This is a genomic window from Campylobacter sp. CFSAN093233, from assembly GCF_011068165.1.
Classification (GTDB): domain Bacteria; phylum Campylobacterota; class Campylobacteria; order Campylobacterales; family Campylobacteraceae; genus Campylobacter_D; species Campylobacter_D jejuni.
Genome location: NZ_JAAMWY010000009.1, coordinates 57,444 through 102,544 on the forward strand (window position 1 = coordinate 57,444; position 45,101 = coordinate 102,544).

Annotated in this window: 41 protein-coding genes, 1 other RNA gene and 3 pseudogenes (1 of these 45 only partly in view); 26 read left to right on the top strand and 19 right to left on the bottom strand. The window is 30.2% G+C overall.

Features of this window, described 5'->3' with window-relative positions; all coding sequences use genetic code 11:
* The 7 genes and pseudogenes from cdtB to FBF15_RS09800 form a co-directional block, all read left to right on the top strand.
* Window positions 1–86, top strand: partial view of a cytolethal distending toxin nuclease subunit Cj-CdtB gene (cdtB, locus tag FBF15_RS08675; protein ID WP_002851847.1) — the 3' end only. 712 nt of this gene lie to the left of the window's left edge; only the last 86 of its 798 coding nucleotides appear in the window; the start codon falls outside the window, past its left edge; it ends in the stop codon at window positions 84–86.
* Window positions 87–96: 10 nt separating this feature from the next.
* Window positions 97–666, top strand: coding sequence for a cytolethal distending toxin subunit Cj-CdtC (gene cdtC / locus FBF15_RS08680; RefSeq protein ID WP_002851967.1), 570 nt, complete (start codon window positions 97–99; stop codon window positions 664–666).
* A gap of 171 nt (window positions 667–837) precedes the next feature.
* Window positions 838–2,520: an L-lactate permease gene (locus tag FBF15_RS08685; RefSeq protein ID WP_002859762.1), complete on the top strand. Its 1,683-nt coding sequence runs from the start codon at window positions 838–840 to the stop codon at window positions 2,518–2,520.
* A gap of 119 nt (window positions 2,521–2,639) precedes the next feature.
* Window positions 2,640–3,380, top strand: a complete 741-nt coding sequence (locus FBF15_RS08690; protein WP_002859761.1) for a (Fe-S)-binding protein — start codon at window positions 2,640–2,642, stop codon at window positions 3,378–3,380.
* Entirely contained in the window at window positions 3,377–4,816 is a 1,440-nt protein-coding gene (locus FBF15_RS08695) for a LutB/LldF family L-lactate oxidation iron-sulfur protein (protein ID WP_038816688.1), read from the top strand. Before FBF15_RS08690 ends, FBF15_RS08695 begins: the two co-directional genes overlap by 4 nt.
* Window positions 4,809–5,465, top strand: coding sequence for a lactate utilization protein C (locus FBF15_RS08700; RefSeq protein WP_002901160.1), 657 nt, complete (start codon window positions 4,809–4,811; stop codon window positions 5,463–5,465). The genes FBF15_RS08695 and FBF15_RS08700 overlap by 8 nt, the downstream gene beginning before the upstream one ends.
* Window positions 5,466–5,638: 173 nt before the next feature.
* A pseudogene (locus FBF15_RS09800) lies at window positions 5,639–6,261 on the top strand (bacteriohemerythrin).
* 241 nt (window positions 6,262–6,502) lie between these two features.
* Here FBF15_RS09800 and FBF15_RS08710 read toward each other — a convergent pair.
* The 3 genes from FBF15_RS08710 to FBF15_RS08720 form a co-directional block, all read right to left on the bottom strand.
* Entirely contained in the window at window positions 6,503–7,534 is a 1,032-nt protein-coding gene (locus tag FBF15_RS08710; protein WP_038816801.1) for a Cj0069 family protein, read from the bottom strand.
* A gap of 78 nt (window positions 7,535–7,612) precedes the next feature.
* Complete coding sequence (gene sppA, locus FBF15_RS08715) at window positions 7,613–8,509, bottom strand: signal peptide peptidase SppA (RefSeq protein WP_002859758.1); 897 nt, start codon at window positions 8,507–8,509, stop codon at window positions 7,613–7,615.
* Complete coding sequence (locus FBF15_RS08720; RefSeq protein WP_002867896.1) at window positions 8,497–9,726, bottom strand: metal-dependent hydrolase; 1,230 nt, start codon at window positions 9,724–9,726, stop codon at window positions 8,497–8,499. The genes sppA and FBF15_RS08720 overlap by 13 nt, the downstream gene beginning before the upstream one ends.
* Window positions 9,727–9,816: 90 nt before the next feature.
* Here FBF15_RS08720 and aroQ point away from each other — a divergent pair, with 90 nt between their 5' ends.
* The 8 genes from aroQ to fliY are packed head-to-tail and all read left to right on the top strand — an operon-like array spanning window position 9,817 to window position 16,061.
* Complete coding sequence (aroQ, locus tag FBF15_RS08725; RefSeq protein WP_002852001.1) at window positions 9,817–10,296, top strand: type II 3-dehydroquinate dehydratase; 480 nt, start codon at window positions 9,817–9,819, stop codon at window positions 10,294–10,296.
* Between the two features lie 2 nt (window positions 10,297–10,298).
* Complete coding sequence (gene folK / locus FBF15_RS08730) at window positions 10,299–10,772, top strand: 2-amino-4-hydroxy-6-hydroxymethyldihydropteridine diphosphokinase (RefSeq protein ID WP_002851803.1); 474 nt, start codon at window positions 10,299–10,301, stop codon at window positions 10,770–10,772.
* Between the two features lie 9 nt (window positions 10,773–10,781).
* Entirely contained in the window at window positions 10,782–12,236 is a 1,455-nt protein-coding gene (gene flhF, locus FBF15_RS08735; RefSeq protein WP_002851941.1) for a flagellar biosynthesis protein FlhF, read from the top strand.
* Window positions 12,229–13,095 (top strand): flagella biosynthesis ATPase FlhG, encoded by an 867-nt coding sequence (gene flhG, locus FBF15_RS08740; protein WP_002851985.1) that lies wholly within the window; start codon window positions 12,229–12,231, stop codon window positions 13,093–13,095. The genes flhF and flhG overlap by 8 nt, the downstream gene beginning before the upstream one ends.
* Window positions 13,096–13,113: 18 nt before the next feature.
* On the top strand, window positions 13,114–13,470 hold the full coding sequence (locus FBF15_RS08745; RefSeq protein WP_002851727.1) for a membrane protein: 357 nt from the start codon (window positions 13,114–13,116) through the stop codon (window positions 13,468–13,470).
* The gene (locus FBF15_RS08750; RefSeq protein ID WP_002851943.1) at window positions 13,451–14,143 is read left to right on the top strand and encodes an RNA polymerase sigma factor FliA; all 693 of its coding nucleotides are present in this window, start codon (window positions 13,451–13,453) and stop codon (window positions 14,141–14,143) included. Before FBF15_RS08745 ends, FBF15_RS08750 begins: the two co-directional genes overlap by 20 nt.
* A complete protein-coding gene (gene fliM, locus FBF15_RS08755) occupies window positions 14,143–15,222 on the top strand; it encodes a flagellar motor switch protein FliM (protein WP_002851710.1) in 1,080 nt (359 codons plus the stop codon). Before FBF15_RS08750 ends, fliM begins: the two co-directional genes overlap by 1 nt.
* Complete coding sequence (gene fliY, locus FBF15_RS08760) at window positions 15,219–16,061, top strand: flagellar motor switch protein FliY (protein ID WP_002858804.1); 843 nt, start codon at window positions 15,219–15,221, stop codon at window positions 16,059–16,061. Before fliM ends, fliY begins: the two co-directional genes overlap by 4 nt.
* A gap of 48 nt (window positions 16,062–16,109) precedes the next feature.
* Here fliY and FBF15_RS08765 read toward each other — a convergent pair whose 3' ends face one another.
* Window positions 16,110–16,706, bottom strand: coding sequence for a C39 family peptidase (locus tag FBF15_RS08765; RefSeq protein ID WP_002867895.1), 597 nt, complete (start codon window positions 16,704–16,706; stop codon window positions 16,110–16,112).
* Window positions 16,691–17,545 (bottom strand): annotated as a pseudogene (locus tag FBF15_RS08770) (hypothetical protein). Before FBF15_RS08770 ends, FBF15_RS08765 begins: the two are co-directional and overlap by 16 nt.
* Before the next feature lie 132 nt (window positions 17,546–17,677).
* Here FBF15_RS08770 and FBF15_RS08775 point away from each other — a divergent pair.
* The 4 genes from FBF15_RS08775 (at window position 17,678) to mnmA (ending at window position 21,153) form a co-directional block, all read left to right on the top strand.
* Entirely contained in the window at window positions 17,678–18,193 is a 516-nt protein-coding gene (locus tag FBF15_RS08775) for a hypothetical protein (RefSeq protein ID WP_002870295.1), read from the top strand.
* 69 nt (window positions 18,194–18,262) lie between these two features.
* Window positions 18,263–19,411, top strand: coding sequence for a hypothetical protein (locus tag FBF15_RS08780; protein ID WP_002859749.1), 1,149 nt, complete (start codon window positions 18,263–18,265; stop codon window positions 19,409–19,411).
* A 120-nt stretch (window positions 19,412–19,531) separates the two neighbouring features.
* Complete coding sequence (locus FBF15_RS08785; protein ID WP_002851677.1) at window positions 19,532–20,137, top strand: TIGR00730 family Rossman fold protein; 606 nt, start codon at window positions 19,532–19,534, stop codon at window positions 20,135–20,137.
* Window positions 20,137–21,153, top strand: coding sequence for a tRNA 2-thiouridine(34) synthase MnmA (gene mnmA / locus FBF15_RS08790; RefSeq protein ID WP_038816839.1), 1,017 nt, complete (start codon window positions 20,137–20,139; stop codon window positions 21,151–21,153). The genes FBF15_RS08785 and mnmA overlap by 1 nt, the downstream gene beginning before the upstream one ends.
* 51 nt (window positions 21,154–21,204) lie before the next feature.
* On the opposite strand, the gene FBF15_RS09935 is transcribed toward mnmA, so the two are convergent.
* The 6 genes from FBF15_RS09935 to ffs form a co-directional block, all read right to left on the bottom strand.
* Complete coding sequence (locus FBF15_RS09935; RefSeq protein ID WP_002887116.1) at window positions 21,205–21,426, bottom strand: anion permease; 222 nt, start codon at window positions 21,424–21,426, stop codon at window positions 21,205–21,207.
* A gap of 122 nt (window positions 21,427–21,548) precedes the next feature.
* Window positions 21,549–21,812, bottom strand: coding sequence for an anion permease (locus tag FBF15_RS09990; protein WP_002867888.1), 264 nt, complete (start codon window positions 21,810–21,812; stop codon window positions 21,549–21,551).
* Entirely contained in the window at window positions 21,727–21,942 is a 216-nt protein-coding gene (locus FBF15_RS08805) for an anion permease (protein WP_002867887.1), read from the bottom strand. Before FBF15_RS08805 ends, FBF15_RS09990 begins: the two co-directional genes overlap by 86 nt.
* Window positions 21,885–22,229, bottom strand: coding sequence for an anion permease (locus FBF15_RS08810; RefSeq protein WP_002851927.1), 345 nt, complete (start codon window positions 22,227–22,229; stop codon window positions 21,885–21,887). The genes FBF15_RS08805 and FBF15_RS08810 overlap by 58 nt, the downstream gene beginning before the upstream one ends.
* A 222-nt stretch (window positions 22,230–22,451) precedes the next feature.
* Window positions 22,452–22,601 (bottom strand): hypothetical protein, encoded by a 150-nt coding sequence (locus tag FBF15_RS09995; RefSeq protein WP_002857729.1) that lies wholly within the window; start codon window positions 22,599–22,601, stop codon window positions 22,452–22,454.
* Between the two features lie 226 nt (window positions 22,602–22,827).
* An RNA gene (ffs, locus tag FBF15_RS08820) (signal recognition particle sRNA small type) lies at window positions 22,828–22,925 on the bottom strand.
* 182 nt (window positions 22,926–23,107) lie between these two features.
* On the opposite strand from ffs, the gene FBF15_RS08825 reads away from it, so the two are divergent.
* Window positions 23,108–23,830 (top strand): bacteriohemerythrin, encoded by a 723-nt coding sequence (locus FBF15_RS08825; protein WP_002867885.1) that lies wholly within the window; start codon window positions 23,108–23,110, stop codon window positions 23,828–23,830.
* Entirely contained in the window at window positions 23,827–25,698 is a 1,872-nt protein-coding gene (locus FBF15_RS08830) for a flagellar assembly protein A (RefSeq protein ID WP_165434635.1), read from the top strand. Before FBF15_RS08825 ends, FBF15_RS08830 begins: the two co-directional genes overlap by 4 nt.
* 3 nt (window positions 25,699–25,701) lie before the next feature.
* On the opposite strand, the gene FBF15_RS08835 is transcribed toward FBF15_RS08830, so the two are convergent.
* From FBF15_RS08835 to FBF15_RS08850, 4 genes are read right to left on the bottom strand one after another with little or no spacing between them, the layout of a single operon-like run.
* Entirely contained in the window at window positions 25,702–27,339 is a 1,638-nt protein-coding gene (locus tag FBF15_RS08835) for a flagellar hook protein FlgE (protein WP_052776160.1), read from the bottom strand.
* Between the two features lie 3 nt (window positions 27,340–27,342).
* Window positions 27,343–28,227, bottom strand: a complete 885-nt coding sequence (locus tag FBF15_RS08840; protein WP_002805290.1) for a flagellar basal body rod modification protein — start codon at window positions 28,225–28,227, stop codon at window positions 27,343–27,345.
* Window positions 28,228–28,279: 52 nt separating this feature from the next.
* Entirely contained in the window at window positions 28,280–30,073 is a 1,794-nt protein-coding gene (locus FBF15_RS08845) for a flagellar hook-length control protein FliK (RefSeq protein ID WP_072233161.1), read from the bottom strand.
* A gap of 15 nt (window positions 30,074–30,088) precedes the next feature.
* Window positions 30,089–30,412 carry a hypothetical protein gene (locus tag FBF15_RS08850; RefSeq protein ID WP_038816826.1) on the bottom strand — a complete coding sequence of 108 codons (324 nt, stop codon included), beginning with the start codon at window positions 30,410–30,412 and terminating at the stop codon, window positions 30,089–30,091.
* Between the two features lie 134 nt (window positions 30,413–30,546).
* On the opposite strand from FBF15_RS08850, the gene typA reads away from it, so the two are divergent.
* The 3 genes from typA (at window position 30,547) to FBF15_RS08865 (ending at window position 34,223) form a co-directional block, all read left to right on the top strand.
* Window positions 30,547–32,355, top strand: a complete 1,809-nt coding sequence (typA, locus tag FBF15_RS08855; protein WP_002799607.1) for a translational GTPase TypA — start codon at window positions 30,547–30,549, stop codon at window positions 32,353–32,355.
* Window positions 32,355–33,002 carry a hypothetical protein gene (locus FBF15_RS08860; protein ID WP_002866317.1) on the top strand — a complete coding sequence of 216 codons (648 nt, stop codon included), beginning with the start codon at window positions 32,355–32,357 and terminating at the stop codon, window positions 33,000–33,002. Before typA ends, FBF15_RS08860 begins: the two co-directional genes overlap by 1 nt.
* Window positions 33,003–33,179: 177 nt before the next feature.
* Window positions 33,180–34,223 carry a c-type cytochrome gene (locus tag FBF15_RS08865; protein ID WP_002859743.1) on the top strand — a complete coding sequence of 348 codons (1,044 nt, stop codon included), beginning with the start codon at window positions 33,180–33,182 and terminating at the stop codon, window positions 34,221–34,223.
* 23 nt (window positions 34,224–34,246) lie between these two features.
* Here the strand turns inward: FBF15_RS08865 and FBF15_RS08870 are convergent, their stop codons facing one another.
* On the bottom strand, window positions 34,247–35,596 hold the full coding sequence (locus FBF15_RS08870) for a DUF2130 domain-containing protein (RefSeq protein WP_002913269.1): 1,350 nt from the start codon (window positions 35,594–35,596) through the stop codon (window positions 34,247–34,249).
* A 102-nt stretch (window positions 35,597–35,698) separates the two neighbouring features.
* Between FBF15_RS08870 and FBF15_RS08875 the strand changes: the two genes are divergently transcribed.
* Window positions 35,699–36,901, top strand: a complete 1,203-nt coding sequence (locus FBF15_RS08875; RefSeq protein ID WP_038816983.1) for a multidrug effflux MFS transporter — start codon at window positions 35,699–35,701, stop codon at window positions 36,899–36,901.
* Window positions 36,898–37,599: an SIMPL domain-containing protein gene (locus FBF15_RS08880; protein ID WP_165434636.1), complete on the top strand. Its 702-nt coding sequence runs from the start codon at window positions 36,898–36,900 to the stop codon at window positions 37,597–37,599. Before FBF15_RS08875 ends, FBF15_RS08880 begins: the two co-directional genes overlap by 4 nt.
* A gap of 29 nt (window positions 37,600–37,628) precedes the next feature.
* Here FBF15_RS08880 and FBF15_RS08885 read toward each other — a convergent pair whose 3' ends face one another.
* From FBF15_RS08885 to FBF15_RS08895, 3 genes and pseudogenes are all read right to left on the bottom strand, one after another.
* Window positions 37,629–39,767 (bottom strand): pentapeptide repeat-containing protein, encoded by a 2,139-nt coding sequence (locus FBF15_RS08885; RefSeq protein ID WP_002831381.1) that lies wholly within the window; start codon window positions 39,765–39,767, stop codon window positions 37,629–37,631.
* Window positions 39,767–43,532 (bottom strand): annotated as a pseudogene (locus FBF15_RS08890) (class I SAM-dependent DNA methyltransferase). The gene FBF15_RS08885 and the pseudogene FBF15_RS08890 overlap by 1 nt, the downstream one beginning before the upstream one ends.
* Window positions 43,533–43,592: 60 nt before the next feature.
* Window positions 43,593–44,990 (bottom strand): PD-(D/E)XK nuclease family protein, encoded by a 1,398-nt coding sequence (locus tag FBF15_RS08895; protein WP_002865703.1) that lies wholly within the window; start codon window positions 44,988–44,990, stop codon window positions 43,593–43,595.
* Between the last annotated feature and the right edge of the window lie 111 nt (window positions 44,991–45,101).

Consider the following 45,101-nt stretch of genomic DNA (forward strand, 5'->3'; position numbering starts at 1 on the left):
CGCTTTTAGCTGCAATTTTAATGCTTGCAAGTTTAAGATCTCATATAGTTTCAGATCATTTTCCAGTAAATTTTAGAAAATTTTAGGACATTTAATATGAAAAAAATTATTACTTTGTTTTTTATGTTTATAACTTTAGCCTTTGCAACTCCTACTGGAGATTTGAAAGATTTTACCGAAATGGTTTCTATAAGAAGCTTAGAAACGGGAATTTTTTTAAGCGCCTTTAGGGATACCTCAAAAGATCCTATTGATCAAAATTGGAATATTAAAGAAATTGTTTTAAGCGATGAGTTAAAACAAAAAGATAAATTAGCTGATGAACTTCCTTTTGGTTATGTGCAATTTACAAATCCAAAAGAAAGCGATCTTTGTTTAGCCATCTTAGAAGATGGAACCTTTGGAGCAAAATCTTGTCAAGATGATCTAAAAGATGGTAAATTAGAAACTGTATTTTCTATAATGCCAACAACAACTTCAGCTGTGCAAATTCGTTCTTTAGTTTTGGAATCTGATGAATGTATAGTAACTTTTTTTAATCCAAATATTCCTATACAAAAACGCTTTGGAATAGCCCCTTGCACCCTAGATCCTATTTTTTTTGCTGAAGTAAATGAACTAATGATTATAACCCCACCTTTAACAGCTGCTACCCCTTTAGAATAAGATTTTTATCTTGTTCTATTTTTATATTTATTTAATATTTATGATATTACTAAAATACACAAAATAATTAATAATAATACAATGTAATTTACCTTACTCTATAATTCTTTTATTTTAATTTAATTTTTTGTTACAATAAATTTATACATAATAATTATCAAGGAGGAAAAATTGGAACAAATTTTAACATGGCAACAAATTTATGACCCTTTTTCAAACATTTGGCTAAGTGCTTTAGTGGCATTTTTACCTATACTATGTTTTTTAGTTTGTTTGGTTGTTTTAAAACTTAAAGGCTATCAAGCAGGTTTTTTAACTGTTATACTTGCTACTTTAGTAGCTTTATTTGCCTATAAAATGCCTTGGAATTTAGTGGGTGCAAGTTTTATTCAAGGCTTTACAAATGGTATGTGGCCTATAGCTTGGATTATCATCGCGGCAATCTTTCTTTACAAACTTTCTATCAAGTCAGGTTCTTTTGAAATCATTAAAAAAAGCGTGATGAGCATTACTCCAGATCATAGAATTCAAGTGATTTTAATAGGTTTTTGTTTTGGTTCATTTTTAGAGGGTGCTATAGGTTTTGGTGGCCCTGTGGCTATAACCGCTGCACTTTTAGTAGGACTTGGCTTGCGTCCTTTACAAGCTGCAGGGCTTTGTCTTATCGCAAATACCGCTCCTGTTGCTTTTGGTGCGGTGGGAATTCCTATTATTGCTATGGCAAATCTTGTCGGCATAGAACAGCATTCAGTTTCTGCCATGGTAGGTAGAATGCTAGTTCCTTTAAGCCTTACTATACCTTTTTTCATAGTTTTTTTAATGGATGGATTTAAAGGTATTAAAGAAACTTTTCCAGCTATTTTAGTTGCGGCGCTAAGTTTTACAACTACTCAATTTTTAAGCTCAAATCACCTAGGAGCGGAATTACCTGATATTATTTCAGCTGTGGTTTCTTTAGCAGTTACGACTGTATTTTTGAAATTTTGGAAACCAAAAAATATTTTTAGATTTGACAATGAAAGCAATTTCACTCAAGATAACACCTTAAGTTTTAATCAAATTTTAAAAGCTTGGTCACCTTTTATTTTACTCATTGTTTGTATTATCATTTGGACACAACCTTGGTTTAAAGCCCTCTTTGACAAGGACGGAATTTTAAGCTATACAAGTATTACTTTACAATTTAGCAATATCACAACTGGAATTTTAAGCCCTTCTATCACAGGCATAGGAGAAGCTAAGCCTTTATCTTTGGCCTTGGGTGTAGATTTAATCAATGGAAAAACCGTAGCTCAAGCAGGAACAGCGATTTTACTTGCCGCTTTTCTAACTATAGCTATTTTAAAAATCAAAGCCGAAGATGCTGCAGAATGCTTTTGGGTTACCTTAAAAGAAATGGCTATACCTTGTATCACCATAGGTTTGGTTGTGGCCTTTGCTTTTATCTCTAAAAATAGTGGTATGAGCACTACTTTAGGACTTGCTTTTGCACACACAGGTGATGCTTTTTCTTTCTTTTCACCAATCATTGGCTGGATAGGGGTATTTTTAACAGGCTCTGATACAAGTGCTAATTTACTTTTTGGAACCTTGCAACAAGTAAGCGCTCAAAAACTAGGTATTAGCGAAGCTTTATTTTTAGCAGCTAATTCAGTAGGTGGGGTTGTTGGAAAGATGATCAGTCCACAAAGCATTGCTATAGCTTGTGCAGCGGTTGGACTTGTGGGAAAAGAATCTGATCTTTTCAAATTCACATTAAAATATTCTGTAGCTTTTATTGTTTTAATAGGAATTTGGACTTGCATTATAGCTTTTTTCTTACAAGGAATCATCCCTGAAGTTATAGTGAAATAATTAAAAATTTAAGTTTTATTTCAACAAATATTCATTTTTAGAATATTTGTTGGAAATTTTACTTTGCTTTTATTTTTACAGGATTAGAATATTTATCCTAAATTATCCCAAAAGGAGAGATGATGAAAAAGGTGTATTTTTACGCCACATGCTTAGGAACTGCTGCTATGCAACAAAGCGTTTTAAATGCAATAAAACTTTTAAGGCGTGAAGGTATTGAAGTGATTTTTAAAAAAAATCAAACCTGTTGTGCTCAACCTTCTTTTAACTCAGGTTATTTCGATGAAAGTCGTGAGATTGCTTTATATAATGTAGATTTATTTGATAAAGATTATCCCATCGTTGTGCCAAGTGGTTCTTGTGCGGGTATGATGAGTCATGACTATAAAGAACTTTTTAAAAACAGACCTGAATTTTCTAAAGTCAAAGATTTTAGCTCTAGGGTTATAGAACTTTCACAATACCTTGATGAAGTTTTAAAAGTAGATTATGAAGATAAAGGTGCACCTATAAAAGTAACTTGGCATTCTAATTGCCATGCTTTAAGAGTGCAAAAAAGCATACAAGCAAGCAAGAATCTTATCAAAAAACTAAAAAATGTAGAATTAGTAGAACTTCAATACGAAGAAGAATGTTGTGGTTTTGGCGGAACTTTTTCAGTAAAAGAGCCTGAAATTTCAAATGCTATGGTAAGAAGTAAAATTAAAGATATACAAAATAGCGGTGCAAAATATCTCATCAGTGGCGATGGAGGTTGTCTTTTAAATATAGATGGTACAATGAAAAGAATGGGTTTAGATATAAAAGGCATACATTTATATGACTTTTTACTTAAACGCTTAGAAGGAGAAAGACTATGAGTCAAAAAATTCCTCACGAACAAATCGTTCAAATTAAACTCAATGACAAACAAATGCAAGAAAATTTAATGACTGCCATGCATACTTTACAAAAAAATAGACTCAATGTTATTGATGCTAGATTTAAAGACTGGCAGGGTTTAAGATCTAAAGCTAAACAAGCTAAAAACAATGCCTTAATGAGTTTAGAAGAAAGGCTTTTAGAATTTGAAAAAAATGCTACAAAAAATGGCATTAAAGTGCATTGGGCAAGTAGTGATGAAGATGCCTGTGAAATCGTCTATGAAATCATGAAAGAAAAAAATATCACCAAGCTTTTAAAAGGTAAATCTATGGCAAGCGAAGAAATAGGCCTAAATCACTACCTAGAAAAAAAAGGGTTAAAAGCTATAGAAACCGATCTTGGAGAGCTTATTTTGCAACTTAACGAAGAGCCTCCTTTACATATAGTTGTACCTGCCATACATAGAAACCGTCATGAAATCGGAGAAATTTTCAAAGAAAAATTAGGAGCAAATTTAGAAAACGATGAACCTGAAAGTTTAAATGCGGTAGCTAGAGAACATTTAAGAAAAGATTTTGAAGGCTTAAAACTTGGACTTAGTGGGGTCAATTTTGCCATGTCAAGAGAAGGGGCTTTTTGGCTTATAGAAAATGAAGGAAACGGTAGAATGTGCACTACAGCACCTGATATTCATATCGCACTTTGCGGCATAGAAAAAGTCATGGAAAGCTTTGAAGATGCGGCTACTATGGTTTCTTTGCTCACTCCTTCAGCCACAGGACAATTTATACCAACTTATAACAATATCATTACAGGCCCTAGAAAAAATGGGGATTTAGATGGCCCTAAAGAAGTACATGTGATTTTATTTGATCACAATCGCTCTAAAATGTTAGCTCATGAGGATTATTATGAGGCTTTGCGTTGTATTCGATGTGGGGCTTGTATGAATTTTTGCCCTGTTTATGATCAAATCGGCGGACATGCCTATCAAACCACTTATCCAGGACCTATAGGAGAAGTAATCAGTCCTAATATTTTTGGTATAGATCATACAGGAGATATTTTGAATTTCTGTTCACTTTGCGGGCGTTGTTCTGAAGTTTGTCCAGTGCAAATTCCTTTGGCTGATCTTATTCGCAAATTAAGATGCGATAAAATAGGACAAGGTAAAAATCCACCTTTAGGAGCAAACAATGTTCATCACAATGCCCTAGAAGCCTTTGCTTTTAAACAATTTAAAAATATCGCAACCAATGGAGATAAATGGCGTTTTTCACTTTCAAAAGCACATTATTTCAACTGGGCAGTGCAAAATTTCGCAAGCGTTTTGCCTGTGATTAAAAAATGGTACGCTTTTAAAGAATTACCTCAAATTAAAATGGATCTTTATAAAGAAGTGCAAAAACTAGAAGGAGTAAGCTATGAGTAAAATCGATGAAATTTCAAGCAAAAGTAAAGCAAGTATTTTAGAACATCTTAAAAAAGCTTACAAAGAAACAGACTTTACGCGTATTGAAAGTATAGATCCTGTAGAACATATCCAAACCACCCAAGATATGCTTGCAGAAATGAAGCAAAAAATGAGCGATAACAAATACATCGTTGAAAATGCGACTAAAGATACCTTAGAAGAAAAAATCAATGAAATTGTCGCAAGATATGGCTTTAAAAGTATGATTTATGGAGCGGATTTAAATTTAAATTTAGAACAAATCAAAGCAGAAAAAAAGATTTGCTTTGATAAAGAAATCGAAAATTTAAGATCTGAAGTTTTTCATAGTGATTTTTCCATCATTCACGCAAGAGCAGGGGTAAGCTCTCACGGAGTTGCACTTATACCTTCAAGTAAAACCCAACCTAGAATGCTAAGCCTTGCACCTAAACTTTGCATAGTATTGCTTAAAAAAGAAAATGTTGTTAAAAGTCTTAGCGAAGCTTTAAATTTAGTAAAAAAAGAAAATGAAATTTTACCTACTAATATCTTATTTATAGCAGGGCCTTCAAGAACAGCAGATATAGAACTTATCACTGTTTTTGGTGTTCATGGGCCACAAATTGCACATATTATTATTTACTGATTCTATACTAGAATCAGTAAGTCTTAATTTTTAATATTAATTATATATATTTTTTATATTATACAAATATAAATAAAATAAATAATTTCTAATTAATAATATTTTAATAAAATATTATGTAATATTTCACTCAAATATATTAAATTAATTTTTAAATACAAAAATTAAAGAAGGTGCTTTTAGATAAACTAATTCCAACTTGGAATGAAAATACAGTATTCATGACACAATGATTGACATTCAACACCAAAAACTTTGTGAACTTGCAAGCAAGGTTGAAAGTGCTGTTTATAAATTTGTAAAACGAGAAGAACTCAAAGAAATTTTAACAGAACTTTTTAACTATATGAAAGAACATTTTAGTAATGAAGAAGATTATATGCAAGAAATTCATTATCCTTATTTAAATGAACACAAAATCATGCATAAAATATCATTCGTGATATGTCTTATCTTATACAAAACATAAAAACCACTAATGATTTAAAAGAGAAGCTTTACACAGTTTCTAAAAAATGGCTTTTAGAACATATACTCTATAAAGATGTGAAAGTTGAACAATACAGAAGATCTTCTTTAACTTCTGAAGATGATGGGGGAAGTAAGCTTTGAAGAAGTCAAAGAAGAAAAAGATGATGAAAATACAGTTTATCTTTATACATGCGAATGCGTAGAACAAATGCATGATGTACCATTTGGAATTCATCAAAAAATTCAACTTAAGGGCGTAAAATTTAAATGTAAAAAATGCAAAGAAGCCATACAGTTTTATAAAAAATATTCAGAAAATTTCTAATTAACTATTTATGCGTTAAAATAATAAATAAAGTATAAGTTAGACAAAGAAGGAAATTTAAGGATAAAAAAATAAAATATTTTATTTTGGATAAATTTGACTATTCCTATCCTATGCTAACCAAAGATACAAAATGCTCATTTTGTGAAAATTTTTTCTCGATAGAATATAGCTCAAACTTAAAAACAATAGAAAAAGAATGTCCATTTTGCAATAATAAAATGGACATTAAGCTTAAAGACTAAGCCTTAGTTTTACTTACAATATTAATAATATTTGAAGCTACTTCATCAGCAAGTTCTAAATGAGAAGTAAAACCTACACAAGAACAATTAATCTCGCCTAAAACATATTTATCATTGCCCTTTTCATCAGTATCTAAAATAAAATCAGCCGTCCAAATCAATGGTAAGTCGTAATTGCCTAATTTTTCCCTTACCTTAGGAAGCTCGCCTAAAAACATATCCACCAAAGTTTTCCAATCTTCTGGCTTATCATAGCGATATTTTGCCCCACTAAAAAGCGTAGCAGAAAAAGCATCAGCATCTTCGGCTGGTTTTTTATGCACTACATTTACAGGGGTGTTATAAAGCATTAAAAGTCTGATTTCACCTTCTTTAATGCGCGGTAAAAAAGTCATATCCACAAGCATACCATTATCACCTATGATATATTGCTCGCAAAAATCCATAAATTCCCCAAGCTCTCTATGTTCTACATGATTATCCTTAGCTTCAGCACATTTGATTTTTGTGTTTAAAGGCAAACTATCTCCACTAACATTACCCTCTACACTCACACGCCAAATTCCCTCTCCTGTAGAGCCACGATTTTGTTTTAAAACCCTTTCACCTTTAGCCAAACTTTTTGGAAAATTTTCTTTAAAAGTCTTAATATCATAGTAAGCATAAGTATCGCTTGGAACAAGATCAGTATCTGCTAATTTTGTAAGTGCATCTTTAGCACCATAACCTATCATAGCATCAGGATGAGGCATGCCTACAAGCTTATCGGCACAAAGTTTTCTTAACATATCAAAATACTCATTTTCTTCTTTAAGATTGCCAGGATTGATGCGAGAAACATAACCATCAAAATTTTCTTTCACATATTTGTAAATTTCATCTTTTTTACCCACTTCAAAAAAAATCACCTCAGCATTCCAACCCTTAGCTTTTAAGGCATTTACCATAGGCATGGTATCTTTTCTATAGCCATCTTCACCTTTATCACTCCCACCTTTAACTTCGAAAAAAACAATATTTTTTTTCATTATTTTACTCCTTATCTAAGATATAAATAATTATTGCATAAAAATATTACAAAAATTAAATAAAAATATTTATATATTTTATCTAGCGTTTATAAAACTGCTATTAGTTTTATAAGCGATTTCGATTAAGCTTTTACTTATCAAGCTTGATGTTTGTCCTTCTAGGCGGTTAAGAAATTTATCAATCTTATCTTCTTCTTTCCAAACAGGATTTGAAACATTAGCAAGTTTTTCAAGCTCCTTTTTAGCATTTTCATAATTACTAAGCTCATCTATAAGACCAAGCTCCTTAGCCTTGGCAGCTAAAAACACTCTTGCATTTGCCCATTGATCTTTTTTATTAAGATCTAATGCTCTTTCCTTGGCAACAAAACCTGTAAAAAGATCATAACTTTGATCAATTAAACCCTGTAAAAAATTTCTTTCATTCTCATTCCAAGCTCTTGCAAAAGTTCCAGCACTTTTAAATTCACCCGCTTGAATAGTTTGTTCTTTAATACCGAGTTTATTAGCCAATCCGCTTAAATCAGCTCCTTGCATAATCACACCGATAGAGCCTATAAAACTTGCTGGATTGGCTAAAATTTTATTAGCTCCAACTCCTGCTAAATAACTTCCGCTTGCCATAGTTCCGCTTGCATAAACAAGCACAGGCTTTTTAATTTTTAAATCCTTTATAGCTAGAGCTAGTTCCATACTAGGAGCAAAAGCTCCACCAGGAGAGTCTATAACAAAAAGCACTCCTTTAATATTGCTATCATTTTTAGCATTGATAATTTTTTCCAAAACCGCAGAGCTGTCAAAAATTTCACCCTTTAAATCAATGCGTTCTAAATTTGCAAGATTGGAGCTTGAATTTGCACTAGGCATTAAAATCCATATAACAATCAACAATAAAACAAAGGTTTTAAAATAAGTATTGATAAATTTTATACCGCATCCTAAAGCCTTAAAAAATGATTTTAAAATTTGCATTCTTTTCCTTTTATAAATAATTTATCTACTTCCTTAGCATTTAAAATAAACTGCAAAGGAGCTTGCTTTTTATCACATTCTCCTAGCTCAAATACGTTAAAATCAGCAATTTTACCTTTTTTAAGCTCTCCTAAATTTAAATTTAAAGCCCTTGCAGGATAAAGTGTTACCATTTGCAAAAGCTTAGAGGCTAACTCTAATAAATCAAAATTCTTATGTATAAGCAAATTCGCGCGCATTTCATCAAGTAAAGACAATGAAATATTTGAGCTAAGTCCATCGGTTCCTAAATGAATATTTAATCCACTTTTTAAAGCCGTTTTTAAATCTAAGCTTTTTTGACTTAAAAGGCGATTTGAAAATGCACAATGTGTAATAGAATGTAAATTTTTATCTAACCATTCATATTCTTTTAGATAAACACAATGCGTAAAAAGAGTCCTTACTCCTTTAAAAAGTTTAACAAAATCCTTTGGTGTATAAAGAGGCTTAGGATGAAGTGTGAAATTTTCAAGCCATTTTTTAAAACTCCCTTTAGACTCTCTAAGCCAGATATTTTCAGCCTTACTTTCTAAAAAATGCGTACTAACTAGTAAATTTTGCTTTTTAGCTAAATCAAGAGCAAAATGAGCCAAACTAGGATGAGTTGAATAAGGAGAATGAATCGAAATTGCCGGGATAAAAAAATCATTTTTAAATTTCAAAGAATTTTCAAATCTTTTTAAAAATTCTTGTTTTTTATCTTCAACTTGATTTTCATTTGTACCCAAAATTTCATTAAAAAATACTATACGCATACCCTTGTGACTAGCCTTTAAGCAAGGATCTAAATCACTCCCAAAACTTGAAATTTCACCTATAGTGCCTATACCGCTTTTTTGCATTTTTTTAATGCTTTGAAGTATTAATTCTTCTTTGGCCTGTGCATTTAACATGGAACGAGAATTTATAACACTTTTAAGCCAAATTAAAAATTCTCCAAAATGTAAAGTTGTTGAATTTGCACTAAATTCTAAGTGTGTGTGAGGATTTATAAAAGCAGGTAAAATAACCGAATTTTTAGGTGTTTTGATGATTTTAGCCTTGGGATATTTTTTTCTTAAATTATCCAATTCACCCAATTCTAAAATTTTATCTTCAAAAACAAAGGCTTGATTTTCTAGTATCGTAAAATCTTCATCGCATAAAAAAAGATATCTTGCAGTAACTATAAACACGATTTTCCTTTCAAAAATTACATTGTAGCAAAAATTTATTTTTAAAATGTTATAATAAAAGGTTAAAAATAAATTTTTAAGGTTAAATCCATGAAAATAATGATTATCCAAGGCCCAAATGTTAATATGCTTGGCGTAAGAGAAGTGGGAATTTATGGTGCTATGAAAATGGAAGAAATTCATGAGCAAATGAAACTTGCAGCATCTCAAAACAATGTAGAACTTGACTTTTTCCAAAGTAATTTTGAAGGTGAAATCGTAGATAAAATTCAAGAATGTCTTGGAACAGTTGATGGAATTATTATCAACGCAGCAGGCTATACTCATACTTCAGTAGCTATTCGCGATGCTATTGCAGCAGTAGCTTTGCCTACAATTGAAGTACATATTAGCAATGTTTATCGCAGAGAAGAATTTCGTCAAAAAAGTCTTATAGCGCCTGTATGTTCTGGAACTATTGTTGGTTTTGGTCCTTTTGGCTATCACTTGGCTTTAATGGGTATAATTCAAATTTGCGAACAAATAAAAAATTTGCGTGCGATGCAACAAGCACAACAAACGAATAAATAATAATGCTAAAAATTCAAGGAGTAAAACACTTTGAAAAAAGTCGTTTTTTTCCTTTTTTTAGTCAAAATATACGATCTTTTAAATATTTAGCTCTTATAGGCTTAGGAAGCAATATAGAGCCCGAAAAAAAAAGATTTGATATGCTTTTTCGAGTAATGATGGATGATAAAAGATTTAAAATTTTATCCACATCTCCTATGTTGATAAATGAAGCCTTTGGTTTTAAAGAGCAAAAAGATTTTACCAATGCTGTTATGTTGATACAAACTAATTTGCATGCACGAGCACTTTTGAAAGTTTTACTTTATTATGAAGTAAAATTTAAACGCAAGAGAACTTTCAAAAACGCTCCTAGAACGCTTGATTTAGATCTTTTATACTTTTCACAAAAAGTCAAGCGTGATAAGTGGTGTGAGGTGCCTCATAAAGGGGCTAAAGAAAGAGTGAGTGTAATTTTGCCTTTAGGCATGATATAAGGAATATAAATGGGACAACTTATACATACTTTTACCGTTGAAGATACAGAACAAATTATACCCAAAGTAAAAGAAGATTACGGAGATAAAGCTTTAATTATAACAAATAAACAAATTCGTCCTAAAACCTTAAATCGCAGTGCGCTTTATGAGGTTATGGTAGCCATAGAAGAAAGCGACTATGAAGAACACTTAAAAAAACAAGGAAAATCTTTACCTGCAAAAAAAAGCTCGCCAAAACCATCCTCTACCTCTCTTGCAGAAGAAAAAATTAGATCTCAAATCCCTCAAGAAGATGAAGATGTAGTCTTGGATTTCTCAAACACTCGCTTAAATACAAATTTAAACACTGTAAAAAACAATGACTTAGCTAAAAAAACCTATCAAGATTTTCCACAAAACAAAATCAACCCTCATCAAAATAAGACTCTAGGCTTTGATGATTTCAAAGAAAAACTAAGTGAAGTTAGCAATGAAATTTCTAAAGTCACAAACACACCTTTAGAAAATTACACCCCTAATCCAAATTATAATAAAAAAATAGAAAATTTTGAAAAGCAATTTGAAAAACAAATCAACAAGCTTAATGATAAAATAGATCTTCTTGCAGATATGATGTGGGACGATAAAGCTGAAGCTAGAAAAAATCTTATGATACCTCCTGAATTTGCAAGTATTTATAAACAAGCCAAAGAAAGTGGAATGCTTGAAAATCATCTAGAAGCGATTATGAAAGCAACTATAGAAAATATGCCAGCTGCTATGAAAACCAACAAAGATGCGGTTCAAAGATATTTTCACTCACTTTTAAGAAATATCTTGCCTTGTCGTGTTGAAAGCGATATAAAAAAACAAAAAATCATGATGCTAGTAGGCCCAACAGGAGTCGGAAAAACAACAACCTTAGCTAAGTTAGCTTTTCGCTATGCTTATGGAGATAAGCGTTATAAAACAGGTATTATTACGCTTGATACTTATAGAATCGGTGCAGTTGAGCAACTTTTTCAGTATGCAAAAATGATGAAACTTCCTATTATTGATAGCATAGAACCAAAGGATTTAGATGAAGCGATAAAAAGCTTAAATAATTGCGAAGTAATTTTAGTTGATACTATAGGAAATTCACAATACGATCAAAGCAAACTTGCTAAAACTAAAGAATTTTTAATGCACTCAAATGCAGAAATTGATGTAAATTTAGTGGTTTCTGCAAACACCAAACATGAAGATTTAATGGAAATTTATAAAAATTTTTCATTCTTAAATATTGATACTTTGATTATTACTAAATTTGATGAAACAAAGGTTTTTGGAAATATCTTCTCTCTTGTTTATGAAACAAATATTCCTCTAAGCTTTTTCTCTATAGGACAAGAAGTGCCAGATGATTTAGAAGTAGCCAATAGTGATTTTCTAGTTCATTGTATTTTAGAAGGGTTTAACAAAGGAAAAAATAATGAATAACCAAGCAAATAAACTTCGCAATCTCATGAGTCAAAATGGAACCAAAAAATCCCAAAACACTCATTTTATAGCTATTACAAGTGGAAAAGGTGGCGTTGGAAAAAGTACGATTAGCGCGAATCTAGCCAATGTTTTAGCAAATAATGGCTATAAAGTTGGGCTTTTTGATGCTGATATTGGCTTGGCAAATTTGGATGTCATTTTAAATGTACGCATACAAAAAAATCTCTTGCATGTTTTACGCGGAGAATGCTCCTTGGAAGACATTTTAATAGAAGTTAAGCCAAATTTATGGCTCATCCCAGGCGAAAGTGGAGATGAGATTTTAAAATATAATGATAAAAATATTTACGAGAGATTTTTAAATCAAGCAAGTATTTTAGATGAACTTGATTTTCTTATTATCGACACAGGCGCGGGTATTGGTGGAAATATTTTAAATTTTTTAGAAATGGCTGATGAAGTTATAGTAGTAACTGTTCCTGATCCTGCAGCAATCACTGATGCGTATGCAACCATAAAAACAACTTCTAAGACAAAAGAAAATTTACTAATGCTCTTTAATGTTGTAAAAAATGAAAATGAAGCTTTAAAAGTTTTTGAAAATATTAAAAAAGTTGCAGATGCAAACATTAAAAATCCTTTAAATTTAGAATTCTTAGGTCATTTAAGCGCTTCTAAAGATGTAAGTGGTAGTATTAAAAAAAGAACTTTATTTAGCGATGAAAACACAGCCTCAAGTGATGAGATTAAAGCCCTAGCTTCCAAGCTTTTATATAGATTGGAACGGAAAGTGCTTGATAATGTTTCAAATCGTAGTTTTTCAAGTTTTTTTAGAAAAATTATTGAAAGATTTTAGCAATAAAGAGAAGAGATTATGAGGCCAGAAAATTACGTAGCATTTTTCACTGTTTGTGGATTTTTTATAGGACTTGCATTTAGCATTATTAGTATAGATGAAGCCTTTGATATACTGATTTTTACTTGTTTTATTACTTTTATGTTTTATGTTTTTGTTCATATTGCTATTATGAATTTTATAGATGTAAAGAAAATTAGTGGCAGAATCTTTAATAAACACGATTATGAAAAAACTAGCAATAATATTATCAACGATTTAGTTATTCGTGAAAAGAAAATGGATATAATTTTAGAAAAGCTCAATGAAGAAAGAGAAGAGCTAAAGAAAAATGAATTCAAAGAAAGACGAAGAAATGCTAAAAGAGCCGCCTAAAGCTTATGCACAAATGCTAAAGAAAGAGCAAGATGAGCTTGTGCTTTCTTACATGCCAGCTCTGCGTGCTATGGCTTTTAGACTAAAAGAACGCTTGCCTTCAAGTATAGATGTTAATGATCTTATTAGCATAGGCGTTGAAGAAATGATAAAGCTTTCACGCCGTTACGATAAAGAACAAAATGATAACTTCTGGGGTTTTGCAAGAAAAAGAGTTAATGGCTCTATGCTTGATTATCTTAGAAGTCTTGATGTAATGAGTCGAAATAATCGTAAAATTATTAAAGATATTGATGCAATCATGGATGAATATTTTTTAGAACATGAATGCGAACCTGATGATGAGTATCTAGCCAAAAAACTTGATTTAGATGTAGAAAAAATCAAAGAAGTAAGAACAGCTCATGCTATTAGCTATACCCTGCCCATTGATGAGCAAATCGAACTTTATAATGAAGACAATACTTTAGAAAAAATTGAAAAAGAAGAACTTTTAGAAAAAATTCACGAAGTGCTAGATGATCTTAAAGAGCGCGATCAGTTAATTATTCAGCTTTATTATTATGAAGAATTAAGCCTAAAAGAAATCAGTGAAATTTTACAAATCAGTGAAAGCAGAATTTCACAAATTCACAAAAAACTTCTTAAAAAACTTAGAGAAAGGCTAGTGTAATGGCTGAGATACTCTCCCAAGAAGAAATTGATGCTCTACTTGAAGTTGTCGATGATAACACCGACACACCCATAGCCTCAAATTCAAAAGATGAAAAAGATGAAAGAAATATCGTTGTATATGATTTTAAGCGTCCCAACAGAGTTTCAAAAGAACAACTTAGGACGATTAAAGGCATACATGATAAATTAGCAAGAAATTTAGCCTCTCAAATTTCATCGATGATGAGAAGTATTGTTGAAACTAAACTTCATTCAGTCGATCAGATGACTTATGGAGAGTTTTTAATGTCTTTGCCAAGCCCAACAAGTTTTAATGTTTTTTCTATCAAACCTTTAGATGGAAACTGTGTTTTAGAAATCAATCCAAGCATAGCTTTTCCTATGATAGACAGGCTTTTAGGTGGTCAAGGCGATAGCTATGAAGCTTCGCGTGAGCTTACGGATATTGAGCTTAATTTACTTGATTCTATTTTGCGTATCATTATGCAAAGACTTAAAGAAAGCTGGGCTACCGTAACTGAAATTTATCCTAGTATAGAAGCTAAAGAATCAAGTCCAAATGTTGTGCAAATCGTATCTCAAAATGAGATTGTTATCATGGTAGTAATGGAAATCATCATAGGAAATTCAAGCGGAATGGTAAATATCTGCTATCCTGTAGTACATTTAGAAAGTATATTAAGCCGTTTAGCAAACCGTGATATTATGATGGGTGAAACCTCAGCCAAAAAATCACGTAACAAAGAGCTTAAAACTTTAATCGGTCGTGCTGAAGTGGTATATGAGGCAATTTTAGGAAAAACCTTAATTAATGTTCATGAATTTTTAGAACTTAAACAAGGCGATATTTTAAGGCTTGATAGAGAAGCAGACGATAAAGCTATAGTAAGTATCGATAAAAAAGATGTTTTCTTAGCACAAATTGGATTGCATCGTTTTAGAAAATCTATTAAAATTTTAGAACTTATACGCACAGATAAAGATGAAATCAAAGAAATTTTGGAAAAATACGAAGAAGAGCGTAAAGCTAAAGCCAGTGTTTATGATGAGCCTGAAGAGGAGGATGAAGAAATATGATCAATGATTTTTTAAAAATGTTTACAAATGAATGCATCAGCACCATTGAAGGTTTAACAGGAAAAAGTGCTGAATTTAGCGAATATAAAGAATTTGATGTCAATACAAGCGATACTTTAAAAGCACCTTTAGTGTATGCTATATTTAATATAGCAAATGGTGGAAAAATAGGAATTTTAGCTGGTGCTGTTTTAATGAGTGCTATTGGTGAATGGATGATGGGTGAAGAAGAGATCACCAAAAACGATAAACTGGGTCCTGATGAAATGGATGCAGCTAAAGAAGCCATCCAAAATATCATTTCAGCATTTTCTACAACCTTAGGAGCCCAAAAAGACATTCCAAAAATGGATTTTAGCATAGAATCTTGTGAATTTGTGCCTGAAAGCGTAGATTTTAAAGATTTTAAAAAATTATTTTTATATGATGTAAAAATAGGCGATTTAGAAGAACAAGTTTCTTTAGCCATGGATCAAACACTCCATAACATCCTAAGCGGGAAACCTGCTGAAACAGGAAATACAAGCACTGATTCTAATCACAATACTGAAGAAAAAGCGATAATGCTTAGCGAAGAGCTTAAAAATATCAATCTTATCATGGATGTGCGTTTGCCTGTTCGTGTGCGTATAGGCAATAAAAAAATGCTTTTAAAAGATGTTTTAACTATGGATATAGGTTCAGTTGTGGAGCTTAATCAACTTGCAAACGATCCGCTTGAAATTTTAATTGGGGATAAAAGAATTGCTTATGGCGAGGTAGTAATTGTCGATGGTAACTTCGGCGTTCAAATTACAGAAATTGGTTCTAAAAAAGAAAGATTAGAACAACTAAGATAAAAAGTTTTAGCCTACAAATTAAGAATAATAAATATAAACGAATTAAAACTAAAACAAACTAAAAGGGCTGAAATCAAAATGTAAAGATTTTGGAGTATTTAACTTAAAAGGTTTTAGCTCTTTTTTAGGAGCAACAATTAAAGCATAACCACCTTTATTATATCTATCCCAAATACTAAAAAATTGACTTTTAGAACTTATATATTCTCCATGACTTGGATCAAGCACTTGTAAATAATTACCTTTATGATTGATAATTATAACAAAATGTGGAAAGCGTGGATCATCTTCAATTTTTACAAGCATTGGAATATTTACAAGTTTATCCAAGTTTTCTCTATTGATTTGATATGAATTGCTTTCATAGCCTAGTTTTTTAACTGCATCGCTTAAATCTGCAAAGCTTACCATATCCGTATAAAGTTCCTGTCCACTCATAATCTTTAAAAGTTCAAGTTCATCAAACTTTTTATCATCAAGTATATTGAGTAAAGTTGCCAAAGATGAAGCCCCACAAGATTGCTCGTAAGTTTGCCTTATTACTCTTTCGTTTTTAATTTCTTGATAGGATTTAACTACCCATTCCGCTTTTGCACTCAAAGTAAGAATGGGTAAAAATAATAAAATTTTTAGAATTTTTTCCATAAGCTTATCCCAAATATGCTATCAGGAGAAGCAGAGCTTCCTCCAAAACTAGCATTAACAGAAACTGCGGTATCTGAATTAATGCTATAAGTAGAACCTAAACTTAAAGTTGGAATAGAACGCACTTCAGAATTTTGATAACCATTAATTTTTTGCTCGGTTTGAAATCTTTGCTCTGCTCCTAAATCTAAAGTAATTTTAGGACTTAGAATAATAGATAAATCCCCACCCACATAAATACTATTTCCATACTCTATTTTAAGGGTTTTAAATTTTCTTGATTGGTTATAACCAAAGCCGGTATAAATGCTATATACAACAGGATCGCTATATCCCCTTAGACTAGCTTGTAAGCTTTGTGATTTTAGGTAAAAGTTTTTGGTTTGATTGACTGCTTTTTCTCTTTGAACGACTGCAGCTTGAAAGGTAATTTGTGGAATTAAATCTGCAATGCTATCGCCTGTATAAATAAAACCTAGTCATAAACTATCAAAACCTATTCTGTTTTTACTAGAATACTCATTTGTAAAAAAGTTTGTATATTCTTGTCTTGCATAACTTCCGCCCCCTGAAATAAGTATGTCAAACTTAGGTGTTATGGTATAAATGAAAGTTTGAGTTAAAAACACTTGCTTTGTATCATTCCAAATTGTAGGATCTCCGCCTATTGTTATATTAGGATAAAGAGAATACGAGTTTGCATTTCCTGTGCTAAGTAAAGAAAAGCTTGTAATACTTCTTAAACCTATTTGCTTTTTAAACAAACTGTCTATATTTAGTTCATCACTAGCAAAAACACAACTGACTAAAACCATAAATGTTAAATAAATCTTTTTCATTGTTACCTTTCTAAATATTTTAAAAAATTTTTTTAAAGCAATGAATGTTCCAAATAAAAAAATTTGATTTTAATATATAATTTATGATATTATTCAAATAAAGAGTAAAATAGTTAAGAAAAGGAGAATTATATGTTAAAAAAATTAGTAAATTGTTTAATTTTGGGTTCTTTATTTACAAGTTCTGCTTTTGCTGGGGATTTTTTAGCTAAGGTTAGTAATGGTGCTTTAAGTGATAATTCTCAAGGAGTTAAGGCTCTTAATTTAGATGAGATGAAACAAGTTAAGGGTGGATATCAAGTTCTTACAAGCAAACTTGGAAATTCTGAATATATAGCATTAGCTATTCCAGATAATACAACAACATATAAACAGTTGGTAGCCATTTATACCGTAACTGGCGATAACACTTTTTCAAATACATTTTTAGGTTATACAGTAAAAAGAAATATCGCAATATCAAGCTCGGGAAAACCTTATGTTCTTTTTAACTATGGTGTTGCACTACTTGATAGACAAACGGGGTTGCATAGAGTTAATTCGAGTGAGATTTTAAATAATAATCAGGTTATTAAAGAATTAACTATGAAATATAAAACTCAATTTGAAAGTAATCTTGGTGGCTGGACTGCTAGAGCTAGAAGATAAAAAACTTATGAAAAAATCATTTTTGCCGATTTATCTTATAAATAAAACTTTACTTACAGGAAGGTAAAAATGATTAATGGTATAAATTCTTATTCAAGCTACAATTACACAAATACTTTTAGTAATAATACTTCAAATATAAAATCATCTAATGTTGCAAATGATAACTCAAGCCTTGTAAGCGATAAATCTAGGGCAGTAAGTAAAATGCTAGGATATGGCGTAGATAAAGATGGCTTTTTTACAAGCGATTTTAACGAAGCTGCAGGCTTACCAAAAGATTATAAGATTTATGCTAAAGATATAGAAAATTTTGTTAATATTCAAACAAAAAGTCTATTATCAAGTTATATTAATATTGATATAGCAAAAAGTATAGGAAATGCTTATAAAGTATTTTCACAACTTTTAAATGATGAGTTAAACAATAAAATCAATTTTACAAAAGAAGACTTAGTAAAAATACCACAAGGTTTCGAATTTAATCAAAATACTTTGGAGATAAATAAAAAATATAATTTAAATGATAAAGAGTATAAAGATTTTATGTCTAATTATCAAAATTACTCTCCGACTTCCCATAATATAAAAATAATGACTTTTTTCTCACTTGATGATAAAAGTGATATTTTTAAATATTCTTTAATAGATCCTACTCCTTATAGTAATAATGATAAAACTATAACAAAAAGTGGTATTTTTATGACTTTCTTTACTGGATTTCAAGCAAAAAACTATTTTATCGAAGGACAAACAAGTATTTTAGGCAAAATGCAAGGATTTGATAAAACTATGAGTCAAAGTGAAATTGATAATTTAAACAAATTCATAAGTGAAAATAGTATGAATTTTAAAGGAGATATTTTTAAGCTTTTTGATTTATTAAATTCAGATATGAGCATTGATGATTTTAAACAAAAAATACTAGAACAAAAAGAAAATTTAAACAATCCTACAAAAAATACAAATAACAAAGAAACTTCAGAAGAAGACAAAAAAAAGCCATTTAAACCTATACAAGCGCAAAGTTCAAGCGAAACCTATAAAGATGATAATAAAATGAATGAGCTTTTAAAAAAGCTACTGGAAAATAAATTTGGCACAAGCGATGAGTTAGAACTTCTTTTTGGTATGAAATTTAGTGATGATAACACAGGAGAATTTAACAAAATTATTTCTCAAAATACTGCACAAAAAAGTATAGATATTAAAGCTTAAGGATTTAAAAGTCTTTAAATTCCTAATCTTAATAAAATAAACCTATTAAAACTTATATAATAAAGAACTTATTATAAATTTTTAGCTAGAATGGAATTTATTTTAACTAAAGGTTGAAAAATGAATGAAAAAATAAGCCAAGATTTAGAAAAATTTGCTAACATACCAAACCTAAAAAATGCCGTAACTTTTTTTGGTTCAGCAAGGCTTAAAGAAGATAATTTTTATTATCAGCAGGCTAAAATTTTGGCACAAAAATGTGTTCAAAATGGTTTTTGTGTGATAAGTGGTGGAGGTGGTGGTATTATGCGTGCAGCCAACGAAGGTGCTTTTTCACAAAAAAATAATACAAATTCAATGAGTTCTGTAGGGTTTAATATATTTTTACCTCACGAGCAAAAACTTAATGATTTTGTAGAATATAATATTACTTTTGAGAGCTTAGCCATACGCAAAATGGCTCTTATTGAAAAGAGTCTAGCTTTTGTGATCTTCCCAGGCGGCTTTGGAACACTTGATGAATTGTGTGAAATTCTTACATTAAAACAATTAGAATTTAAAAAAGATGTTCCTATTATTTTGTTTGGGAGTGAATTTTGGCGAGGTTTTGATGAGTTCGTCAGAAATTCTTTACTCAAACTTGAAGTGATTTCTAAAGGAGATGAGTTAAAGTATAAAATCACTGACGACTTGGATTTTATAATTAATACTTTAAAGGAAATTTAATGAAAATTCTAGTCGCTATGAGCGGTGGAGTTGATAGTACAGTCACTGCTTACAAACTTAAAAATTTAGGTCATGAAGTTATAGGTTGTTATATGAAACTTCATGGCAAACCAAATTATCACGAAGAAAATATCAAAAAAGTAGAAAAAGTTGCAAACTTTTTGCAAATTCCTTATCATATTTTAGACTTACAAGAAGATTTTAAAAACAAAGTTTACATGCCTTTTGTGGATACTTATAAAGAGGGTAAAACACCAAATCCTTGCGCTTTATGTAACCGTTTTATCAAACTTGGAAAACTTTTAGAATTTGCTAAAAGTTTAGGTTGTGAAAAACTTGCCACAGGGCATTATGCAAGACTTGAAAACAACTTAATAAAAACCGCAGTAGATGAAAGCAAGGATCAAAGCTATTTTTTGGCCAGTGCAGATAAAGAAGCTTTAAAATATCTTATTTTTCCGCTAGGCGAAATAAAAAAAGAAGATGTGAAAAAATTTGCTTCCACTATAGAGGTTTTAAAATCTTTTGCCACCCAAAAGGAAAGTTCTGAAATTTGCTTTGTTGAAGATACTTATGTGCAAGTTTTAGATCAGTTTATGGATACAAAAATTCCTGGAGAAGTATTAGATAGTAGCGGAAAAGTAGTAGGCAAACATGAGGGCTATATGCACTATACCATAGGCAAAAGAAGAGGTTTTGAAGTGCGTGGAGCACATGAGCCACATTTTGTTTTAAAAATCAATCCTAAGCAAAATCAAATCATCGTAGGAACAAAAGAAGAGCTTAAAATCAGTGAATTTAACCTAAAAAATATCAATCTTTTTATAGACGCTAAAGAGCTTGATTGCGAAGTAAAAATCCGCTATCGTTCAAAATCCACACCTTGCAAGGTAGAAATTTATGAAGATAAAAGTGCAAAAATCATCCTAAAAGATCCTGTTTATGGGCTTGCTAGCGGACAAATGGCAGTCTTTTATGATCATGATAAAGTCATAGCAAGTGGTTTTATAGAATAATTTCTAGGAATTAATTCCTAGAAATTATTAATAAAATCCTAAAATTTTCCACTAAACAAGCCCAACAGCTATCATCACTACTATATCAACTATGGAAATCACAAAACCTGTACTCCACCATTTTTTAAGAGTTACACAGCCTGTTCCAAAAATAACAGGAGCTGTTCCTATTGCATAGTGAGTTAATGCCATCATAACATTACCTGAAGCTATCATAATAAAAGCATAAAAAAGTGGTGGTGCTCCTAAGGCAAGCTGCACTATAAAAAACAAAAAACATTGCTGATATATGAGCTGTAATGGAAGCAAAGAAATAGTGTGTATATAAAAAAAGCAAGGCTTAAAAATATCATAATAGAAATTTCCCCAAGTCCCATAGCAGAAGCAAATTCACCTTAAGCTTCAGCTAAAAACTGTGTAACGCCAAGTTTGCCAAGTAAAGTTGCCATCATTACAAGAGCTGAAAACCATACTAAAGTATTCCAAGCAGCTTTTTCAGCCAAAACTTCCCCAAAAGTTAAAACTCCACTAATCAACACCAAAGACAACCCAAGCAAAGCCACACTAGTCGCATCAAGAGAAATTCCAAAAAAACAAGCCCAAAGCTCCAGCCCATAAAAGTAAAAGCGAGACAAAAACACTGAGAATGATTTTTTCACTATTTTTCATTTTTACAAGTTCTTTTAATTTATCTTTAGCAAAAGTAGAAGCATTAGGCGTGGATTTAATTTCTAGCGGAGAGAGAAAATAAAGCACCAAAGGATTTGGAGCTGTAGCTGTAATAAACATAGCTGATGAAATAGGATTGGCTCTTGATAATTTACCAAAGAAAGATAAGTGCCTATTTTATTTTGTGTTCCATCTTCAGGAGTGGATTTAAAACTTCTTGCAATAACTTGAACTATAGGATTTATGATAGCCCCTGCTCTTGCAGTATTTGAAGGAGTAACTGGAGCTAAAATAGTTTCACAAAAAGCTATAGAATAAGCAATACCTAAGGTTTTTTTACCAAGAATACTGATAAAATGATAAGCCAAATGCTCTCCAAGTCCTGTTTTAATAACTCCACGAGCCACAATAATAGAATAACTATAAGCTAAATAAGAGAATTTGAAAAACCACTTAAAGCGTCTTTTATACCCGTTTTAGATTTTAAATTTGATATAGCAGTATTTACCTTTTCATCTTATACTCTTTTGATATAAAAAATCAAGTACTGAAGTATTTAAAGGAAATTTTAGTCTCATCAATAAGTTGTTGCGTAGAAGTTTTCGAAGTAGCTTTGGTGTAAATTTTACTTAGATTTTCAATTGGGTAGTGGTAATGCCACTAAGAGCTACTATGGCAATAGCTATCATACAAACAGGCCCCAAAGGCATTACTTGTAAAATCACTGCCATAATCACAGCAATAAAAAGCCCAAGAAAATGCCAAGAATTATCTTCCAAACCTACAAGGAGTAGGTATAGGCCAAAACACAGCTGCAATAAAATACGCAGCACCAACAAGGGAATTTTCTTTCTATCCATTGTTTATCTTTTGATATTGGTAATGAAATTCTAGTTAACTAATATTTTAATAAATCTTAAAATTATAATTTTTAAATAAATTTTTAATTTATAAAAAAGCTAGCCTGATTGAAAAATAAATAGGGAATTTTAAAATGAATAAAACCCTTCCCCAGATAACTGCGGCACACACTAAAATCAAGTGCTCTGCTGTGTTCCCACCCTGAAGCGGTGCTTAAAAATAGCATTGCACAGGTCTAAGAAAAGGCTCTAAAATTATATCACAATATACTTAAAAAGCCTTGAGAATTATAAAACTAAAAAAATAATATATAAATAATAAATTGGTTAAAATTTTATACATTTTTTAAAATTTATTTATAAAAACTATTATTTTATTCTCTAAAAATACGATATAAAAATAATTTATATCGCAAGGAAAAAATATGAAAGTTAAATGGAGTAGAGATTTTAGCATTAAAAATATGCAATTAGACAAACAACACGAACTAATTTTTGAAATTACCAATCTTGCAAATGATTTAGCTCTAAACATTCAAGATAATAATACACAACACAAAAATGATTTAAAACAAATTCTTGTAAAGCTATTTCAATACATCAAAATTCATTTTAAAGATGAAGAAAAATTTATGGAAAGCATTGATTTTCCTTTAATTGAAGAACATAAAAAATCTCATCAAATATTAGTAGAAAAAACTAAAGAGCTTTTAGAACACTCAAATGATATTGTAAAAATGTCTCAAGAACTTTCCATATTAACCAAAGATTGGATTTTAGATCATTTTGCTAATGAAGATTTATGGATAGCTAATTTTACAAAAAAAACCCTACACCTTCAAGAAATCCATTATACCTTAGAACAATACATAAAACTAAAATCAATCAAACAAGACCTAAGAGCTGAAAAAACTCATGATTATATTTGCAATTGTTCTTTGCGTATCCATGCAGTTCCACAGACTATACATCAAGAGCTTGTTAGCAAAGAAAATACCTTAAAGTGCGAAAAATGTGGGCAAATTTTAGTTCATTTGGATTATTTTGATTTGAATCAAAATTTCGAAAAATTCAATGCTATTTTTGAAGATGCACTACAAAATCACCATTTCACGACTCAAAAAAATGATATGGGGGGGGATAGATGAATTTTCAAGTAAAAACCTTAGAAACTTTCAATCCTTTTGAAAGTTTAAATCATGAACAAGCAAACACAGAACAAATTCTTGATTTTAGAGTTATAGATTTTAAACTTCTGTGTTCTAGTGTAAAACCAGCAAAAACAAAAACTTATGAAAGAAAGGATTTTGACTTATTTTATGCAGATGATTTTTTTGTAAAAAACTACAATACCATAGTGCAAAAATTTCTTATAGAAATTTACCCAAAAACCCAAAGTTTTCCTTTTACAGTCAAACTTAGATCCAACTCCAACCTAACCCATCTAAAAGCCAGTATCAACCTTACAGAAAATTTTAAATATTATCCTAATTTAAAATTTGATATTTTGCAAAATATCTACAAAATAATGATCAAACAAAAATTTTTAATCTTAAGACTTGATAAAAATTTATTTGACAAGATTGATGATTTTATCTTATCAATACAAAAAAGTCCATCTATTAAAGAAATAGAGCTTGAAATTGCCAAAGGTGTAGATAAGATTGAACATAAAAGTGATGAAATTATTTATCATAGAGATGTTAACGAAGAATGTTTTGACGAAAATATTAACTATGATGAAGGGAACTACTGCAAACCTATTGAAAAAAATGAGCTACTTTTTGAATACATTTATAGAATTCTTGGAAAAGAAGGTAGAAATTTAAGAGGAGAAATCCTTCATTTAAATCCAATAGCCTTTCTTAATAATCCTTTTATCATAAAAGATGAAAGCATTTATGTAGAAGAACTAGAAGATAGAATTAAATATTTTAGCGCCAATTATGGATTTTTAAATAAAGACCACTCAGGATATAGCGTTATAAACAATTTAAAATTATCGCAAGTAGGGCTTAAAACAACCGGTTCAATCAAAACAAATACCAATGAAAATATAAACTTAGAAATCACTAATTTTGATATAAGCGATGATGCTATTAAATCAGGTATTGTAAATGTTCAAGCTTCAGATATAAAAGTAAATGGGAGCATTGGAGCGACAAAACTTTATGGAAAAAATATCAGCATAAAAGGCTTAACTCATGCAAAAAGCGAAATTTTTGCACAAGATGTTTTTGTTGCAATACACAAAGGAACTTTGCAGGCTGACACTGTATATATAAAAAATTTAGAAAATGGGACAATTATAGCTAAAAATGTATTTGTTGAAAACTGCATGGGTGGAAAAATAGAAGCAGAAAATATTTATATTTGCAATTTACTAACAGATAATACTTTATATCCAAGAAAAAATCTAATCATAGCAAACAATATAAAATTTAAAAACAATATCGTAGTTTCGCCACTAGTTTCTATTGAAAACAACTCAGATACAGAATGTGAAAATCTTAAAAACCTAAGCCTTAAAATAAAAAGTAAGCTTGATGACACCATAAGCAAAATGCAAAATTATTATGATTATCTAATCAAAAATCAAATCAAAATCATCAAACTTCAAAAGACTAAAAATCCTAGTGCTATAGAAATGAAATTTTCAAATCTTTATCACGATATCATAAAAAAATACAATCATCTTAGCATCTTGTATAAAAAACTTATAAAATTAAAATATCAAATTGATGCGAAATTAAATTTCTTAAATGAAATGGTTTACAATGTAAAAATATACATAAAAGCCAAAAATATCGGAAAGGATAATTTTTTAAAATTTTATCCTAAAACAAACACCAACCTTGAATTAAAACATCATATAAATTTAAAAGACTATGAAAAGGTTTTATATCTTGAAAAAGGGCAGCAAGTAAGTTATATTAAATCAAGCCATAATTATAGCGAAAGTGATATAGAAGAAATTAAAATTATTTTTGAAAAATTAGAAAAAGATAATTCCTAAAAATTATCTTTTCATATTAATGGCTTTTTGTATCATCTGATCACTTGTAGTAATACTTTTTGAGCTTGCATCAAAAGCTTTTTGAGTTACGATAAGGTTTGAAAGCTCTGTGCTTAAATCAACATTTGATTGTTCTAAGAATCCGCCTTTAAATTTGGCTGTATTAACAACTTGACCATCTTTCATAATAAAGCTTGCATCACCGCTATTTGCCGTTGCTGCAAAAATATTATCTCCCATAGCAGCCAATCCTTGCTCATTGATAAAATTATATAAAGCAAGCTTTCCAACTATGGCATTTTTACCATTGCTAAATTGCGCAACAATACTTCCATCATCGGATATATTATATTGTTCAAAAAACCCTTCAGCTACACCATCTTGTTGTGTAACTACATTTTTTTCGACGCCTTCTTTAATATAAATCCCACTATAACCCGAACCAGGCTTGTTAGCATCATAAGGAGAACCTAAATCAATATTAATTGTTCCACCATTTGGATTTGCAATGCTTGTAATATTGTTTTGAAGCAAAGCACCATTTTTATCAAAAACCATATTTCCTTCAGTCGGGTTGCCTACGGCATTGCCATTAGAATCATAAATTTGTGCAATAGCTTTATATTGTATATTATCGCCTTCTTGCGGTAAAACTCTTTCAAGTGTAACCCTTAAAGTGCTTTTACTTCCATCTGCATTATAAATAGGGGATTCTAAAATATCTTTATTGGCTTTTTGTTGCTCTGTTGAAATTTGAGCTGTATCAAGCTTGATGCTATTTTCATCCAATCCTTTTAAATCAAGCTCGTTACTTTTAAAATTTAGATTTTCATCTAAAGTCGCTTCAAAGCTTGTTTTTACGCCATTATCATCAGTGAAATTTAAAATAATCCTATCACCCGCTTTAGCACTAAACACATCTTCTTTGCTAACACTACCACTAACTACATATTTTCCATCTTCAGTTTTTGTAATGTTAAATTTACTAGGATCAAGATCTACTTTAACTACTTCTGTTGTTGTGTTAGTATTTAAACTTCCACTCCATTTTACATTTTGAGTTACTTGAGGAGGTAAATACATATTCACAGGTACTTTAATAGCCCCTTGAGAAGCGGTTGTGCCTATACTGAAAGAATTATTTGAATTTACAGTAAAACCATTATTTACCGGAGTTCCTGTGTTAAGATAATCCCCCATAAGCCCAGCAACTCTATCGCTATAGTTAATACCAGTAAAAGCAGGATTCATTGTTCCTAAAACAAAATTTCCATAAGAATCTACCAAATATCCATTGGCATCTCTTCTAAATGATCCATTTCTAGTATAGTAAGCATTGCCATCAGCCCCTAAAACCCCAAAAAATCCTTTTCCTTGCAAAGCCACATCAAATTCGCCATCACTTGCAACAGGAGAACCCTGTTCGAAAACAACTTGAGAAGATGCTGCACCGCTACCATAACCACCTTGAGCAGGGTTGGTTGATTGGGTTGTTATGGTAGTATAAAAAATATCTTTAAATTGAGCATCAGAGTATTTAAAGCCCGTGGTATTGACATTTGCTATGTTATTAGCAGTGATATCAATACCAAAGCTATTGCTTTTTACTCCAGAAATCCCATTATAAAATGAATTCATCATGGCTTATGCCTTTTCCTCTTTGTCGCCATCTTCTGTAGATCCAGACCCAGAAGAATCTCCATCGCTTGAACCACCACTTGAGTCTCCACTTGAACCGCTTCCTCCAGTAGATGAAGATGAACCAAGCTTATAATCTGTTATTTCTTGTATTGCATCAAAAGGAACTTCTTGTCCAGCCATTTTTGCATAGGCAACACCATCTTTAAAAACAACACCTTCGATAGGATAAGTTCCGTAATTTGCAGTGATTTTTTCACCATTTTTATTATTATAAACCATTTTAACAGTGTACTCACCATCACCTGCATAAACCCCATCGTTATTTCTTCCTGGCCACTCCATAGTAAATAAACCTTGAGAAATAGATTTAGCATCGCTTTTTTCACTGAAAACAAGTTTATTATTGCTATCATAAATTTCTAGCGTAACACCGTTTTCATCAGAATCTTCAGGCAAATACATTTTAAGAGCAATAAGCTCATCTGCACCTGTAAGTTTGATTTTATTATCTGAAACAGTTGCCATTTTACCAATAGCCCCTAAAGCTGAAGTACTCATACTTGTACTAAAAGAATCAGAAAGCTTTTGCATAGTTTCAACCATTTTTTGCATAGTTGTATTGGTATTTTGCTGCATTTCAAGTGCGCTAAGCTGCGAAGTTTGAGTAAGCATTTTATCGCTATCCATAGGATCTGTTGGATCTTGATGTTGAAGCTCTATCAAAAGAAGTTTTAAAAACGCATCCTTATCTAAGGTAGCGTTTGGATTGCTTACTATTCCTGAGCTACTGCTTGAATCTGTTCTAGTTGTTCCACTAGTACTTCCTGAAGAAGTAGTACCTGAAGTTGTAGCAGTGGTATTTAAATTCCAATCCGATGATGATATCATTATAAACTCCTTTTTATTTAGTTTTTTATTATTTAAGCAATAAGTGTTCCAATTAAAAATACTTCGCTAAAACAAGCTCTAGATTGACTTTTTCACTTTCATTTTTTCCATCTAAAGCATCTTTAAAACCATATCCACTACGATTTTTTCCTTGATTTTGATTTTGCTCTCTTTTACCTTGATCACTAAAATTCATTTCAAGTCCAGTAAATCCCATATTTACAAGAGAATTTTTAAACTCGGCTTGATTTTGGATAAACAAATTCATTGCATTGGTATTGGAGTTGAAATTGATATGAAGGTTATTGCCTCTTTGTATCAAAGTTACCTCCACTTCTCCAAGATTATTAGGATTTAGAGTGATGCTAAGTTTAGTAATAGGCGCTTTATATTGATCTACAGCCTCTTTTAAATCTTGTGAAAAATGTTGCAAAGTCTCTTTAGGAGTGATATTGCGAGCATTGTTTTGTGTTACTTTATTTAAGTCTTTGACTAAAGAATTTAACTCATCTAAACTATTTTTATCTACATTTTCACTGTGCGTTTTTGTTTGCTCTTGAGTAAAAGTTTCTTTATTAGTAGTATTGTTATTAAAATTTGCATTATTCTCTTTGTTTTGAACTACTTGAGTTTTATTTAAATTTTCAAAATTTAATTTTTGATCAAAGAAATTTTGTTTTATATCTTTATTTTCTTTGTTGTTGTTTTTAGACTCTTTATTTAGATTAAAATCTTTTTGTGTTAAATTGGAAACTAAATTCTGAGTATCTTTAACAATTTCTTTATTTAAATTTTTATCAAGATTTAAATTTTGATCATTGTTCTTTAAATTTTTATTTTGATCTTGTATATTTTCTTGATTTAAATTGTTTTTTTCTTGATTTTTATTTAACTCTTTATTAAAATCTTTGTTTAAGTCTTTGCTTTCTTTATTTAAATTATCTTGGTTTTTTTGATCTTTTATATTTAACTCTTCTGTTAAATTTTTTGCAAACTCATCATTTTTGATATTTTTTAAAGTATTTTTAGCATCTGTGGTATCTTCTTCTATTTTTGATTTAACTTTATCGTTTTTTTCGTGTTTGCTTTCTTTGGATGAAAGTATGGAATCTAAATTTTTTAAAGTTTGAGAAAGCAAAGAACCGCTATCTTTAGAATTTGTTTTTTGCATAGAATGAGTGCTTGTAGTATGAGTTGTATTTTCTAAATTGTGATTTAAATTTTTACTCACATTGGAAATTTTATTATTGATGATTTCTTTAAAAACATTATCCACAGCACCCTTAAAAAAATCAGCCTTATCTAAATTTGGAAAAGTTGCTTTAAGATCAAGAAGACGATCTACTTTAATATTTTTTACATTTAAGCCCAGATCTTTAGCTATGTCCAAAAGCTCACTAAGATTTGATGCACCTTTTAAAGCATTAAAATTAGCCTCTGTTTTAATAAGACTTGAAAGTTGAGTAGAAAGATTTGCTAGTTTAACATCTGCTGTATCTGTTTTTAGCTTATCTAACAAAGAAAGAATTTGCATAAAAGAAGCAGATTCGAAAATGCTTATCTTATCGCTCTCATCAAAAGCTCCTTTTTGAAGTCTGCTCATCGCTTCATTAACAACTTCTTTTTGACTGATCTTCATATGATCAGGTAAAAATTCATTGGTTTCATTGATAGAATTAAGCAAAGAATTTAAAAAACTTTCCGTATCATCTTGAGTTGAATTTTTACTATCACTACTTTCATGTTCTTTATTTTTACTAGTTTTACTAAAAGAACTGCTAGTAGTAGAAGTTTTACTCGGCGTAAGATTTAAAACATCATTTTGCGGAGCTAAATTTGACATCACTTTTCCTTCAAAAAATTATTTTAAAAATTTATCTACCATTACATTAGGAAATTTTTCTTTCAAATAAGAATCTTCATATACTTTAATCATCTTATCTTCATTTAAAGCAGTTAAGATATTTAAAAGCTCTTCTAAATTTTTAGCATTTAAAATTTTCTCTAAATTTTCTTCATTTTCTAAAATTTCTGTAAGCTCACTTGAAATTCTTGCCATTTTTTCGTTTTCATCTGATCTAAAAGTTTCTAAAAGCTCTAAAACTTGAAGCAAAACTTCATTTTTTCTCTCAGCTAAATCGCTTTTAAATTCAATAAAAATCTCTTCATTTAATGGTTTTGACATTTTAACTTCCTTTTTAAAATTTTAATTTCACAAGTCTTTAAAGCAAGAAGTGTTCCAAGTTTTGATGCTTTGTAGTTTAAGTTAAATTTTTGTATAATCTAAGCTTTTAAAAATTTAGCTTTGGAGAAGAAAATTTGGAAAACATTAGAAATATAGCAGTTATAGCTCACGTTGACCATGGTAAAACCACTATGGTAGATGAATTATTAAAACAATCAGGCACCTTTAGCGAAAGAGAACAAATTTCAGAACGCGTTATGGATAGCAACGATATAGAAAAAGAACGTGGCATTACCATACTTTCAAAAAACACAGCGATCAATTACAAAGGTACAAAAATCAACATCATAGATACTCCAGGGCATGCTGATTTTGGCGGAGAAGTAGAACGCGTTTTAAAAATGATTGATGGAGTTTTGCTTTTGGTGGATGCTCAAGAAGGCGTTATGCCACAAACTAAATTCGTGGTTAAAAAAGCTTTATCTTTAGGGCTTAAACCTATAGTTGTAATCAACAAAATCGACAAACCAGCTGCTGATCCTGAAAGAGTGATCAATGAAATTTTTGATCTTTTTGTAGCCCTAGATGCAAACGATGAGCAACTTGACTTTGCCATAGTTTATGCTGCAGCAAAAAATGGTTATGCTAAGCTTGATCTAAACGATGAAAGTGATAATATGGAGCCACTTTTTAAAACCATACTTGAACGCGTTCCAGCACCAAGTGGCACAAATGACAATCCTTTACAACTTCAAGTTTTCACTTTAGGGTATGATAATTTTGTAGGTAAAATAGGCATTGCTAGAATTTTCAATGGGGTTGTGAAGAAAAACCAAAGCGTAATGCTTGCAAAAGCTGATGGCACCAAAGTAAATGGTAGAATTTCAAAACTCATTGGCTTTATGGGCTTAGAAAAAATGGATATTGAAGAAGCAGGAAGTGGAGATATCGTAGCTATAGCAGGTTTTGAAGCTTTAGATGTGGGTGATAGCGTTGTAGATCCAAACAATCCTATGCCACTTGATCCTTTGCACATTGAAGAGCCGACTTTAAGTATAGTATTTTCTGTAAATGATGGCCCATTAGCAGGAACTGAAGGAAAACATGTAACTTCAAATAAAATCGCTGAACGCTTAGAAGCTGAAATGAAAACTAATATCGCTATGAAATACGAAAGCACAGGCGAAGGCAAATTTAAAGTAAGCGGTAGGGGCGAACTTCAAATCACTATTTTAGCTGAAAATATGCGTCGTGAAGGTTTTGAGTTTTGTATGGGAAGACCTGAAGTTATCGTAAAGGTTGAAGATGGAGTTAAAACAGAACCTTTTGAACATTTAGTTATCGATGTGCCTGAAGAATTTAGCGGTGCGGTAATAGAAAAACTTGGCAAAAGAAAAGCTGAAATGAAAACCATGGCGCCAACGGGCGATGGACAAACAAGGCTTGAGTTTGAAATTCCAGCACGCGGACTTATAGGTTTTAGAAGTCAGTTTTTAACTGATACCAAAGGCGAAGGCGTGATGAATCATAGCTTTTTAGAATTCCGTCCTTTTAGCGGTGCGGTTGAAAAGCGTAATAATGGAGCGTTAATTTCTATGGAAAATGGCGTGGCTTTAGGGTATTCTTTGTTTAACCTTCAAGAGCGTGGAGTACTTTTCATAGAGCCTCAAACTAAAGTTTATACCGGTATGATTATAGGTGAGCACTCTCGTCCAAATGATTTAGATGTTAATCCTATCAAAGGAAAGAATCTTACCAATGTAAGAGCAAGTGGAAGCGATGATGCAATCAAACTTGTGCCACCTAGAAAATTAAGTCTTGAAAGAGCTTTAGAGTGGATAGAAGAAGATGAACTTGTAGAAGTTACACCTGTAAATGTGCGTGTTCGCAAACGCTATCTTGACCCAACTCAAAGAAAAAGAATGGAAAAAGCAAAATCTTAATGGATTTAAAAAGCTTAGAAAATAATAGACTTTATATACTTAAACGCTTAGGAATCTTAAAATTCCTAAGCATTATCGAAGCCTTACTTGTAGGTTTTTTAGCCTTTGTTTTTATAAGAGATGCCTTAATCGCAGTAATTTTAGCTGTTTTTGTAGGTGTTTTTTTCTTTCGTTTTACAGCCAAAAAACTAAAACTCGCACAAAAAGAATTACAAATTAATGCTTTAAATTTATTTTTACGTCGTTTTGGGGCAAAATTTAAAAAGCAAAGTTTAAGCCAAAAAGACTTTTTAAAATTAGGACTTACAAAGGATTTGAAAGAATTTAAAAGTCAAAACTGCTTTGAATTTAAGGATTTTAAAATTTATGATATTCAGTTTTTGGACGAAAATAAACGCTTTTTTTGCGGAATTTTGCTCGAAATTTTAAGTGCAAACAAAAATCCTAGCTTTGAAAATGAAGAGCAAATTTATATCAAACTTCAAGATAAAAATTTCACTTTAAATCATGTTTTTTCTAAAGAAAATCATTATCTTATTGCTACTTTAAGCAATCCTTTCTTTATAGATATAAAAAAAGATTTAGAAAGCAATTTCAAAGATTTAGAAGAAAATCTAAATTCTATAAAAAATAAATTATTTAAATAATTAATATAAAGTTAATATCATAAAATTTTAATAAATATTAATTATATACTTTAAATATATATTACTTTTAGTAACACTTTAAAATTTAATTTTATTTAAATTATTCTTATTATGCTTAATATTTAAGAAAAAATACACTAAAATCAATTTGAACTGCAAATAAAAAGGAGGAAAATCATGAAAAAACACATTTTATTGCTTGGTTTATGTCTTAGTTTGAGTCTTAGTGCTAAAAGCGTGAGTGATTACAAAGTAGGAGAAGAATTAAGCGACAAGGAAGGAGTAGAGTATTTTAAGGAACTTTCCAAAAGACCTGTGCAAGAATGGCCAAATAAAAATTTAAGCATCAATGATGTTCCAAAAGGTAAGCAAGGGGATTTAATCCGTTATGGCATAGAGCTTTTAAGCAAGACAGAAAGTACTCTAGGACCCTATAGCAAGCTAAAAAAGACAAGCAACGAAGTAAACTGTATTTCCTGTCACATGGACAATGACGGCAATGGTTTACCAGGGACAAAAAAATATGTTATTCCATTTTTAAATGTCCTAAACAATTATCCAAAACTTGATATAGAAACGATGAAAATCATCTCTGTTGAAGATAGAATTCGCGGAATGGGTGGAACTGACTCTCATAGATTTCCTAATGATTCTAAAGAAATGAAAGCAATTTTAGCTTATTTTAAATGGCTAAAAGAAGCTTATGGCATCAAAGACGGCGTAAAGCTTGAAGGAGATTTTTTCGCTAAGATGAATTTTCCAAATCGCCCAGCTGACCCTGTGCGTGGAAAAAAACTCTTTGAAGAAAATTGCGTTGCTTGCCATGGCGAAAGAGGACTTGGGGTAAAAAATGATAATTACGAACAAGGTAGCGGACATTTATATCCATCTTTACTTATCTATCCTGATGGTGGACACATGGCTATGATACCATTTTTAGCAAGATTTTTAAAATCAGCCATGCCTTTTGGTGCGAGTGCGGATAATCCTATATTAAGCGATGAAGATGCACTGGATATAGCAGCTTATGTCAATACAGGTTTTGTAAGAATGCCTATAACCACTACAGAAAATCGTGCAGGACTTGATACAGCTTATAGCAAATCCCCATCATTAAAACCTGAGTATTTTGCTTCACCACAACAAAATTTAGACCCTAAAGAATACATAAAAGTAAAATACGGACCTTGGAAAAATCCAAATCACTTCCCAGGAGAATGATTAATTTTGGGCTTAGCCCAAAATTAATCCTCATCTTTTGCTAAATTTTCAAGACTTTTAATCCCTTCTTCGCCTATCAAATTTCCACCTTGTAAGTCGCTAAATATCGCGTTTAAAGAACTCACTATGGCAGTGGAATTAAAACTTAGATTTTCTATAGCTCTTTCTCTTTTTTTCCATATATTTTGCAAAGCCCTTTTTTCAGCTTCTAACTCTTCTTTCATATTTTGGTAAGTTTTGAGTATAAAAGTGATTTGCGTGTTAAATTCCTTGGAATTTAAGTATTCGTATAAAATGTGATTTTTTTCATCTTTGTTTTGCAGGGCATTTTTGAGTTTATAAGCGTTTATAATGCTTTCTCTAAGCACTGCTAAAACACCTTTGAATTCATTAAAAGTACAGATCAAAATTCCTTCTTTAAAATGCGTTTTTTCTTTATCTTTTGGCATAGTTTTTGTAATCAAAACCGCTATATCACTTTTTGCAGCTATGCTGTCTAGTTTAAGTTTATCAAGCCATTCTTTGTTAAATTCTTTAGTGCGTTTGCTCTCATATAAAATACTTCCGCAAATATTTCCAAAATTATCCTTTACTATATGCAGACAATCGGCTCCATTTACGCCTTTTGGCACTTCTTTTACTTCATCGCTTAAATACTCACTTTGTATGTATTCTTCTATGAGTAGTTCGGCTGCTTCGCCTTGGAGTTGCTGTGAGCCTTGTTCTATCCTGCGTTGTGCGTCTTCTAGCTTTTGAGCTACACTTTTAAAATTCGTTTCTAGTTCTTTGTACTTAAGATCTTGTTCTTGAGTATTTTTTTGAAATTCAAGACGCATTTTTTCTCTTTCAAATTCCAAATTTTTGCTTTCTTGTTCTTTAAATTCTTTAAAAGCCTCTTCTTTGGCTTGAAATTTCAATCTTTCTTCATTTTCTTTTTGCTCTCTTTTTAGCCTTTCATTTTCAGCCTTTATGCTTAAAAACTCGCTAAGCTCTTTGCTTTTTTTCTCGAGTTCTTCTTGCATGATTTTCATTTCATTTTCATGCTCTTTGTTAAATTTCTCGCTGAATTCTTTTTGGAAATTTTGCTTTTGTATAAGAAGTTCTTGTTCAAATTTTTGCTTTTCTAAAAGAAGCTTTTGGCTTACTTGCTCGTTTATGAGTTTTTCTTGTTCTATCTTTTGAGTTTTTAAATCATTTAAAGCTTTGGTATATTCAGCTCTTTTAGCATTTACCTCATCATCAAATTCTTTTTTTTGTTTTAGCATTTCTTGCTTAGCTTTATCTAAAATTTGAGCATATAAAGCAGCGCTGATATCGATAAAACTTCCACAACTTGGGCATTTGATTTGTTCATTTTGGTTTAAATTTTGCATAAAATTTCCTTAGAATTTTTCCCTAAATTTAACATAGAAAAACAAAGATTATTCTAAGATTGACTTGTTAAAATCATTCTTTTAGAATAATTAGGATTACAAATGCAAAAACACACCAAAATTCACGGCTTTGCTAAATTTAAACTCATCGTTATCCTTGCTTTGATGTCAAGCATAGCACCACTTTCTACAGATATGTATTTGCCTGCACTTTCTCATGTGGAGCAAAGTTTTCAAACTAATTCTTTTTTAACCCAACTTAGTATCGCAAGTTTTTTTATCGCTTTTGCTTTAGGACAGCTTATATATGGGCCTTTAAGTGATATTTTTGGGCGTAAAATTCCAGCTTTGGTGGGGATATTTTTCTTCATCGTTTCGAGTTTGTTTTGTATGATTATCGATGATATTTATGCTTTTATCGCTTTGAGATTTTTTGAAGCACTTGGGGGTTGTGCAGGTGTGGTTATCGCAAGGGCTATTGTCAATGACTTGTTTGAGATCAAAGAAGCTGCAGGGATTTTTGCTTTGATGATGGTTTTTAGTTCTCTTGCTCCTATGCTTTCGCCAACTTTTGGGGGAATTTTGCTAGAGTATTTTTCATGGCATAGTATTTTTGCGACTTTGTTTGCTTTGGGAATTTTGCTTTTTTTGATGATACTTTTTGGTTTAAAAGAATCCGCACCTCATCTTAAAAACAAAAAATTTTCCCATCATGAAGCGATGAAAAGCTACAAATTTGTTTTAAGCGATAAACGCTTTTTAGTTTATATACTATGTGCTTCTTTTGCTTTGGCGGCGATGTTTGCTTATATCACAGGATCAAGCTTTGTTTTTACGCAGTTTTTTAGCTTAAGTGAGCAAAAATTTGCCTTGCTTTTTGGGGCAAATGCTTTAGGTTTTGTCATCTGTGCAAATATCAATGCGAGATTGGTTTTAAAATACGAAAGCGAAAAAATTTTGGCAAAAGCTTTGATGATAATGTTTATATCGACTGTGATTTTACTTGCAAATGCCTTTTTTCACCCAAATTTCTTGCTTTTTGAGCTTAGTATTTTTACAAGTATCGCTATGCTTGGTTTCATCGCACCCAATACCACGACTTTGGCTATGGCAAGGTTTAAAGAACATAGCGGAACTGCTTCTGCGGTGCTTGGAACGGTGCAATTTGGTTTTGCAGGACTTATTTCTTTTGTGGTTGGGGCTATTAACGCAAATACGCCGATAATCCTTGCTTTTGTAATGTGTGCTTGCGTATTGGTTGCAAATATGATATATTTTCTAATCAAAATAAAGGATAAAAAATGAAAACAAATAATATCTTTATGGCTTTAGCCATAGTTTTGGCGAGTTTGATTCTAGCTTTTGGATTTAACAAGGCTTTAAGTGATTTTAAAACTCTTGAAAGAAGTGTAAGTGTAAAGGGTTTAAGCCAAAAAGAAGTCGAAGCAGATACTTTGATACTTCCTATAAAATTCACAAGATCAAACAACAATCTTACAAATTTATACGAAGAACTAGAACAAGATAAAGAAAATATCATCAAATTTTTAAAAGAACAAGGCGTAAAAGAAGATGAGATCAGCTACAACTCGCCAAACATCATAGATCGTTTAAGCGATCCTTATGGCAACGACACTCAAGCTACATACCGATACATAGGCACTGCGAATTTACTCATCTATACGCAAAACGTAAAACTTGGAAAAAGCATACTAGAAAACATTTCAAGTCTTGCAAAATTTGGCATAGTAACGAAAATCGATAATTATGACATAGAATACCTTTACACCAAGCTAAATAAGATAAAACCGCAAATGATAGAAGAAGCAACGCTCAATGCTAGAAATGCAGCGATAAAATTCGCACAAGATTCAAACAGCCATCTAGGCAAGATAAAAAAGGCTTCTCAAGGACAATTTAGCATCAGCAACAGAGATAAAAACACACCTTACATCAAAACCATAAGAGTGGTTTCTACTATAGAATACTACTTAAAAGACTAATGATAAAATTTCAAGCTAAGCTTTAAGGCTTAGCTTGGCACTATGGAATTTTTTCGTGCGGTTTTTTGGAGCGAGAAAATACAAAGCAAAAGTATAATGCCATATAAAACACTAGTGGATTTTATGATGTTTTCTATAATCTTGTCTTGATTTATAGTCTTTAAAAGTTCTGTATATTTTTCTCCTAAAACTTCCTTAGCTATATTTGAATTTACATCGTTTAATTTTAAAAGATTTTCTTTATTTGCTATTATCGATGCCTTAGCTGAATTTAACTCTGTAAAAGAAATATTTTGATCTTTTAAATGGAGATTAAAATCATTCTGCAATATGCTTGCTAGATTTATAATAGCACTCGTATTTAAATCATTTAAACTTTTTTCAAATTGACTTTCATAAAGCTTATCTGATGAAAATACACCTGTAAAAGGATTTATAAAATTCGAACTTAAAATCCAAATAGACAAAAATGCAAGATATATGCATAATTTAAGTATAAAATTAATGAACTTAAATTTTGAAATGAATATAAATGCAAGATAGAATATATATATACCAATAATATAGCACAATAAATAAAAAAACCATTCTCTAAAATATGTAATATTGATAAAATTTAAAATTTTAATATAAACAATATAAAAAGTTATATATATTGTTAAAAATAAAATAGATTTTGTAAAAATACTTTTCTTATTTTTATATAAAAACATAATAATAGTTAAAAATACAAACAAACACAAATATATATAATCTATGATTTTAAATCTAAAAAAACTTTCAATAAATATAATATCTAAATACATATATACTTCTAACAATAGATAAAAAAACACTCCATATAAAGCAATCATCCCTATAGTAAAATTCAAAATTTTTAAAAAATCATTATGATGATCACTAGTATTTCTATACACATTCAACAAAACACAATTAAACCATATTAATATATTCTTAAATATATCAGTATTTTTTTCTCTTTCCTTAACATTTAGATTTATGTGATTTTCTTTCTCTTTCGCATAAAGTTCTAATTTATGCCATTCTTGAGCTTCTAAGGTATTATTTTGAGTGATTAAAACATCTTTTATGACTCTGAAAGAATCTTTTAAATGTTTGGCACATTTTAATTTACAATTATTATTACGCTGTTCTTCTGTTAATTCTTGCTTATTTTCATACGTCTCATCTTGATATTTATCTTTTATATATTGTTCCAATGATTTAAAATCTAGCTTATCTATATCGACATTGATTAAATTTACAGCTTTTGGTTCTTTAAAATAACAAGCACTGAAATTTGGAGCTTTATCAAATCTCACCCCATAAAAACTAGCTGTTTTTTCAAATTCACACTCGTGAAAATCAACATAATCTTTAAAGTGGGCATTGTTAAAATAAATATTATTGGTAATTTTAGAATTATGGAAATCAACCTTATTCTCAAAAATACAATCTTTAAATAATGTATTTTGTGCATTATTATAGTATTTATTATTAGGCAATGGTGCACCTGATACAAAATAACTGAAATCAACTTCATTTTTAAAGATACAATTTGAAAAATTAACTCCATTGTGAAATTCTTTATATTTATTATCTTTTAAAAAACGCAAAGATACTTTGGATTCAAATTCGCAATGAGAAAAATTTAATCTTTCTAAGCAATTACAATTTATATAAACTTCTTTCTTAAAAATACTTTTATAATTTTTCCCTTCATAACCATATCTATTTTTTAAATCCTCAAGAACATTTTTAGGAATAGCTTTGGAATCTCCTATAATTTGATAAGAAAAAAAACAAGCAGGAATAAAATTTTGCATAAATGAGAGCGCCTTTAGTGCTTCTTTATCTTTATTGTCTTTATTTTCTCCTATGAATGTATTTAATATCAATCCGAAATTAAAATGATAGATAATATTATTTTCATCTTCTATTTTATCTATAATTTTTACATCATTAAAAGTGTTTTTATTATTTTTTTCTAAAACTTCATAAATGATATATGGGTGCAATGGTTTAGCTAATCCTCCAGCATTTAATTTTTTCTTATATTCAAACTTAGCTAAATCTAAAGAAATAATTAAATTTTCATTTTCTAAACTTATTGTAAAAATACCGCTATTTGGTATTTCTAGTTCGATTTCACATGTATTTCTTTTCATTATTTCCCTTCTATGATTTTTATTTCTTCTTCGTTTAGGTTGTAAAGTTTATAAACCAAAGAATTGATTTTATTTTCTAACTCTTGGGTGTTTGCGTTTTTGTCTTGCTCTTTGGCTTTTAAAATTTCATCGACTAAATTTATAAGCTCATCGACTATGTTTTGATTTTTAGAATTTATTTTTGGTATAGGGAGTTTTTCTATATTGTATTTATAATTTCTAAATGCTCCTGTATTACCTAATGGTGTTTGGATATCGGCAAGATAATATGTAATTGGCTTTGAATTTAGGATTCCCAATAAATAACGATTACTTGTGGAAAAAAAATAGTTTGTATCTTGCAATAGCATATCTTTTGGAATAAATGAATGTTCTATATATCCAACACTAGCCCACACTATCTTTTCCCTTTCAAATTCTTGATAATAATTTGCTCCCCATCTTTGCAAACAATACCATTCATAACGAATTCCTGTTTCTTCTTTATTTCTTTTAGATAATCTTTCTTTATGAGATAACAAGTGCTTATATAAGCTCGGATATTGTTCTTTTAAATCTTGTTCATTTTCTAGCATTGTCTTTGGTTTTTCAACATTTGGAAAATGCCAAGGTATAAATATCACCCAAAGTCCCGCCCACTCGTAACTATATCTTTTTATATCGCGTCCGCGTAGCATTTTGCGTATGAGTTTGGCGGTGCGTTCTTTTTCGGCTTCATCTTTGCAATTTGCTAAAATTTCATTTCTTTTTTCAGTGGTGATGATAAAGGCTTCATTATAGCCTGTTAAAATTCCACGATATATATTAAGTCCTTGCCATTCTTTAAGCGGAGTTCCTATGCGTTCTATCTTAGCCTTTAAGGCACTAGTATTCTCATCGCTAAAAGTGAAGCTTTCTTTGCTTAAAGAATTTTGCGAAAATTCTGCAAAGTCCTTATATAAGCCAATGTTATAAGCACAAGTTTTTAAAATTTCATTGCTTAGGGCAAGGTATTTGAATTTATTATCTTTGCTTTTTGATTTTTCAAAACAAAGTATGGAAGTATCCACTGTAGCACTATCAAAAACTTTTATGCCGTTTAAATCAGTGTATTCTAAAAACTTAACATTTTTAAGCAAAAATTCACGCAAAGCTTCCCCATATCCTGCACGCGTGTATTTGTTAGAAGTGATATAGCTCAATACCCCCCCCCCTATCTTTTAAAACATTAAATCCTAGTTCATAAAAATAAGTATAAATATCGCTCGTGCCTTTATAAACCTTATAATTTTTAGCTAAATGGGACTTGAGTTCTTTAAGCTCCTCTTGTCTTATATAAGGTGGATTGCCGATGATGAGATCAAAGCCTTTGAAATTTCCATCATCGTCCAAAATTTCAGGGAATTCAAAACGCCATTCAAAAGGATGATTGCTTTCTAGGTTGAAGATATTGTCGTATTCTTTTTTAAGATTTGCAAATTCTTTTGTGGCTTCTTTTTCATCAAAGTCAAAAAGAGTCAAATTCGCACTAACAAAGAATTTCAAATTTTCATCATCTACGGCTAAGAAATTTCCGTATTTTTTAGAGTATTTTTCACATTTATCATTAAAGCTTTTCATTTCTTTTTTAAATTTATCTGCAAAGCAGAAATTTTTAAAAGAAATTTTGAGATTTTTTATCTCTTGGTTGATATGGCTTTTATCTGTGTAAAAGCCTTCTTTATAGTCTTTTACTATGCGTTTGTATTTGTTAATGCGTTCTTTGATGTTAGGATAGTGGTTTAGGCTTTTGCCTGTTTCAAAGTAAGATACTAAAGAATTTCCGCATTTTATGTTTATATCGATGTTTGGTAATGTTTTAAGATCGTGATAATTCTCATCATCAAAGCTTTGATAAAAACTATGTTTTAAAAGCTCTATCCAAAGCCTTAGCTTGGTGATCTCGCATGAGTTAGGGTTGATATCGACTCCAAAAAGGTTGTTTTCTATGATGTCTTTTTTAGTGTGAAAAAGTTCTTGCTGGATAAGATGGGCTTTATCTTTAGGCGTACTTGGGCGTTTATACTCTATAAACTCGCCTTTTCTACCCGTGATGAGAATTTCATCGTTTTGCACTTCTAGATAAAATTCTTCATCAAAAAGATTTAGCTCATCATAAATGCTTAACATAACATTTAAAGCAGAAACCAAAAAATGCCCGCTTCCCACCGCAGGATCGCAAATTTTTATGGAATTTAAAAGCTCTTTTTGTGCTTTTTTATCTTCTTTTCTTAAAGACTTTCTTAGTTCGCTTATATCTTTAGCATTAAGATCAAATTGAGCGTTGAATTTATCAAGCACAACTTTTGTGATACTTTCTTTACACATATAAGAAGTGATAAAGCTTGGCGTGTAAAAGCTTCCTTCTTTGTAGCCATTGAGTTTTTCAAACACATTTCCTAAAACACTTGAACTTATGAGTTCTTTTTGGCTTAAAATTTCGCTTTGCTCATCATCGCTACCAAAATCAAAGCTATCCAAAAATTCAAACAAGTATTCTAAAAGCCCCACTTGTCCTTTTTTAGCTTTACATTTATCATCTTTTAGCACAGTGTTTTTATAGTAAAAAAGCTTTAAGTCATTGCTTAAGCTTGAAATTTCAAGTGTGTTTTCTATGCTTTGTTTTTCAAACAAAGAAGAATTTAGATAAGGCAGATAGGCAAATTCGCTTTTCTTTCTCGTGCTTTTTTCTTTGGCTAAAACTTCAAAGAAAAGTTCGCTAAGCTTGTCAAAATCAGGGATTTTTTTGAAATTTAAAAATTTCAAATTTTTATCATCATTAAAACGCACCAAATTTGACTCTATAAGCTTTAAAAACAAAATGCGATTAAGCCATAAGATCAAAAGTTTTAAGATGGTTTCAAAATTTTCTTCTTTAAGCTTAGAGTTTATAGCGGTGTAGAAAGTGCCTTGCTCTTCTTTACTTTCTTCACTTTTTGCGATGATGAGTTTTGAGTTTTGTTTGCTCTCACAAAGCCCTAAGATATATAAAAGCTCTTTGTAAAAAGCGTTGTTGAGTGAATTTGCATCGTTGGGGTTAAACTCACTTAGCAAAAAGTCTCTATGAAAAGTTTTATAAATACTTGCTAGGTTTTTAAAATTTGATTTCTGTTTATCTTTTAAAAACGTCAAGTCAATCAAAAAGCCTTTTAAGTTTTCTTTGGAATTTTCTATGAGTTTGGCTACTTCTTTATAGAATTCTTCAGTATTGCCTTTGAAAAGTGAATTTGGATTACAAAATTCTTCAAAAAGTTTTTTAAAACTTGGATTTTTATAAAAAAGCTCTTCAAACTCACTAATTTTAAAAATGTAAAATTTATAAAAATCTGTGATGATAATAAATTTTAAGCTAAAACTATACTCTCTATTTCTAAAATAATATAAAATAGTCTCGTGTAAGGCTTTAGAATTTACCTTTGTATGAGTGATAAATTCTTTTGAATTTGGCTTTTTAGCCTCAATAAGAACTTCTAAGTCTTTACTAAACTCATCTTTAGAGATGGATAAGTCAATCTCACTTTTGCCTTTTTGCTTGGTTTTGATGTGGGTTTTGAAATTTAACATGGTTAAAAATGGACTAAGTGCATTAGCTACAAGATAATCTTCATTTTCACTTTGCGAACTTTCAAGTCTTTCTAGATATTGCATTAAAGCCTTGCTAAATATATCAAATTCATTTTGCATGATTTGCTTTTTGCGGTAGTATGGGTTGAAAAAATCTTTTTCATTTAGCAAAGTGAAATGCATTTTTAACCTTTATAAAAAATATTTTGTATTTTATCAAATTTTACTTTTATATAAAATTTTTTAAGAATTTAATATATCATTAATACCTTTATATGCTTCCTGTATAGGTTTTTTAATAAAAAAATCATTTAAAATTTGAATAAAATCTTTTTTAGAATTTTGATTTTCAATTAACCAATAAATAAAAGCGTATTCTCCTTCTAATTTTTCATTGTTTATTAATTTATCACAATAATAGTGATTTTGATATTTTCTAACATTTTCTTCTTTTACATCTTTAAATAATTTTAAACATTCTTTATATTTTTCATTTTCTATATCTTCTTCATCATCATTTGAAATTTCAAATGTCAAACCAATAATATCATAGTAATTTTTTTTAAAATAAATATATAGACATGGATATATGCTTTCATTCTTATAATCAATAGGATAAAATATAAACACACCATGATTAACACGATTTTCTTCTATTTTATTGCCGATAAAAGTTATATCACCTATTTTAATTTCCTTGTGTTCAAAACTATCAAAAAATTCTTCTATTATATATTCGCAGATGTTGCTCCATTTATGCTGGATAATATCTTTAGCTTTCTTATAGTTTTCTTCATTTAAATTTTTAAGCTCTGATTTATTTTTGTTATATCTATATAAAATCATCGCATTTTTTAAATTTTGCATTTTTATATTGTTTTGAAAAATAAATTCTAGTACATCATCTCTTTGAGTATACTCATCTGTCATATACCATTGTAAAATACTTTTGTATTGATTTAGAGTAAAAATAATGTTTTGTATATCAAGAATAAATTTTTGATCTTTGATTGATTTTTCTTCATATATTTTTATACACTCATCAATCCATTCCTTAATCCATATATAATCCATCTTCAAATAATAGCTAACATTATTTTCATTTTTATCTTTAATCAAATTTGTCTTTATTGTAAAATTTCCCAAACTATAATCACTAGGACTAGCACACTCATCTTGATGCAAATATATAGTCAATATGTTTTTATAACAATCTTTTATATTTTTGATATTTTTTCTTACAAAATTAATATAATCTTTCAATTGATTTTTTTGATCTTTTGCATAAATTTTATTTTCTATTATAATATATCTTTTATCACTTAATGTTATTAAAATATCTATCCTTCTATTATCTTTTATGCAGGCTTCTGTTTCTACGCTTTTTATATCTTCTATGTTTAAATTTTCAAATTTCGTATTTACTAAACTCTTACCAAGTTTTTCTAAAAATACCTTTGCAAAATTTTTTTGATAATGATCCTTATTTATATCAATTAAATAAGCTATAAATTTAGAATGATAATTTTCTTTTGTTTCAATATTCAAAGCATCAAATATATTTATATCACTCAAACCATTATTCACATCTTTTTCAAATTTAATATCTTCTTCAAGCAACCTTTCAATAAATTTTTCCATGTATCACTTTCCAAATTTTATACAATTTTACATGTAAATAAATTTTTAATTACAAACTAAAAAAACTGATTATTAATTTTATAGGCAAGTTAAGTAGAATTAACAAGTCCG

Excerpts from the sequence above, each read along its gene's own strand:
- cdtC (WP_002851967.1), top strand. The coding sequence starts at position 97 with ATGAAAAAAATTATTACTTTGTTTTTTATGTTTATAACTTTAGCCTTT.
- FBF15_RS08690 (WP_002859761.1), top strand. The coding sequence starts at position 2,640 with ATGATGAAAAAGGTGTATTTTTACGCCACATGCTTAGGAACTGCTGCT.
- FBF15_RS08695 (WP_038816688.1), top strand. The coding sequence starts at position 3,377 with ATGAGTCAAAAAATTCCTCACGAACAAATCGTTCAAATTAAACTCAAT.
- FBF15_RS08700 (WP_002901160.1), top strand. The coding sequence starts at position 4,809 with ATGAGTAAAATCGATGAAATTTCAAGCAAAAGTAAAGCAAGTATTTTA.
- FBF15_RS08710 (WP_038816801.1), bottom strand. The coding sequence starts at position 7,534 with ATGAAAAAAAATATTGTTTTTTTCGAAGTTAAAGGTGGGAGTGATAAA.
- sppA (WP_002859758.1), bottom strand. The coding sequence starts at position 8,509 with ATGCAAATTTTAAAATCATTTTTTAAGGCTTTAGGATGCGGTATAAAA.
- aroQ (WP_002852001.1), top strand. The coding sequence starts at position 9,817 with ATGAAAATAATGATTATCCAAGGCCCAAATGTTAATATGCTTGGCGTA.
- folK (WP_002851803.1), top strand. The coding sequence starts at position 10,299 with ATGCTAAAAATTCAAGGAGTAAAACACTTTGAAAAAAGTCGTTTTTTT.
- flhF (WP_002851941.1), top strand. The coding sequence starts at position 10,782 with ATGGGACAACTTATACATACTTTTACCGTTGAAGATACAGAACAAATT.
- flhG (WP_002851985.1), top strand. The coding sequence starts at position 12,229 with ATGAATAACCAAGCAAATAAACTTCGCAATCTCATGAGTCAAAATGGA.
- FBF15_RS08745 (WP_002851727.1), top strand. The coding sequence starts at position 13,114 with ATGAGGCCAGAAAATTACGTAGCATTTTTCACTGTTTGTGGATTTTTT.
- FBF15_RS08750 (WP_002851943.1), top strand. The coding sequence starts at position 13,451 with ATGCTAAAAGAGCCGCCTAAAGCTTATGCACAAATGCTAAAGAAAGAG.
- fliM (WP_002851710.1), top strand. The coding sequence starts at position 14,143 with ATGGCTGAGATACTCTCCCAAGAAGAAATTGATGCTCTACTTGAAGTT.
- fliY (WP_002858804.1), top strand. The coding sequence starts at position 15,219 with ATGATCAATGATTTTTTAAAAATGTTTACAAATGAATGCATCAGCACC.
- FBF15_RS08765 (WP_002867895.1), bottom strand. The coding sequence starts at position 16,706 with ATGGAAAAAATTCTAAAAATTTTATTATTTTTACCCATTCTTACTTTG.
- FBF15_RS08775 (WP_002870295.1), top strand. The coding sequence starts at position 17,678 with ATGTTAAAAAAATTAGTAAATTGTTTAATTTTGGGTTCTTTATTTACA.
- FBF15_RS08780 (WP_002859749.1), top strand. The coding sequence starts at position 18,263 with ATGATTAATGGTATAAATTCTTATTCAAGCTACAATTACACAAATACT.
- FBF15_RS08785 (WP_002851677.1), top strand. The coding sequence starts at position 19,532 with ATGAATGAAAAAATAAGCCAAGATTTAGAAAAATTTGCTAACATACCA.
- mnmA (WP_038816839.1), top strand. The coding sequence starts at position 20,137 with ATGAAAATTCTAGTCGCTATGAGCGGTGGAGTTGATAGTACAGTCACT.
- FBF15_RS08805 (WP_002867887.1), bottom strand. The coding sequence starts at position 21,942 with ATGTTTATTACAGCTACAGCTCCAAATCCTTTGGTGCTTTATTTTCTC.
- FBF15_RS08825 (WP_002867885.1), top strand. The coding sequence starts at position 23,108 with ATGAAAGTTAAATGGAGTAGAGATTTTAGCATTAAAAATATGCAATTA.
- FBF15_RS08830 (WP_165434635.1), top strand. The coding sequence starts at position 23,827 with ATGAATTTTCAAGTAAAAACCTTAGAAACTTTCAATCCTTTTGAAAGT.
- FBF15_RS08835 (WP_052776160.1), bottom strand. The coding sequence starts at position 27,339 with ATGATGAATTCATTTTATAATGGGATTTCTGGAGTAAAAAGCAATAGC.
- FBF15_RS08840 (WP_002805290.1), bottom strand. The coding sequence starts at position 28,227 with ATGATATCATCATCGGATTGGAATTTAAATACCACTGCTACAACTTCA.
- FBF15_RS08850 (WP_038816826.1), bottom strand. The coding sequence starts at position 30,412 with ATGTCAAAACCATTAAATGAAGAGATTTTTATTGAATTTAAAAGCGAT.
- FBF15_RS08860 (WP_002866317.1), top strand. The coding sequence starts at position 32,355 with ATGGATTTAAAAAGCTTAGAAAATAATAGACTTTATATACTTAAACGC.
- FBF15_RS08865 (WP_002859743.1), top strand. The coding sequence starts at position 33,180 with ATGAAAAAACACATTTTATTGCTTGGTTTATGTCTTAGTTTGAGTCTT.
- FBF15_RS08870 (WP_002913269.1), bottom strand. The coding sequence starts at position 35,596 with ATGCAAAATTTAAACCAAAATGAACAAATCAAATGCCCAAGTTGTGGA.
- FBF15_RS08875 (WP_038816983.1), top strand. The coding sequence starts at position 35,699 with ATGCAAAAACACACCAAAATTCACGGCTTTGCTAAATTTAAACTCATC.
- FBF15_RS08880 (WP_165434636.1), top strand. The coding sequence starts at position 36,898 with ATGAAAACAAATAATATCTTTATGGCTTTAGCCATAGTTTTGGCGAGT.
- FBF15_RS08885 (WP_002831381.1), bottom strand. The coding sequence starts at position 39,767 with ATGAAAAGAAATACATGTGAAATCGAACTAGAAATACCAAATAGCGGT.
- FBF15_RS08895 (WP_002865703.1), bottom strand. The coding sequence starts at position 44,990 with ATGGAAAAATTTATTGAAAGGTTGCTTGAAGAAGATATTAAATTTGAA.